We start from the raw sequence: 56,386 nt of genomic DNA on the forward strand, positions 1-56,386 counted from the left end.
GGCCACGTCTTCCACCTCAACCGCTACGGCCTCTACGCCTGGAACACGGCAGGAGTGCTCCGCGCCAAGCTGGACACCGAGACCAGGACGTTCAAGCCGCTGACCCACTTCACCCTCGGAGCCTGCGCCCCCAACGGCGACCTGCTCCTGGTCCACACCAAGCAGCACCTGATCCTGCGCGTCCCCGCCCCCGACGACCTCACCGCCCTCGCGGCCGCCGTCGAGGACGCCCTGCGCACCTACGCCCGCCGGCGCACGGCCCTGAAGAAGCAGTGGGAGCCGGTGAACTGGCACTGGACGCAAACCACCGCGCCGCTCCACCGCATCTGACCACGGGCCCTTGGGGAGTGGGGCCGCGCACACCGCCGGGCGCGGCCCGGCCCGGCCGCGGAGACCGGGTCGCAGGCCGTTGCCGCGCGGCGCGGGGGCGCCGGATCAGTCCGTCAGTTCGATCCGGGCCAGTGTCTGGCCGACCGCGTACTCCGCTGCCGCTTCGACCCGGTCGACCACGCGTCCGGTGTGCCGCGCTTCCACGTCCTCGATGGACTTCGAGGATTCCACGGAGAAGATCACCTCACCCGCCACGACCATGCCGCCCTCCGGCACCAGCCATTCGAGGAGGTAGTAGACGTCGTCGTTGGCGGTGATCTGTTCGAGGACGACCGGGGCCAGCCGGGCCGGTGCGGCCGTGTTCTCGGGGTGGTTCACGATGTCTCCAGTTCTCGGGCGAGGCGGGTTTCGATGTCGGCGGCCGAGATCACGACCTGGCTCTCCAGAGCCCTCGCGGCGGGGATGACCGACGCGGCGGAGGAGAGCAGGACGGGAGCCCTGCGGATGGTTCCCCACAGGTACGTCGCCAACTGGGCCGCGACGGCGCTGGCCCAGCCGGCCGGACCCGGGCCGTCGTCCACGACGGACACGAGACTGCCCGGGGCGACGAAGCCCACGATCGGTTCCAGATCGAACGGGAACAGCCGCGAGGGAACGAAGAGCTGCACGGCCACGCCCGTGGCGGCCAGCGCCCGGGCGGCCTCGAGGGAGCGGGTGAGGGTCCCGCCCGTGCAGAACACGGTCACGTCCGCGGCGGCCCCTTCCGCGGCGCCCACCAGCAGGCGCATCCACTGTGACCGGCCGAACGGACCGCTCACCCCGATGCCGGATCCCGCACCGGGGACGAGCGGATGCCGGCCGTACAGGTCCTTGGGCTCGAAGAGCACGCTGGGGCGGCCGAGCCCGATCGCCGTGGCGAGCTGCTCGGCCGGATCGTGCACCGGGCTCAACTCGAAGAGGTGGAGATCGGGGACCCCGAGGAAGTGCCGCTGCGGCGACTGGCTGTGCGTCGCGCCGTAGCCGCGCCCGGCTCCCACCGGACAGCGTACGACCAGGTGGACCGGGAGCGTCCTGCCGTACATCGACACGAGCTTGCTCGACATGTTGACGATCTGGTCGAACGCGAGGGTCATGAAATCGCCGAACATGATCTCGACGATCGCCTTCTCGCCGGTGAGGGCCAGTCCGTTGGCGAGGCCGACGATCGCCGCCTCACTGATCGGGGTGCCGAACACCCGCGACGGGTACGCCGTCGAAAGACCTGCGGTGATCTTGAACGCGCCGCCGTAGGGGTCGACGACGTCCTCACCGAGCACGAAGACCGCATCGTCCTCGGCCATCAGCCGGTGCAGTCCGCCGTTGAGCATGCGGCCCAGCCGCGCACGGGGGGTCATTCGCTGTACTCCCAACACGAGGGCTCCATCGCCAGTACGTCCTCGACGACCCGGTCCATCCGTTCGCGCTGGCGGCGCTCGGCTGCCGCGAAGGTCTCGTCGTGCGGTACGCCGTACACCGCGTACCAGTCGGTCGCGGCGGCCCGGGCCCGCCACTCGGCGTCGCGGGTGTCGTCGCCCTTGCTGTGCGGACCGAGCCGCTCCGTGCGGAACTCCACCACCAGGGGCCGCCCGGACCGGACCCGCGCCACGGAACCGGCGAGTCGCGCACGGATCGCGCCGACGTCGCAGCCCTCGATCAGGACGTGTTCGATGCCGAAGGCGGCGGCACGCTGCCCGATGGACCCGGACAGGGCGGAGGCGGCGGGAGTCGACTGCGCGATGCCGTTGTTCTCGACGACCAGCAGCAACGGCAGGTTCCAGAGCGCCGCGATGTTGAGGGTCTCGTAGACCACCCCCTCGCCCCACGTGCCGTCGCCGATGAAGCAGACGCTCAGCCCGCCGGTGCCGCGCTGCTTGCGGCTGAGCGCGGCCCCGGCGGCGACCGGGACGCCCGAACCCTGCACACCGGTCGACATGAAGCCCGGCCGGTAGAGGTGCTGCGATCCGCCGACTCCGCGGCAGACGCCCCCGTCCTTGCCCAGGATCTCGGCGAGGAGGCCGTGCGGGTCGTCGTAGCGGGCGAGGTAGTGGCCGTGCCCCCGGTGGTTGCTGAACACGTCCGCGTCGGGCACCAGATCGAGCAGGGCCACGGGAATGTGTTCCTGTCCCAGGCACGTGTGGGTCGTACCCGGTACCTTGCCGGCGGCGAACAGCTCCAGCAGCTTCTCCTCGAAGACCCGGATGGCCAGCATCCGTTCCACGTCCCGCAGTTCCGGCGCCGTCATGCCGTGCCCTCCGGGGTCCGGCCGCGGCCGGAGGGCAGCACGCCGAGTTCGGCGAACCGGGCGCCCAGCCGGCGTGCCACGAGATCGTGGCCCCTCGGGTCGAAGTGGACCTGCTCCCGCTCCGGCGGTTCGAGGAAGTGCTCCGCGTCCGCCTCGCCGAAGAGCTCGGTGCCGTCGATGTAGTGGAGCCGCGGGTCCCCGCGGTCGAGCAGCCAGTCCATCGCGTTGCGTATCTCGCTGCGCAGCCGCTTGTGCGTGAGCCTGGACGGACCGGGTCTGGCCTCCCAGGCCGGAGCGTACGTCGGCGAGATCACGACGACGGGGACGTCGGGCTGCCGGTCCCGGATCAGCGACACGAAGCCGACGACCGCGCCGTGCAGGGTCTCCCGGTTGAGCGAGCCGTAGTAGTAGATGTTGGAACCCACGTGCAACGAGATCAGTTCGCTCGGCATCCCCGCCACCAGGCGGCCGAACATGGGCTGGAGGTGGCAGGTGCCGCCCATGCTCACCGAGGTCAGGTCGAGCCCCTCCGCGAGGGCCAGCTGGGCGGGGAAGGTCCGGCTCGGCGAGACCGCTCCACGGCCCTGCGATATGGAGCATCCGTAATGGGTCCAGGCGGGGAGCCGCGACTCGTCCGCCAGCAGCACGCTGCCCGGAGCGAGCCGGATGCGGCCTATCCGCATCTGGGCGTACACCGGCAGCCAGAACTCCACCAGTTTCCGTCCGCGGGGCAGGCCGGTGACGGTGAACAGCGCGCGGTCCGTCTGCCGCTCCAGGAGCACCGTCTCGAACCGCTCACCGTCGCAGAAGACGTCCAGCCACGGCAGTTCGGGGGGAGCGGGGTCGTAGGTCGGCGGGGTCAGGGCGTACTCGACCTCCACGCTCTCGCTGTCCGTCACGAAACCGAAGCGCACGCCCGAGGTCATCGCCGCCCGTCCGGTGCCGCCCAACGGGAAGTAGAGGTCGGTGTCCTGGTACGGCACCCGCCACGGCGCGACGAATCCGTTGGCATGTTCGAGCGAGACCACTCCGCTCCACCGTATGCCCGGATCGCTTCCGGAAACTTCCATGTTCTGAGAACTCCTTAACCGATGACAAGCGTGGTCACTGCGTAAACGCTCCGGACGCGGTCTGCCGGGCGCGGTGGCGATCCGGCTCCTGGAAGATCTCGATCACGAAGGTTCCCGGATCGATCACCGCGGAGTGCACCTGGGCATCCTCGAGCGCGAACATCTGCCCGGCCGTCCAGTCGTTCAGGACGCCGTTCACGACCAGCCGTACGCGGCCCGCGAGCACGATGCCCAGCTGCGGTCCGTGCTGGTGGGGCGGCACCGAGCCGCCCTCGGCGAAGGACCAGAGGACGACCTGGCCATGCGGCCCCTCCATCAGCCGGCCGCATGCGCCGGGGAAGGAGACGTCCACTTCCGGGAGCTGCTGTATCCAATCGGGGAACATCGACGACGCCCGTCCTTAGCTCGTGCCGTACCGGCCGTCGAAAGAGCGGCCGAAATTGTGATTTCCGAGATGGTGGTAGTAGTCGCCGCGCAGTTCCAGCAGATCGGAGAGCAGCCGCGGGTCCCGCCGTGCGAAACCGGCGGCCATCTCCTCCGCGGACATGGTTTCCAGACGGGCCTTCGCTGCACCGGAGTCGACGATGTCCGCGGGGTCCACCGCGGAAAGGGCGGCGAGTACCGCCGTGGACGCCGCGACGTCGTCCGCATACTCGGGAAGACTCATGACGAACAGCAGCGGGACCATGTGCTGGAAGAGCGTGAGGAGGTCCGAGTGCCCTTCGATCCTTTGCGTGACCGCCTGTGTCACCGCCGCGCTGAATTCGTCCGCGCGGTCAAGTCCGAAAAAGGCCCCGAGGCCGTGCTCGATGATCTCGGCGGCGCTGACCGGCGGAATGAAATCCCCGGTGTACACCTCACGTGCCCGAACGATATCGGCAACCTGTTCGCTGTCCAGCACGGGAGCCAGCGCGGCACGGAAGGGCTCCGTGCACAGGGCTCCGAAATTCGCTGCCCCCGGGTCCGGCAGTGAGATCCTCATCGCCTCCATCAGCGTCTTGAGGAGGTGGATCTCCGCGAATTTCCGGTGGTGCCGGGCGGGCTTCACCGGGGATCCGCCCTCCTCGTGCGGGAAGAGGACCAGGGAATTCAGTTGATGGGTGAAGAGTTCGAAGCGCTCCCGCCGCCCGACCCGGGGCCGCGGGGGCGGCCGGAGACGGATCCCCTCGACCACCGGGTGTTCGAACATCGGCCACGCGTCGTGGCCGATGAACGACCGGACACCGGTGAAGTCCGCCGCGTCGACGACGAACACCGTGGTGTCGAAGGAGGGCTGGCGGGCGCGCATCTCGGCGGCCAGGCCGTGGACCGGATGGCCCGCCGCCGGCCCTTCCACGACCGCCAGGAGGTCGAGGTCGGAGAAGAGCCGCCACGTGCCCGACGACCGTGTCACCGACGGCTCCCCGCGGGCCAGCGAGCCACCGACGTAGACGTTCGCGTCCGTGATGCCGAGGCTCTTGACGCACGCCGCGAGGGCGTCGAAGTAGCGGTCGAGAGCGCGGCTGACCTCCTCTCGGGCCGCCCGGGGGACGAACGTGCTGTTCGCGAACCAGTCGACGGTTGTGATCACCGGTCAGTCGGCCAGGATCCGGTCACGGTGGGCGGTCCACTCCAGCGAGTGCCGGATGCCCTCGACCAGGGAGTACGCCGGCTCCCAGCCGAGCAGCTCCTGCGCGCGGGCGCTCCGGGTGAAGGCGCCGGCGACGTCGCCCGGCCGCCGCTCGGTGTGCACCACGGTCAGCGGTGTTTCGATCGTGGAGTTGAAGGCCTCCAGCAGCTCGTTGACCGTGGTGCCCGTGCCGGTGCCGAGGTTGATCGCGGTGGTCCGCCGCCCCTCGCCGAGCACCGTGTCGAACGCGCGGAGCGCGGCGAGGTGGGCGGTCGCCAGGTCCCAGACGTGGATGTAGTCCCGGATCCCGGAACCGTCGCGCGTCGGGTAGTCCGTGCCCGTGACCTTGAAGGGGGTGCTCTCCTCCAGGGCCTCGATCATCTTGCCGAGCGCGTGCGAGGGGCGGCGCAGCTGGAGGCCCGTACGCATCTTCGGGTCCGCGCCGACCGGGTTGAAGTAGCGGAGGGAGAGGATGCGGATGTCCTGGGTGGCCGCGATGTCCGCGAACATGGTTTCGCAGATCGCCTTGGTGCGGGCGTACGGGCTCTGCGGGTCGATGCCGGAGTTCTCGTCCACGGAGAAGTCGGGGCCCGGCTCGTAGAACGAGGCGGAGGAGCTGAAGATGAGGCGGCCGCAGCCGTTGCGCAGGAGGTGCGAGACGAAGGCCAGGCTCTTAGAGACGTTCGCCTCGTAGTAGCCCACGGGGTTGCTGACCGAATCGGGGACCACGATCAGGGCGGCGCAGTGGATGACCGCCTCGATCTCCGGGTGTTCGGCGAAGATGGTGTCGACCAGGGCGCCGTCCGCGATGTCGCCCTCGAAGAAGGTCCGGCCTTCGGTGAATTCGCGCCGGCCGGTGACCAGGCTGTCCAGAATGACCGGTGTGATGCCCGCGTCGATACAGGCGGACGCGATCGTACTGCCGATGAATCCAGCCCCACCCGAAATGAGAACCTTCACAGAAGTTCCTTCCTGAGACTCAGGCCGAGGTGCAGTCGGCCGACAACGTTTTCGATGGTCTTCGCATCAGTGGCGAATGCCAAGCGCACGAATGATTTTTCCGCCCCGAAAAATGTGCCGGGCAGGCCCACGATACCGCATCGGCGGAAGAGTTCTTCGCAAGCGTCGGAGCCATGGCGAAGATTATCCCACCGCAACCAGAGGAAATAGGTGGCCGCTGGCTGATGGAATTTCAGCTGTGGTGCTTCCGAGGACAGGACCTCGCAAATCCGGTCACGCGCCTGCCGTATGGTGCGGCGGGTCCGGACCAGCCAGGGACTGTCTTCTTGGTATGCCGCCCGGAGAGCCGCCTGCTGGAGGGCGCGGGCGGTCGGCATCCGCATGGCGAGATCTCTTCTGGCCCGGTTTATGAGATCCGTGTCGTGGGAGAAGGCGAAGCTCCCCCCTATTCCGGCCATGTTGTGCGACTTCGTTGCGCCGGAGAACGTCACCGTCCGCTCCGCGGTCGATTCCGAGAGGCTCGAAATCGGCAGGTGGGGCCGGTCCAGCATGGTGCGCGAATGCAGTTCGTTGCTGAATATGCGGAGGTTCTCGCGTTCGGCGAGATCGGCGATCCACTCCAGCTCGGACCGGGTGAAGGCGTGTCCCGTCGGGTTGTGCGGGTTGCAGAGGTAGATCGCCTCCGTTCGCCCCGTCACGGCGTCGGCCAGCGACTCGGGGGTCCAGCGCCCGGCCTCGTGATCGTGGGGAACCCCGACGGGCACGCAGCCGGCGTCCTCGATCGCCCGGGTGATCCCGTGGTAGGACGGCGCGAAGTACAGGACCTCGTCCCCGGGCTCCAACAGGTGGGCGAACAGGGCCGCGGAGTGCGAAACGGTGCCCGTCGAGAGCCAGAACGCCTCAGCCGGCACCTCCAGCCCGTGGGCGCGCCGGTAGTAGTCCGCGAGCGTCGCGGCGACCCCGCTCGTCGTGTAGGGCGGCGGGTATCCGACGGGCTCCGTCAGCCGTTCGGCGATCGCCTCCGCGATCAGGGGGTCGAGGGAGAGGTCCATGTCGGCGGCCGACATCGCGATCAGTCCGGTGCCCCGGGCGGCGGACTCGGCCCACCGGGCCGAGAAACGTGTCGTGGTCATCGGCCGGCTTCCCGGCAGACCCGGCTCACGGCCGACATGTCCAGATCACCGAGGCCGGCCGAGACGGCTTCCGCCAGTCGGCCGCCCGCCGCGGAAGCCAGCGGGAGCGACAGACCGGACCGGCGGGCCAGGGAGGTGGCGTAACCGAGGTCCTTGGCCATCAGGGCCAGCCGGCAGCCGACGTCCGTGTGGTCGTCGTCCAGCATGGCCCGGCCCTTGCCGGACGCGACGCCACCGGCCCAGCCGAACTCCGACAGGATCTCCAGCGCCTGGGCGGGGTCCAGCCCGAGGCGCTCCGCCATCGCGAACGCCTCACCGAGGGCGACGAGGATGGATCCCGCGAGCATGTTGTTGACCAGCTTGAACCGGCCGCCGGCCCCTGTGGGACCCAGCCGGAAGACCTGCTCCGTGAACGCCGAGAGCAGCGGCCGGGCGGATTCGATCGTGTCGGGCGAACCCCCGGCGAACATGACCAGAGTGCCGTCCGAGGCCCGGGCGGTGCTCCCGGTCACCGGAGCGTCCAGCGGCGCCAGCGAGCGCTCGACGCAGGCAGCGGCCCAGGCCGTGGTCCACGGCTCCGACAGCGTCGAGCACTCGACGGCCAGGGCCCCGGGCGGCGCACCGGCCAGAGCGCCGTCCGCGCCGAGCCACACCGAGCGGCTCGCCTCGTCGTCGGTCACCATGCTGACCACCGCGCGCGCACCCCGTGCTGCTTCGCGGGGGGTTGCGCAGAGGGTGGTGCCGGGCCCGGCCAGTCCTTCCAGACGGGCGCGCGTCCGGTTGTGGAGCCGGATGCGGAAGCCTGCGCGCCGGATGTGCGGGATGATCCGGGACGCCATCAGGCCGGCCCCCAGAACGGTGACGACGTCCCCCGGAGCGAGGGGGAGTGCGGGACCGGTCTCCGGTCCGGACGGGTTATGCGGCACCGCGTTCTCCCGTTCGCGTGCGGCGGGTGGGCTCGTAGAGGCACCAGAGCATGGTGGGGCGGAAGATGTGGTGGACGACCAGTCCCGGGGCCTGCCGGACCACGTCGAGGGAGCCGACGCAGCCGTCCGCCCGGCCGTCCGAGGCCCACTGGACGGCGGTGGGCTTGGCGTTGACGTACAGGTGGCTGGCCAGGGGGGCGAACCGGTTGGCGAAAGCGGCCGTGGCGGGGTGGATGGCGAGCGTCCGGGCCTCCTCCGGCGTGCTGGCGGTGGCCGGATTGGTGGCGACGCACATGACCTTGGTGTTGTTCTCCCAGGCAGCCACGAGACGCATCCGGCCGAACGTCCGGAAGTGCATGTCGACCCAGCTGTCGGTGACGTCCCCGCCCTTGCGCTCCAGGAATCCGGCGGCCACCAGGACGTAGGAGTTCTCGGTCTGGCCGAACCGCATGGCGCCGCCGAAGGACTCGGCGAGGACGACCTTCTCGAAGAACCGGCTCGCCTCGGCCTGGGCGTCGGTTCCGGCGGGCCCCAGGGTGGCCACCACGGCCGACTTCGGTGCGATGTCCGGAGGCAGCCCCGCCAGCGAGTCGGAGGGGGCGGCCGGCACGCGGGTCATTCCGTCGCTCCCCAGGTCACGGGCAGTGCCCTGAGGCCGCGCACGACCTCGCCGGTCAGCCAGTCGAGCTCTTCGGGCCGCACGGCGAGCCGCAGGTCCGGGAACCGCTCGACGAGGGCTTCGATCGTGACCCGCATCTCCAGGCGGGCGAGCTGGGCGCCCACACAGTGGTGGGCCCCGTGCCCGAACCCGAGGTGCGGGTTCTTCCCGCGCCCGAAGTCGAGCTCGCCGGGATTCTCGAAGACGCGCTCGTCGTGGTTTCCGGACCCCATGGCGGGCAGCACGGCCTCGCCCGCCCTGACGGTGACGCCGCCGAGCTCGACGTCCTCCGTGGCCACCCGGACCTTGCCCCCCGCGGTCCCGATGGGGATGTAGCGCAGCAGTTCCTCCACGGCCGCCGGGATGAGCGTGCGGTCCTCGCACAGCGCCCGGTACTTGTCGGGCCGGGTGAGCAGGACGTAGACCGCCCCGGTGAGGAAGTCGGTGGGGGTGCCGGTTCCTCCGGCGAGGAGGGCGACGCCCAGGTTGAGGAGCTCGTCGTCGGAGAGGCGGCCCTGCGCCGCCGCCTCGGCGTAGACGCTCAGCAGGTCGTCGCCGGGCTCTCTGCGCTTCTCCTCGATCAGCTCGCCGATGAACCGTTCGATGGCGGAGCGCCGGTCGGCCAGGGCGTCGAGCGGTGCCTGCCAGGACCGCAGGTCGCTCAGCAGCCGCTCGAAATACGCGCGCTCCCCGGCCGGTACGCCGAGCATCTCGCAGATCATGATGCGCGGCAGCGGCCGGGAGACCGTGGCGATGAAGTCGGCCGGACCGCCCGCAGCCCGGAGGTCGTCCAGCAGCCCGGCCGTCACTTCGCCGGTGCGGTCGGCGAGGTCCCGGATGCGGCGTGCGGTGAACGCCCCGGCCGCCACGCGCTTGACCCGCGTGTGGTCGGGCGCATCCAGGGCCGAGATCGAGCCTGCCGGGAGGGACTCGGACGACAGGCTCGGCCGGCCCGGTTCGTTGGCCAGTGCGCGGGAGAAGCGCGGGTCCGCGAGGACGGTGCGGATGTCGTCGTAGCGGGTGGCCAGCCACACCTCGCCGCCCACGGGCATCTCCACCCGGACCAGCTTGCCCTCGGCCCGGATCGCGGCGATCTCCGGTTCCAGCTCGAGGCGGTGCTCCTTCCCGAAGGGGTACCGCGGGACGACGGCTGTCTCGTTCTCCATCAAGCTTCCTCTTCGCTCGGGTTCTTGTCGCCGACGCGCGGGTCGGTCCTCGGGGGGTGCCCGGATCTTCTGCGGATGCGGCTTCGGGCGGGGCGCGGTGCGGCGCAGTGCGGCGAGGCCGTCAGCGGCCGGGGCCCGGCAGCCGTACGGGCCGCCCGCGCAGCATGACGAACGAGGGGGCGGCCAGGGCGCCGACATCGGCCGTCGGGTCCCGGTCGACGGCGATCAGGTCCGCCGAGAGCCCCTCGCGGATGCTGCCGGTCCGGTCCGCGATGCCCAGGGCGGCCGCGGCCACGGAGGTGGCCGAGCGGATGACCTCCCGCGGGGTGAGCCCGGCGTCGCGCAGGATCTCCAGTCCGGTCGCGAGGTCGTCATGGGGGATGTGCTCGATGCCCGCGTCCGTGCCGGCCACCACGGCGACGCCCGCCCGGTGCAGGGCGGCGATGTGCTCGGCCCGTGGGCCCCACGGCAGCCTGCCGTGCGGGTTGCGGGCGTTCCTGTTCACCGTCGGGCAGACGGACACGCCCTGGGCCGCCATCCGTTCGGCGACCCGCGGATCGAACTCCAGGCCGCCGCCGGCCCCCACCCAGCTGCAGTGCTCGACCGTGTCCACGCCCGCGGCCACGGCCATGGCGATGCCCGCGGTGCCGTGGGCATGGGCGGCCACGCGCAGGCCCAGTTCCTTCGCCCGGTGCACGACGGCCCTCAGCGCGTCCTCGTCGAACTGCGGCGCCCCGGGGGCGGTCCCGGCGGTCAGGAACCCGCCCGTTGCCATGATTTTGATGAGGTCGGCGCCCTCGGCGTGGTTGCGGTCCACTTCGGCGAGGAGGCCGTCGCGGTCCGCGCAGGCGCCGCCCATGTACCAGCAGTGTCCGCCGGGAGTGGTGATCGGGCGGCCCGCCGTGAGGACCCGCGGTCCCGGGGCCGTGCCCGCCGCGAGCAGCTCGCGTACGCGCATCCCCGTCGCCCCGCGCGAGCCGAGGTCGCGGACCGTCGTGATGCCGGCTTCCAGACAGCGGCCGGCGGCGGAGAGCATGAGGGCGGTCAGCTCCTCGTCGTCGGCTCCGGTCATCGTCTCCACCGGCGCCGGTCCGCCGTCGAACCCCAGGTGGACGTGGGCGTCGATCAGGCCGGGCAACAGGCTGCGGGCCCCGAGGTCCAGTACCTCGGCGCTCTCGTGGACGGACTCGCCGAGGTCGGCGCGCCGTCCCGCCCACGTGATGAGCCCGTCTTCCACGACGACGGCCGCGGCGCGGACGACACCGTCGCCGACGGCGTTCACCAAACGGTCCGCGAGGATCAGTCGTCGTGTCATGCGGTGGTCTCCAGAGCGGTGAGCGGCGGTGTGATCGCGGTGGGGGTCACGGGCGCGCTCACCGCAGGGTGCCGAAGTGGGAGGCGATGACGGCGGCGGTCTCCGGGCTGGTGAGGAACTCCGCCCCGGTCAGGGTGGTCGGGTGGATCCGGGCCGTCGTCGGCCACTGCCGGTTCGGTGTGCTCCACGGGTCCGGGCTCGCGACGATGCACACGTCGGCCGGCACGTCGCCGAGCGGGGCGTCCGCGGCGGCCAGCAGGTAGCCCAGCCAGGCGGTGTACCGGGCGACGAGGTCGTCCGTCAGGGCCGTGCCCGCAGGGTCGTCCTCGGCGGCGGCCGCCAGGTCGTCCGACAGGACCGACCCGATGTACCGCACCGCGGCGACCGGGTCCTGCGGGAGCACGAGGTCCGCCGGGGGACGACCGGGCGGCTGCCCGGCCGCCCCGATGGACCGGCGGATGCCCGCCAGGTCCTCCAGGACCTGCCGCCGGTCGGGGAAGCGCGGGGCCAGCAGCAGGACCGGCACCCGCGTCCCCTCGTGGGCGAGCTCCCCGGCGATGAGCAGGGCGAGCGGGGCACCGCTGCAGTACCCGACCAGCACGGAGGGCGTGGGGTCCAGGGCGGCGATCAACCGGGCGTACTCCCCGGCCAGTTCGCCCAGCGGCAGCCAGCCGCGGCTGTCGCTGAGGTCGGCGACCGGATCGGCCCGCAGGACCGACCGGTCCGCGAGCGCGGTGGTCACCAGGTCACCGGCGGACGGCTGGCCGCTGAACTTGATGAAGTCGACGACGACGGCGTGGTCGGCGGGACCCGACCGCAGAGTCGTCAGACTCACCAGCGGGCGGGCTGTCTCATCGAATCGCATGCTCTTCCTTCTTGAGGCGGGACGACCGGCCTGCCGTCGCCGTCACCGGCCAGCCGCGAAAACCCGATCGGAACTCAGCCTAGGAACCGGCTGCTGCCCCGGGCAGAAGGCGGAAGGCAACCCGGAGGGAAGCGAGGGCCCCCTCCGTCTGCCCTTTCGGCCCCGGCCCGGCTGCCCCGCCGACGCCGGGGAGGACGCGGCCTAGATGTAGCCCTCGCGCAGCGCGTAGGCCACCGCGTGGGCGCGGTTGCGCAGCTGGTAGCGGGTCGTCACGGTGTGCAGGATGTTCTTGACCGTCCGCTCCGAGTACGCGAGCTTCACCGCTATCTCGCCGGTGTCCATGCCGTCGGCCACCAGCCGCAGGACGTCGACCTCGCGCGGCACCATGCCCATCGAGACCGAGGCGGTCGCCCGGTCCCCGGGTTCGCCGCTCTGAAGCCGTCCCATGTGGCCGATCAGCTTGCCCAGCAGATCGGGCGGCAGGTCGCCGTCGCCGCGTTCCGCCGCCAGGATGGCCTGGAGCAGCCGCGCCCCCGTCGCCTCCCGCCGCCACAGGATCGTGGTGACACCGCAGGCCACGACGTCGAGCAGCTCGGATTCCCGTATGCGGTCCAGGACCAGCACCACCCGGGCCTTCTCCGCCCGGACGAGCCGGGACAGGTTCGACAGGACGGCCTCGTCGAAGGTGTCGGCGATCAGCAGGGCGACGTCGACGCCGTCCCGCCTCAGATCGTCCACGAGCACGATCTCCGGGTACTGGCGCAGGTGGCTCATCGCTCCGGCCCGGGAGATCGGGTCCGGGGCGTGAATGGCGACCGGTACCCGGCGGGACGTACGGACGTCGTCGACGAACTGCAGCACGGTGAAGAACTCCTTTTTCCGACCTGCCCCCACCCTTCTCCATCGAGCGGCCACGGGACCATCGTGGTCGACCACGAGATCGGGACCACGAGACCGGGACCACGAGAAGGCGGCCCCGGAGCGAACGCACGGCCCCCGAGCGGACTTTGACGCGCGTGACGATCCGCTGCTAGCGTCGCCGCCCATCGTGTCCGGGGCGGCTTCGCAGCCCTCGGGAAGTGCGGACGGCACACACGGTCTCGCGCTCGCCGGCGGCCATCGCCCCGGCAAGGAAGCGCTCGGATCCCAGGCTCTCGGCGGCGGACACCGCTCCGCCCCCGATCGAGTCGATCCGTACCCGAACCTATGACCCGAGAGTGGGACAGGCATGACTGTGACGGTGGGCCGGGATTCGACCGAGGTCGTGGTCGCGGCACAGTGGAACCGGGTTCTGGGCCGCTTTCCGGCCTCGATCGACGACAACTTCTTCGAGAACGGCGGGAACTCCCTCAAGGCGGCCCGGCTTGCGGGCGGGCTGCGCAAGGCCGTCGGGCGGGACGTGCCCCTGCACGTGATCTTCGACCTCCCCACCGTGCGCGCCCAGAGCGACTGGCTGCGCACCCGGCGGGCCGGGGGCGCGGACGCGGTGATGACGCTCAAGCCGAACGGCGGCGGTGCTCCGCTGGTGCTGCTGCCGGGCGGCGGCGGAAGCCTGGTGGGGCTGGGCGCGTTCGCCGACGCGCGCTTCGACCGGCCCGTGCACGGGCTGCACGCGCGCGGGCTGGCCGCCGGCGAGGTGCCCGCCACGGGCATGGCGGAGCTGAGCGGGGAGTTCGCGGCGATGCTCGACGCCGACGGCCTCCCGCGGAGGATCCACCTGGCGGGGTACTGCTCGGGTGGCGTCTTCGCCTACGACCTCGCCTCCGTCCTCGCCCGGAGCGGATGGGAGGTGCTCAGCGTCACGCTGCTGAACTCCACCCTCGCCGTTCCCGACGTCCCGCACGAGGAGATCGTCCTGCAGCGGCTGAGGCAGCTCGCCGGATCGGCCGGTACCGCCTTCGGAGCCGGCGCCGGACCGGCCACCGCTGACGAACTCTTCCTGCAACTGCGCACATCCGGCCAGGACCTCCTGGAACAGGATTCGGCGGCCTTCCGGCGCCGGCTCGACGTGCATGCCGCGCTCTGGCGCGTCATCGCCGACTACCGGCCGCGGTCCACCACGATCCCCGTCGCGCTCTTCTCCCTGCCCGGCCGGTTCGACCGTGACCTCGCGGAAGCCGTCGGAGCGTCCGACTGGGACGAACTGGGACTCGCGGACTTCCGGCAGATCGACGTGGCCGATCCCGGCATGCCCCTCGTGGCCCACGAGCCCACGCTGGACGCGGTCGAGGCCTGGCTGCGCGACGTCGAGGGCAGGCCCTGATCCCTTCCGGGCACCGAAAGGGCACCGGAGCTTCCCTCCGGCCTGCCCTTCCCCTTCTGCCCGGTGCGCCGGCCGGTTCCTAGGCTCGGTCGGTGTCGGGTGTTTCCACGGATGGTTGGGTGACGACGGTGAATGTGCTGGACCCGGAAAAGGCACGTGCGGGCGGCGGGATCGACGCCTCCGTGGCGGCCTCCGCGAAGGAGAACGCGCTGTGGCTCCTGGACGAGATCGTGCAGGACAGCGGAATCAACAACGTCACGCTGGCCGTACAGGTGCCGGGGCGACTGCGCTGGTGGGCGTTGCAGCGGGCGCTCGACACCCTGATGAGCCGTCACCCGGCCCTGCGGGCGCAGTTCCACGGGCAGCGGTCCGGTGACGACCAGGACGCCCTGCACAAGGAGATCCTCCCACCGGACGCCGTCGACATCGCCGTGGAAGTGCTGCACTCGACCGCCCGGAGCCTGAAGGGCGACGTCAGGGCCTTCTCGGCGGCGCCCTTCGCGCTGGAGCGGCAGCCGCTCGTCCGCGCCGCGCACCTGCTGTGCGAGACCGGCGACGTCTTCTGCCTCGTCGTCCACCACATCGTTTTCGACGGCCGGTCCGCCAACCTGGTCCTGGCCGAGTTCGCCGAGCTCTACGGCGCGCTGGCCACGGACGCCGAGCCCGCCGCGGCCCTGGTGCGGGAGGTGCCCGCACTGGTCGAGACCGCCCCCTCGGACGCGAGCACCGCCTACTGGCGCGAGCACCTCGCGGGAGTGGACCCCACCCGTCTCGGCCTGTGGTGCGGCAACCCCGAGCCGGCCGCGCCCACCCTGGCCGGGGCCCGGCTCTCCCACGAGCTCTCCGGCGAGGCGGTCGCGGTGGTGCGGCGCCTGCGCAAGGAGCTGAGGGCCACCGAGAGCAGCGTCCTGCTCGCGGCGTACTACCTGCTGCTCGCCCGCCACGGGGCGGGTCCCGACCTGGTGGTGGGCACCCCGGTGGACGTCCGGGGCGCGCAGGCCCGCGACCGTGTCGGGTACCACGTCAACACGCTGGCCTGCCGGGTCTCGGTCGATCAGGGGAGCGGATTCCGCTCGCTGGTCGGCGCGGCGCAGCGGGCCTTCCTCGGCGCCGTCGAGCACGCCGACGCGCCGGTGGACCTCGTCCTCCCCGAGCTTCCGCGCGGCGACGGCTCCTGGCGCGGCTCCCTGTTCCGCCACATGTTCAACTACCTGCCCGACGAGGGCGGCGCGACCGTCGACCTCGGCGGTCAGGAAGCCCGCACCCTGGACGTGGACCGCGGGCACAGCCGGTTCGACCTGGAGTTCTTCGTCTCGTCCTCGCCACGGGGCATCCGCATCAAGGCCGCCTACAGCACGGAGATCCACAGCGGGGCGGACGTCCAGCTGCTCCTGGAGCGCTACGAGAGCCTGCTGCTCGAGGCCGGCCGCGACCCCGACCGGGCGGTGGGCACCCTGTCCCTGCTCAGCGGCCGGGACCGCGAGGTGCTGGACCGGGCGAACCGCACGGCGCGAACGGTCAGCCCGTCCTCCGTGCTGGAGGCCATCGCGCAGCGGACCGCGGAGCGGCCCGACGCCGTGGCCGTACAGGACGGCGAGGACGAGCTGACCTACCGGCAGCTGTGGAACGCCGCGACCGGCCACCGCGAGGCGCTGGACGCCGCGGGCGTCGCTCCGGGCGACGTCGTCGCGGTCGAGGCCACCCGCGGCGCAGCACTGGCGTCCGCCGTGCTCGGCGTGTGGCTGGCCGGCGCCGCCTACCTTCCGCTGGACCCGGCGCACCCCCGCGAACGGCTGGCCCACCAGGTCGAGGACTCCGGGGCCGGGGTGCTCATCGCGGACGGCGACTGGGAGTGGCTAGACGGCCGGTGCGCGATCCTGCCCCTGACCCCGGCCGCCCCGCTGCCCGGTCCGGCGCAGGACCGCCCCGCGGATCCGCCCGGCGGCGCGGCGCGGTCCGGCGAACGCGCGTACCTGATCTACACCTCGGGTTCCACCGGCCGCCCCAAGGGCGTCGAGCTCAGCCACGGCAACCTCGCCAACGTCGTCGGGCACTTCGCCCACAGCCTGGCGGTGGCCCCGGGCGACGCCGTCCTGTGGCTCACCACCTTCGCCTTCGACATCTCGGCACTCGAACTCTTCCTGCCCCTGGCCCGAGGCGGCCGGGTCGTGGTCGCCCCGGACGAGGCGCGCACCGACGCCGCCGTCCTGTTCGGCCTCGTCGAGCGTCACGACGTGCGCATCGTCCAGGCCACGCCCACCACCTGGCGTCTCGTGGCCGACGAGGCGGACGGCCGGCTCGCCGGACGGCAGGTGCTGTGCGGCGGCGAGGGCATGCCCCCGGCGCTCGCCGGACGACTCCTGGAGACGGGCTGCTCGCTGCACAACGTGTACGGGCCGACGGAGACCACCATCTGGTCCACTGCCGCCGAGGTCCGCGAGGCGCCGGCCGGACCCGTGAGCATCGGCGTGCCCATCGCCAACACCACGGTCTTCGTCGCGGACCCGGACGGCCGGGAGCTGCCGCTCGGCCTGCGCGGCGAACTGTGCGTGGCGGGGGCGGGCGTCGGCATCGGCTACCGCGACCGCCGCCTGACGGAGGACCGGTTCCGCGAACACCCGCGCTTCGGCCGCCACTACCGTACGGGGGACCTCGCCAGGTGGCGCCACGACGGCACCCTGGAGATCCTGGGCCGCGCCGACCGCCAGGTGAAGCTGCGGGGCAACCGGATCGAACTCGGCGAGGTCGAGTCGGCCGCAGAGGGGTTCCCCGGCGTCACGGCGGCCGCCGCGGTGATCGTCGGCGATCCGACGGCGGACGGGCGCCTCACGCTCTTCGTGCACACGTCACTCGGCGACGAGATAGTCCCCGCACTGTGGGAGCACGCCCGGGCGGCGCTGCCCGCCTCCTTCGTCCCGAACGACGTCATACCGGTGACCGGCCTGCCGACCACGCCCAACGGCAAGACCGACTACCGCGCCCTGACCGAGCAGGCCCTGGCGCGCCGCGCCCGACGGACGGCCGTGTCCGAGCTGCCCGACGCCGCCGCTGCGGACGCAGCGCGGACGCGGGACGACGAGGGGATCGTCGGGGAACTGCGCGGGCTGTGGGCCGAGGTCCTCAAGAAGGCGCCCGCCGACATCGCCCCGGACACCAACTTCTTCTCCAGCGGAGGCCATTCGCTGCTCGCCGCCCGGCTTGTACGCCGGATCGAGAAGATCAGCGGTACCGCCGTCCGGCTCGCCGACATCTTCAACGCGCCCACCCCCGCCGGGATCGCGGCCCACCTCGCGGCCCGCCGGCCCGTCGGAACGGCCCCGGGGGAGCCGGCGTGAACGAGCACCCGGACCACGGCGCCGCCCCCGACCTCCTCGGCGAGCGCTGGCGGGAACTGCTGGAACTGCCGGCCGCCGCCCACGGCGAGCGGGAGGGCTTCCTCAGCCTGGGCGGCACCTCGTGGGCGGCCGTCCGCCTGCGGGCGTTCGTACGCGAGACCCTGGGCGCGGAGATCCCGCTGGCGCTGCTCCTGAGGGAGAACGCCTCCCTGGCCGGGCTGCGCGAGCACCTGGCCGTCGCGCCGGCCGCCGGCCCGGCGCCGGCCGGCCCGGCCCCCGCCCCCGGCTCGCCGCCGCCCGCCGCGCGCACCCGTTCGCGGCTCGCACCCGCGCAGCGCCGGATGTGGATGTTCAGCCGGATCCACCCCGACTCCGCGGCGTACAACGTGGTCGCCGCGCTCCGGATGCGCGGGGAGCTGGACCTCCCCGCGCTCCGGGGCGCGCTCGCCGACGTCACCGCCCGCCACGATGCGCTGCGTGCCTCGCTCGACGGAGCCCGGAGCCGCCCGGGCCCGCCGGCCCGCGCCGCAGCGGCCCCGGGTGCGGCCGAGCCCGAGCTGGTCTACGCCGACGTCGTACACCCGGAACTGCGGGTGAGCACCGTCGAAGGCCGGCTCGACGGCGTCCTCGACGGGTTCGTGCGCGAGACGGCCGAACGCCCCGTGCCGCTGACCGGCGCACCGCTGTGGCACGCCGCACTGCTGCGCTCGCGCACCGAAGCGGACAACTGCCTGGTGCTCTCCCTGCACCACATCATCTCCGACCAGCACACGCTCGACCTGCTGCTGGCCGACCTCGCCACGGCCTACGCCGCCCGGCGCGGCCCGGACGGCGGGCAGACGCGGCCGACCGCGGCCCCCCGGTTCGCCGACCACGCCGAGGCCGAGGCCGACGCGGTGGGCGACGCCCGCTGGACGGCCGAACTCGCCTACTGGCGGGACCGGCTCGCCGACGCGCCGCGCGACTGCGCGCTGCCGTTCCGGCTGCCGGCGCCCGACCGGCCCACCTTCGCCGGGCAGGCGCACCCGCGTCCGCTGGGCCGGGAACGCAGCGAGCTGATGACGGGGTTCGTCCGCGATCACGCGGTCACGCCCGTGGTGCTCGTCCTGACGTGTGTGGCCTTCGTCCTGGCGGCCTGGTCGGGTCGCCCCAGCGTGGTCCTGGGCATGCCCGCCTCCCGGCGGCGCAGCTCGGACGACGACGCCCTCGTCGGATTCCTCGTGGAGAGCCTGCCCGTCCGGATCGACCTGGACGGACACGCCGACTTCACCGCCCTGCTGCGGCACGTCGGGGAACGGCAGGTCGAGGCGCTCGAACACGGAACGCCGACGTTCGACGCGATCGTCGAAGCGCTGGGCATCCCCACCCGGCCCACCGGCAACCCGCTCTTCCAGGTCTGGGTGAACGACCTCAGCGGCGCGGCCCCCGCACCGCAGATGCCCGGGCTCCGGACCGAGGTGGCCGAAGTGCCCACCGCCCCGGCCCTGTTCGACCTCAACTTCTACCTCCGTCGCCAGGACTCCGGCTACCGCCTCGACCTGGTGCGGTCCCTGGACCGGATCCCGGCCGAGGTGGCCGACGAACTGGCCGACCAGTGCGTCGCCGTGCTCGACCAGGTGCTGGCACGCCCTGACACCGCGCTGCGCGACCTCAGCCTGGTCACCGACCGGGCCCGGGCCGCCGGAGCCGACCTCGCCCTGCCGCTGCCGCAGGCCGCCCCACCCGCCCACGGCATCGTCGAACAGGTGCTCGCCATGGCGGCGCGGCGTCCCACGGCGCCCGCCCTGCTGGCGGCCGACGGGACGACCGTGCCGTACGGCAGGCTGGCCGAGCAGGTCGAGACCCTGGCGGCCAGGCTCACCGCGGACGGCGTACGACGGGACACCGTGGTCGCGGTCGAAGCGGCACGGGGAGCATGGCTGCCCGTGGCACTGCTCGCCGTGTGGCGGGCCGGAGCGGTCGCGGCCCTGCTGGACGGCACCCTTCCGGCGATGCGCCGGGCCGCCTGCCACGAGCTGGTGCGCCCCCTGCGGACGCTGCGCCTGCACACCGCCCCCGACGCGCCCCCGCACCTGCTGCCGGGCGCCCCCCGGCCCCGCACGCTCCCGGGCGCGAGCCACGTGCTGTTCACCTCCGGCACGTCCGGTACGCCCTCCGCGGTGACGGTGCCGCACGGCGCCCTGGAGGCCGCGCTCGACTGGTACGCGGCGGCGTACGACGTACGGAGCACGGACCGGACGGCCCTGCTCGCGGGCCTGGGCCACGACCCGGTCCTGCGCGACCTGTTCGTGCCGCTGAGCCGGGGCGGCACGGTCGTGCTGCCGCCGGACGGCGTGCCGGGCCGGCCCGGCGGGCTGCTCGACCTGCTGCACGGCCGCGCCGTGACCCTGCTGCACGCCACCCCCGCGCTGCTGGAGATGCTGGCCGCCGCCCACGCGGAGCGCCCGGCCCTGCGGCTGGACGCGCTACGGCTGGTCATGTCCGGCGGGGCCCCGCTCACCGCCGGCCTGGCCCGGCGCCTGCGTACGGTCACCCGGGCGGCCGTCGTCAACGCCTACGGGGCCACCGAGACCCCGCAGATCGCCTCCGCCCACCTCGTCGCCCGGCACTTCGCACCGGTGCCGGCGGACGTTCCGGACGGGACGGCCCTCCCGGTCGGAGCGGGCGCCGCCGGCTTCCGCCCGGTCGTGCTGGCCCCCGACGGCACGCCGGCCGGGATCGGGCAGCGCGGAGAGATCCTGCTGCGCGGCTCCCGGCTGGCGCTGGGCTACCTGGACGACTCGGGACCGCACGAACGGTTCGTGCCGGACCCCGGCGGGGCGCCGTACGCGAGGGCCTACCGCACCGGGGACCTGGGCAGGCTCGACCCCCGGGGGCAGGTGCACGTGGACGGCCGGGCGGACCGGCAGGTCGCGGTCAACGGCTACCGGATCGGCCTGGAGGAGGTCGAGAGCGCCGCCCACCGGCACCCCGGCATCGTCCGGGCGGCAGCCGCGCTGGCCGACGACGGCAGGCTCGTCCTGCGGGCCGTGGCCCGCCCCGGCCATCCGCTGACCGAGGCCGCGCTGCGCCGTCAGCTGGCGGCTCTGCTGCCGCCCCTGGCCGTGCCCTCCCTGATCGTGCTGACCGACGGGCTCCGGGTGGACGCCAACCACAAGGTGGTGGCCGATGCGGCCGGGACCGCCTCCCCGGGCCGGGGCGAAGGGCCGACCCCGGACCTCCCGTCCCCGGACCGCCCGGCCCCGGCCGGGGCGCCGCCGCCCCCTGCCGCCGACCCGGAGCACGACCGGGACACCGGCTGGGGCACGGACGCCGGCCCCGCCGCCGCGGTCCTCACCGCCCGGCTCCGGGACCTCACCGGCCGGGACGTCGACCCCGACGAGAACTTCTTCGACACCGGGCTGAACTCGATGACCCTGCTGCGGCTGTACGAGTCGCTGCGCACCGAGCTCCCCGGCCCGCTCAGCATCACCGACCTGTTCACGCACGCGAGCCCCCGGGCTCTGCTGCGGTTCCTGTCCGACCGCGCCACCGAGGACGGCGGCCGGACACGGCACCGCCCCACCGGCGTGAGCAGAACCGACTTGCACAACGCCGGAGAACGCCGCAGGGCGATCCGCCGACGCATCCACCACGAGGGGCGAAGCACCCATGAATGAGCAGCTGGAGCCGATCGCAGTCATCGGTCTCGCAGGCCGGTTCCCCGGCGCCCGCGACGCCGACGCCTTCTGGCGCAACCTGCAAGAAGGACGCGAGTCGGTCCTTTTCCCCTCCGACGAGGAACTGACCGGGGCCGGGGTCCCCCAGGAAGCGCTGCGCGACCCCGACTACGTCAAGGCGGTGGCCATGGCCCCCGGCATCGACGAGTTCGACGCCCGCTTCTTCGACCTCTCCCCCCGCGACGCCACCTCGACCGATCCGCAGATACGGATCTTCCTGGAGGCCGCACACGCCGCGATGGAGAACGCCGGGTACGACCCCGAGCGCATCGCCGACGTCGGCGTGTTCGGTTCCGTCGGCGTCAACCGCTACGTCGACCTGCTGACCGGTTCCGACCACAGCAACGTCCGCAGCGCCTCGGGGATGTCCGTCGGCGTGCTGAACAACTCGGACTACGTCGCCACGCTCGTCTCCTACAAGCTCGGCTTCCACGGCCCCAGCATGACCGTCCAGACGGCCTGTTCCAGCTCCCTGCTGACGGTCCACCTGGCCGCGCAGGCGCTGCGCAACGGCGAGTGCGAGATCGCCCTGGCCGGCGGTTCCGACGTCGAGTTCCCGCTCGGGCACGGCCACTGGTGGGCGCCCGGCAGCCCGATGACCCCCGACGGGCACTGCCGTCCCTTCGACAAGGACGCGAACGGCACCATCTTCGGCAGCGGCGCCGGCGTCGTCGTGCTCAAGCGCCTCAGCGACGCGCTCGCGGACGGGGACACCATCCGGGCCGTGGTACGCGGCACCGCCGTCAACAACGACGGCTCCGGCAAGGTCGGCTTCAGCGCCCCCAGCGTGACCGGGCAGTCCGCCGTCGTCGCCGAGGCACTGGAGGTGGCCGGCGTCCACCCGGCCCAGATGTCCTACGTCGAGGCGCACTGCACCGGTACTCCGCTCGGGGACCCCATCGAGGTCACCGCGCTCACCCGGGCCTACCAGAGCCTCGCCGACGGGGACCTGGAGCCGGGCGGCTGTGCGATCGGCTCGGTCAAGGGCAACGTCGGCCACCTCGGGCACGCCTCCGGCGTCACCGCGCTGATCAAGGTGGTGCTGTCGCTGGAGAACGAGCAGATCCCGCCCAGCATCAACTGCACCGCGCCCAACCCCAAGCTCGGCCTGGAGAGCTCCCCGTTCCGGGTCAACACCGAACTGACCCCCTGGCCGCGCACCACCGGCACCCCCCGGCTCGCGGGCGTCAGCTCCCTGGGCATCGGCGGCACCAACGTGCACGCGATCGTCGAGGAGGGACCGTCGCCCGCGCTGACCGCGCCGGACGGCAAGCACCGGCTCCTGGTGTGGTCCGGCAAGACCCCCGGGGCCGAGCGGGAGTACCGGGACCGGCTCGCCGAGCACCTCGGCCGCACCGGCGCGGCCGCCTTCGCCGACACGGCGGCCACGCTCCAGCAGGGCAGGACCGCCCACCTGCACCGGGCCGCGGTCGTCGCCGCCGACCCGGCGACGGCGGTGGCCGCCCTGACCGACCCCGGCGCCTCGAAGCTGGTGGTGGGCCGCGGAGCGGCCGTACCGCGGGGCGTCGTCTTCCTGCTGCCGGGGCAGGGCACCCAGCACGCGGGGATGGCCCGGGGACTGTACGGAACCGAGTACACCTTCACCCGCGCCTTCGACGAGTGCCTCGACCTCTTCGACGAGCACGGGCTCGCCGTGCGCACGGCGTGGCGCACCGCCGAGAGCGACGACCACCTCCAGGACACCTCCCTGGCCCAACCGCTGCTGTTCGCGGTCGAGTACGCGCTCAGCCGGATGTGGCTGTCCTGGGGCATCCGGCCCGCCGGGCTGCTGGGCCACAGCATCGGCGAGCTGGCGGCCGCCGCCGTCGCCGGGGTGTTCGGCCTCGCGGAGGGGACCGCCCTGGTGGCCGCCCGCGCCCGGGCGATGGAGGAGACGGAACCCGGTGGCATGTACGCCGTCGCGGCGTCCGCGGAAACCCTCGTACCGCTGCTTCCCGCCTCCCTGAGCCTGGCCGTCGTCAACGGGCCGCGCCAGACGGTGATCGCCGGGCCGCTGCCCGAACTCGCCGCCTTCGCCGAGGTGCTGAAGGCCGACGGCATCTCCAGCCGGCCGGTGCGGACCTCGCACGCCTTCCACAGCCCGATGATGGCCGAGGCCGCCGCGAAGTTCGAGCGCGCCTTCGAAGGCGTCGAACTGCGTCCCCCGGCCATCCCGATCCACTCCGCCGCCACCGGGCGCCCGGTCACCGACGAAGAGGCGACGACGCCCGCCTTCTGGGCGCGCCAGCTGACCGACCCCGTCCGCTTCGGCCCGGCGCTGGACGCGCTGCTGCGGGACGACGACCTCCTCCTCCTCGAGGTCGGCCCCGGACGGACACTGGCCGCTCTGGCCACCCGGCACCCGGCACTGGACGCCTCGCGCCACACGGTCGTGGCCACCCTGCCGCGCCCAGGCGGCGGCTCGGACCACGACGGCGCCGACTGGCGCTCCGCCATGGACGCGCTCGCGGTGATCTGGACCGAGGGCCACGACGTGGCCTGGGACGTCGTCGGCCAGCAGGTGCCCCTCCGGCGCATCCCCCTGCCCGGATATCCGTACCAGTCCGTACGCCACTGGGTCGACGCGCCCGCCCTCCGGCACGGCACCGGGGACAGCGCGCTGCCGGCGACCGGGGAGACCGCCGCCCCGGCCGCCGCGGGCGCGGTCACCGATCGGCCGGCGGCCGGGCAGCCGGCCGCCGCCGGTTCGCCCTTCACCACCCTGTCGTGGGAGGAGACGCCGCGTACGGCGAGCCTCCGGCCGCCGAAGGACGTACCCGTGGTGGCGCTGCTCCCTGCCGACCCCGACCGGGCACTGGAGCTGACCGTCGCACTCCAGCGGGCCGGCATGCGCGTCACGCGCGTCCAGCCCGGCGGAACCTACGAGGAGGACGGCACGGGATTCCGGGTCCGGCCCGGCGAGGCCGAGGACATGGAGCGGATGCTGCGCACGCTCACCGGTCGCGGGGTGCTGCCGCGGACCCTCGTCCACGCCTGGACGCTCGGCGCGGGGCAGCCGCTGTCCTCGGCCACCGTGCGCGAGCGCCTGGACGCCTCCTTCCACAGCCTCGTGGCCCTCACCCAGCAGGGCGCCCGCCACGCCGCCGGTGGGGGGATGCCCGCGCTCCTCGTCCTGACCGAGAACTCGGCCGACGTCTCGGGCGCCGAAGCCGTCGACCCCGTCAACGCCATGGCCCACGGGCTCGTGCGCACCGTCGCGCTGGAGGACGAGCGCGTCGTCTGCAAGCTGGTGGACGTCGGCGCCGGCGTCGGCGAGGAGACTCTCGTCGCGGAGCTGGCCGACTGGCAGGTCCCCGGGGTCGTGGCCCTGCGCGGCGACCGCCGCTGGACCCGTACGGAGAGGGAGTACCACCCCCGGCCGGCCCCCCGGCCGGCGCTCCGCGAGGGCGGCGTCTACCTGATCACCGGCGGCCTCGGCGGGCTCGGCATGGAGGTCGCGAAGGGCCTCGCCCGGACGGGGCTGCGCCCGCGCCTCGTCCTGCTCGGCCGGACCGGAATGCCGGAGGGCGAGGAACGGGAGCGGCTGCTGGCGGCCGGGGACGCCCGGACCGTCCGGCTCGCCGCCGACCTGGCCGAACTGGCCGCTTCGGGCGCCGAGTACCGCGTCTTCGCCTGCGACGTGACCGATCCCCGTTCCCTGCGCCGGGCGGCGGACGTCGCCGTGGCCCGGTTCGGCCCCGTGACCGGTGTGCTGCACCTGGCAGGCGTCGCGGGTGACGGCATGCTGGCCTTCCGGGACCGCGAGCGGACCAGCTCCGTCCTCGCACCCAAGGTGCTGGGTACGCTGGCCCTGGCGGAGCTCTTCGCCGACCGCCCCAAGCTCGACTTCTTCGTCTCGTTCTCGAGCCGCGCCGCCCTCATGGGCCTGCGGGGCGGAGGCGACTACGCGGCGGCCAACGCCTTCCTGGACGCGTTCGCCGGCACCCCGGCGCCCGCCGGCTGCCGCATGCTCAGCATCAACTGGCCGGCGTGGAACACCGTCGGCATGGCGGTCCCCGCACTGGCGGCACGCGACGGCCGGCCCCAGGACGGCCCGCCCGCCGCCGCCGTCCGGCACCGGACCTGGAGCACCGAACTCACCCCGGCCGAGTGCCCCGCGCTCGACGAGCACCGGATCTCCGGCAAGGCGGTCCTTCCCGGCACCGGCCACCTCGACCTGGTCGTGCGCGCCTTCCGCGCCGAGGTCCTCGGCGCGCGTCCCGCCCCCGTGCACCTGGCGGACGTGGTCTTCCTGCGCCCGCTGGTGGTGGAGACCCGCGCGGTGGTGGAGGTCTCCTGGGAGCCCGAGGAAGGCTCCGGGGGACGGTGGCGCTTCACGGTGGCGTCGGTTCCCGCCGACGGTGGCGTGCGCCAGGTCCACGTGACGGGCAGCGCCGCCGAGAGCACGGCGCCGGCGGGCCGGGTGGACACCCGCGAGCTGCGGGCCCGGCACACCCTGGGGCGCGCACGGGCCGCCGGCCGCAAGAAGCCGCAGCGGCTGTTCTCCCTCGGCCCGCGCTGGAACAACGTCGTGTCCGTCGACAGCGTGCCCGGCGACCGTGCCGAGCACCTGGTCGCCCTCGCACTGCCGGAGGTGTTCGCGGACGAGGCCGCCGGACACGCCCTGCACCCCGCGCTGCTGGACTCGGCCACCTCGCACGCCCGCGACCCCGAGCGCGACTCCTTCCACCTGCCGTTCATGTACCGGTCCCTGACCCTGTACGCCGCCTCCCTGCCGGCCCGGCTGCTGAGCCACATCCGCCGCCAGGACAGCGCGGACGGCTTGATCGTCGCGGACGTGACGCTGGTGTCCGAGGACGGGGAGCTGCTCGCCGAGATAGCGGGCTTCACGATGCGCCGCGTGGAGGACGGGACCTTCATCGAGGCCGCGTCGGCCTCCGCCGCGACCTCCGACGACAGCCCCGCACCCCGCACCCGGGAGGTTCCGCGGGACGGCGCACTGGCGGTGCAGTCGGGCATCGACCCCGAGACCGGTACCCGCCTGCTGCTGGACCTGCTCGACGCGGTGACCCCGCGCCAGGTGGCGGTCGCGCCGTACCGTGACGGACTGCCCCTGCCGGTCGCCGAACCCCGGCCCCCGGCGGTACCCGGTCCCGGGCCCGCCGCGGCCCCCGCGCCGAGCAGCACGTCCCCGGCCGCGTCCCCGCCACCGGCTCCCGCCGCGCCGGCGGCATCCGCCGCGCCGCTCGCGGCGCCCGCCCCGGCGCCGGCCCGGACCCCGGAGGCGGTGCCGTCCGGCGCCGACCCCGTGGAGGAGCGGCTGCGGCAGCTGTGGGCCGCCTCGCTCGGCATGGAGACGATCAGCCCCGATGACGACTTCTTCGACCTCGGCGGCAACTCGCTCACCGCGGTCGAGCTGATGTCCCAGATCCGCAAGCACTACCGGCTCGACCTGAGCATCGCGGCGCTGTTCGACTACCCGACGCTGCGCACCCTGGCAGCCGAACTGCGGACCCGGGGAGCGCGCTGACGTGAGCGGATCCGACACCCGTCCCGGCACCCGGCCGGACCACCTGCTCCCGCTCTCCCCGGGATGGGGGCTCTGGAGGCTGTCCGCCCTGCGCGGCGCCGGCATGCCCTTCGGCTGGCTCCAGGCCCTCAGCACCACCGACGGCTCGCCCTCCGAGGAGGGCGGGGCCGGCGGGTTCCTGGCCGAGGAGCGCTTCCTGGAGGCCCTGGCCTGGCAGAACCCCGCCGCCATGCGCAACTGGGTCGCCCGGCACGCCGCGGCGGTGCGCGACGGCCGGGAGCTGTCCCGCGGCGGCAAGCGCGACGCGCTGCTCGCCCGGTACGCGCAGCGCTACTGCGCGAAGAACGACACCATCGGTTTCTTCGGCCCCGTCGCCTGGGCCCGCCTCGACGAGCGGGAGACCGGGCTGCGGCAGTCCGGTAGCGGAGGAATCCGCAGCCGGAGCACGCACTTCGAGACCTGGGCCCTGGAAGCCCTGGCCGATGCGTGGCGCGAAGACGAGGCCCTGGCCGCGTACCTGCCCGTACGCCTGCACCCGGCGGTCCACGCCGACGGCGCGGAGATCCGCCGCCCCTGGCGCCCGCCGCAGAGCGCCGGCGCCCTCACCGCAGCGCTGCTCGCGGCGGTCAGGGCCGAGGGCGTCACGGGCCGGGTCCTGCGGACGGCCGCCGAGGCGTGCGGAACCTCCTCGGCCGAGGCGGCCGCCGAGTTCGACCGGCTGCGCGGCGCCGGGATCCTGGACGTGGGCTTCACCGTGCCGCTGGACGAACACCCCGAAGCGCGGCTGCGCGAACAGCTCGGCCGGATCCCCGACCCGCACGCGCGGCGCGCCCCCCTGGAACAACTGGACCTGCTGGAGGGCCTGCGCAAGGCGGTCGCTGCCGCCGAAGGCGACGCGCTCGCCACCCACGAGGCGCTGGAGGAACTGGGCCGCTCCCTGGGCGAGGCGGCGGGCAGGCCTGCCGCGCGCGAGAAGCAGCAGACCCTGTACGGCCGTTCGTTCCTCTACCAGGACAGCCGCCGCGACCTCGACGTCACCATCGGCGGGGACCTGCTGGACGCGCTGCGCGCCCCGCTCGCGATCCTGCTGGACAGCGCGCGGTGGCTGGCGGCCGAGGCGGCCCAGGCGGTCGAGACGCACGTACGGGCCCGCTTCCGGGAGCTGCGCGAGCGCTCGGACGACGTACGGCTCAGCGAGCTGTACCTGGGCGTGGCGGACGTACTCGCCGGCGCACCGGGCACCGTCATCGACGAGGTGTCGCGGGACTTCGGGCTCCGCTGGGCCGAGCTCCTGGACGCCGCCCCCCACCAGGCCGACGGACCGCACGCCGGCGAGGTGCGGCTGGACACGGCCCGCGTCGCACCGCTCGCGGCCGTGCTCTTCCCGCACCACCGCCCCGCGTGGTCCGGCGCCCGCTACCACAGCCCCGACCTCATGCTGGCCCGGACCGGTGGACCCGACGGACCCACCCGCTGGGTCCTGGGCGAACTGCACGTCGCGCTCAACACGCTGGAGAGCCGCGTCTTCCACACCCAGTCCGACGACCGGGGCGAACTGCGCGACGCGGTCGCGGCGGACATGGCCGGCGGGCGCGTGCTCGCGCTCCAGCCGAACGACTCGCCCGAGGTCACCCCGCGCACCTACCCACCGCTGGCGGTCCACGTCCCGGGTGCCTACGCCTACTGGTCGTTCGGCCGCGACGCAGGAGCCCCCGAGGGGGCGGTCTCCTGGCCCGCGACCGCCCTGCGCGTCCGCGAGGACGGCGGGAGCCTCGTGGTGGAACCGCCGGACGGCTCCTGGTCGGCCTCCGTGACGGAGGCGCTCGGCGAGTTCCTGACCGCCCTGGTGGTGAACCGGTTCCAGATCCGCCCCCGGGGCGCCCACGCTCCCCGGGTGCTCCTCGACGACCTGGTGATCTGCCGCGAGAGCTGGCGCATCCCGCTCGCCGACCTCGCGGCGGCCTCCCGCAAGCCCGCCACCCTGGCCGCCGAGCTGCTGGCCAGGGGCGTGCCCCGCCACGTCTTCGCCCGGACCCCCGCCGAACCGAAGCCGTTCTACGTGGACCTCGACGCCCCGCTGCTGGTCCGCAATCTGCAACGGGCGGTCCGCCTCGCCGCCACCCTCCCCTCGGGGGGACTGTGCCTCGACCTCGGGGAGATGCTGCCCGGCCCGGACGACCTGTGGCTCGCCGACGTCGACGGCGGGCAGTGCACGGCGGAGTTCCGCCTGGTGGCGGTGGACGGGACGGCGCCGCCGGCCGTGACCACGACTGCTGAAGGAGAACCGGGATGACCACGAGTCCCCACCCCTGGCGCGTACTCCGCGAGGGCAGCCCCGCCGGGGGCCGGCCCCCGGGCTGCGTACTCGCCGTGGACTTCGGGAGGAGCCGGTCGGAGGCGGGGTTCCCCGAGCTGACCGTCCACCTCGACCCCGCGTACACGGTGCTGGAAACGGTGCCCCCGGCCCTCGGCGTCCACGACCGCCGGGCGCTCTCACCCGAGACGTACACCCGGGGCTGGGCCGAGGCCCTGGCCCGTCGGGCGGAGCCGGTCCACGCCGTCCTCGGATACTGCATGGGCGCCCCACTGGCGCGTGCCGTGGCGGCGGGGCTCGCCGCCCACCAGGCGAGCGCCCCGACGGTGGTCCTCTTCGACCCCGAGCTGCCCGGGCCGGAGACCCTCCTCGCCCAGTTCGCCGCCTCGGTCGAGAGCCTGGCGGACGAACTCACCGGGCAGGAGCAGGAGGACGCCCTGCGGCACGGGCGGGAGGCCCTCGACACCCGCGGCCCCGCCGCGCTCGCCGCGGCACTGGCGGACCGCTACCGGGACCTGGCACTGCTGGCGTTCACCCGGGCCGAACTGGGGTCCGAACTGGCCGCCGAGGCCGCCGGCCGATTCGACCGCTACCTGGCGTACCTCCTCGCCGGCGCCGGCACCGCGGCCTCCCCGTCGAGCCCGCCCCACGTCGCCGTCACCTCCGCCACCCCGGGCGGTGCCGCGCGGTACGCCGAGCGGGTGCGCACCTTCGACGTACCCCGCCAGGACCTGCTGCGCCACCCCGGCGTGGGCCGGGCCCTGTCCGAACTGCTGCGCGCCCCGGCGCAGTCCCCGCTTCCCGAGAAGGCCTGACATGCCACACAGCAACACCCCGGAGCAGCAGGCTCCGGAACAGCCCGCCCCAGCGGTGGACGTCCGCGGCCTGCGCCGCGAGTACGTGACCCGCGGATGGCGCGGGCCGCGCACCACCCGCGTCGCGCTGGACGGGGTGGACCTGCGGGTCGACCACGGAGAGGTCCACGGCCTGCTCGGACCGAACGGCGCGGGCAAGACCACCCTGGTCAAGATCCTGGCCACCACCCTGCTGCCCACCTCGGGCACGGTCCGCGTCTACGGCCACGACGTGGTGGCCCGGCCCGCCGACGTGCGCCGGGACATCGGCCTGGTACTCGGCGGCGACCGCGGCCTCTACCAAGGGCTCACGGCCCGCCAGAACCTCGGCTACTGGGCGGCCCTGCAGAAGCTCGACCGCACGGAGGGCGAGCGCCAGATCGCCGACGTGCTGGAGCGCTTCGGCCTGGCCGACCGCGCCGACGTCAAGGTCGAGACCTTCTCCCGGGGCATGAAGCAGCGCCTCCACCTGGCCCGCGGCCTGGTGGGCCGTGCCCGCCTGATCATCCTCGACGAGCCCACCATGGGCATGGACCCGGTCGCCGCCCGGGCCTTCCGGGACCTCGTCCGGGCGATGCGCGACGAAGGCAGGACGCTGTTGCTGGCCACCCACGACATGGCCGAGGCCGAGGAACTCTGCGACCGCGTGACCCTGGTCAACGAGGGCCGCGTGCTGACCACCGAGTCACCGGAGGCGCTCAGCACCCTGATGTCGCGGCACGAGCACATCGACGTCGAGGAGGCCCCCGGAGCGCTGCTGGAGGAGATCGCCGGCCTCGACGGCGTCGCCTCCGTCGAGCCCGCCCACGAGGGCGCGGCCCGGATCCGCCTGCGGGACGCGGACGCCGCGCGGGGCGTGCTCTCCCTCCTCGTGACGGCGGGGGTGACCCGGATCAGGACCGGGCGCCCGAGCCTGGACGACGTGTACGTCGAGATGCTCGGCGAACGCGGCCTGAAGGTGTCGGCATGAGGGTCTTCGCCGCGGCCTTCCGGCTGCAACTCACGATCTTCTTCCATGCGATCGGCCGGGTGTCCATCGTGATCGCCCTGCCCTTCCACGTCCTCATCTTCATGTCCATCACCCGCCACGGCGGCCGCATGGACCTGGACCAGCAGGCCGCCCTGGCGCCGGCGCTGGCCGGCGTGTGGACCATGTCCCTGATGCTCGCGGGCGACATCATCGACTCGGACCGCTGGAACGGCGTGCTCGACGTGGTGCTCTCCGCCCCCTCGTCCTTCTTCGCCAACCTCCTGGGCCGCTGCGCCGCCGTCGGCACCCTCGGCCTGGTGTGCTTCGCCGAGTCATGGGCGTTCGCCATGCTGTTCTTCGACGCCGACCTCTCCTTCGGCCACCCCGGCTGGTTCGTGGCAGGGCTGCTCGCCACCTGCCTGGCCACGGCGGCCACCTCCACCGTCATGGCCACCGTGTTCGTGCTCGGCCGCACCGCGCTGGCCTTCAAGAACGCGCTCAACTACCCCGTGTACGTCCTCGGCGGGGTCTTCGTGCCCATCGCGGTCCTGCCGGGCTGGTCACACCCCCTGTCCCGGATGATCTTCCTGTCCTGGAGCGCCGACCTGCTGCGCGCCGCCGCCGGCGACGCACCCATGGCGCGGCCCTGGCTCCAGCTGACGGCGATTCTGCTGCTCGGCGCCGCCACCCTGGGCGTGGGCGTGTGGTGCGCCGGCGTCGTACTGAACCGGGTCCGCAGCACGGGAAGGGTGATGGCCGCATGACCGGTGCCCTCGCCTCACGGCTGGCCATCACCCGCAACGCGGCGCGCCTCGGCTTCGCCGAGTACCGCGCGCAGTACACCCTCCAGTCCTGGCTCTTCGGCTGGGGACTGCGCCTGGTCTTCCAGGTGATCTTCTTCGCGACGATCGGCATGGTGATCGGCGACCAGGACACCGTCCGCTACCTCGCGGTCGGCAACATCGTCGCGGTCGGCACCATCGAATCGGCCTCCTCGGTCCTGTCCATCGTGCGGGACCGCCGCAACGGGACGATGTCCCTGCTCGTCGCGGCCCCCGGCGACCACATCGTCGCGCTGCTCAGCCGCAGTCTGAACAGCCCCGTCGCCGGGTTCATCAGTTCCATGGCCGTCCTGGTGTGCATCGTGCCCGTCTTCGGCATCCCCCTCCCGGGCGCAGCGAGCCTGGTGATCCCCGCCGTCATCCTGCTGGCCTGCTTCTCGGCCTACTGCTACGGGACGTTCATCGGTGCCGTCGTCATGCGGTTCCCCAACGCGGGCTGGGGCGCGCTGAACGTCGCCTACCTGCTGCTGATGGCCTTCACCGGGGTCAACGTGCCCGTCTCCTACTGGCCGGCCCCCGTCGCCGCCCTCACGGCGCTGCTGCCGGTCACCCACGGGCTCAGCGCCCTGCGGCACCTGCTCGACGGGGCCCCCGCCGTACGCGTCCTCGGCCAACTCGCCCTGGAAGCAGCGGTGTCCGTCGGCTGGCTGGCCGCGGCGGCACTGCTGCTCGCCGTCCTCATCAAGCGGGACCGGCGCACAGGCGGACTCGACACGGCCCGCTAGGAGACCCCATGGACACCACCACCGACGAGCTGGGCAGCGTAGAGGAGTTCGAGGCGGAGCTGCGTGCCACGCTGCGCGTCCCCGGCGGCACCGCCCACTACCTCGCCGAGCTCGCCCGCCTCGAACTCGCCGAAACCCTCCGCGGCACCGAGGTGCGCTACGTCCTCGCCCGCACGGACGACGGCCGCTGCACCGGAGTGCTGCCCGTCTACCGCACGCGGGCGGCCCTGCCGCCGGCCCTGGCGGGCCTCGGCCCGGCGCGGGAGGGCGAGCCGGTCCACCTGCTCGGTTCGCCCGGCGCCGTCGCCAGCCACCTCGTCGTCGCGCCCGACACGGACCCGGCGCGGCGCGCCACCTCCGCGCGCCTCCTGCTCGCACACGGCCTGCGCACCGCCACCGCCCACGGCCCCGGCCCGGTCCTGATCCCCTACCTCGACACCGACGGGCTGGCGCTGGTACCGCCGTCCCTGGCGGAGACGGCCGTCGTGCGCACCGTACCCGTGGCCCGGCTGGACATCACGTGGAACGGCTTCGAGGAGTACGTCTCCTCGCTGGGCAAGAGCCGCCGTACGGGCATCCGCAAGGAACGCCGGCGCTTCCTGGAGAGCGACGTCGTGGTGAGCGAGGAGCACCTCCTCGACGTGTGCGAGGAGATCGCGCCGCTCGTGCTACAGGTCGAGCAGCGCTACGCGCGCGCCACGACGGCGGAGCAGATCGAGTTCTACCTCACCGGACTCGGCCTCGCCATGGACGACAGCGGCTTCGCCCTGGTCGCCCGCCGCGACGGCGCCGTCATCGGCGCCTGCGTCGTGTGGGAGTACGAGGACGAGTGGGTGGTGCGGTGCTGGGGCTGCGACTACTCCCGCACGGACCGCGAGTCCGTCTACTTCAACATGGTCTTCTACGAGACGGTCGAACGCGCCGTCGCACGCCGGATCCCGCGCGTCCGGCTCGGCCCGGAATCCATCGCCACGAAGATCACCCGGGGCTGTGCGGTCGACGAGCTGCACACGCTCCTCGTCCGCCCGCCCCGCCCCTGAACCCCGAGCCCCCCGACCGTGGAGAACCCCGTGGATTTCAGCCTCTTCTACTTCGCCGACGAGTCCCAGGACGAGAAGGACCGCTACCGGCTGCTCATGGAAGGAGCCCGCTTCGCCGACACCCACGGCTTCACCGCGGTGTGGACGCCCGAGCGGCACTTCCACCCCTTCGGCGGCGGATACCCCAACCCGGCCCTGACGGGCGCCGCCGTGGCGGCAATAACCGAGCACATCGCCGTCCGGGCCGGCAGCGTGGTCGCCCCCCTGCACTCACCGGTCCGCATCGCCGAGGAGTGGGCGGTCGTCGACAACCTGTCCCACGGCCGGGTGGGCGTCTCCTTCGCCTCCGGCTGGCACAGCGGTGACTTCGCCCTCCGCCCCGAGAACTACGCAGACCGCAAGCAGGTCTGCGCCGACACCGTCGACACCGTGCGCCGGCTCTGGCGGCGCGAGGAGATCGACCTCGTCGACGGTGCGGGCGAGCCGGTACGGGTGCGGACCCATCCCGCCCCGGTACAGCCGGACCTGCCGGTCTGGCTCACCACGTCCGGCAGCGTGGAGACCTTCCGCGCCGCGGGCCGGATGGGCGTGGGCGTCCTGACGCACCTCCTCGGCCAGTCCCTCGACGAACTCGCCGTCGGCATCGCCGAGTACCGGCGCTGCTTCACCCCGGCGCACGACGGCCCCGGGGACGCTCCCGCCCCGCGGGGCGGCCACGTCGTGCTGATGCTCCACACGTTCGTGGGAACCGACCGCGACACCGTGCGCGACGTCGTGCACAAGCCGTTCAGCGACTACCTGCGCAGCTCCATACGCCTGTCCGAGCGCACCGCCACCGGTGCCGGCACGCAGGACGGCGACCTCCGCCCCGAGGACGTCGACTTCCTCGTGGAACAGTCCTTCAACCGCTACTTCGAGACCAGCGGACTGTTCGGCACGGTGGAGGACGCCGAGACCTTCGTACGCGGGCTCCGGGCGGCAGGAGTCGACGAGATCGCCTGCCTGATCGACTTCGTCGGCGACACGGACGTCGTCCTGAACGGGCTGGAGCACCTCGACGAGCTGCGCCGCCGGTGCGCCGACTGACGGCGCTAACCCGGTCGGCCCGTGTCCCCGAGGGCCGCGGCCAGGTCCCCGCGGCGGATGCCGAGCTTGCGGTAGCAGTGCGTCAGGTGCGTCTCCACCGTACGCACCGCGAGGTGCAGCATCTCGGCGATCTCGATGTTGCTGTGGCCCGCGGCGGCCAGCTGCGCGATCCGGAGCTCACTGGAGGTGAGTGCCGTGGCCCCCGTGTGCCGCGCCCGCTGCGGGCGGGCCCCGCAGTCGCGCAGGGCCTCCCGTGCGACCACGTGCAGCCGGACCGCGCCCGTCCGCTCGGCCCGCTCGGTGGCCTCGCGCAGCACGGCCCGGGCCCGCCGGCTCTGCCCGGAGTGCTGCAGGGCCTGCCCCAGCGACAACAGGGCCGGCACCAGCTCGGGCAGCGGCTCCGGATGGCCGCGCAGCAACTCCACCGCCTCCTCCGCCAGCTCCAGACCGTAGCGGCCGCCCAGCGCCGCGCCCAAGGCGCGCAGCGCCCTGCCCACGGCACGGGGCGTGCCCCAGACGCGGGCCAGCCGCAGCTCTTCCCGGGCGAGCGGAACGGCGAGTTCCGGCGAGCCCAGAGCCACGTGGCAGTCGGCGGCGCCGGACCGCCACGGGGTGACGATCGGGCTCTCCACCTCGCGGGCGGACTGGCGCCTTCCGCACTCCAGGAGATCGGCGAGAGCGGCGTCGTACTCCTCCGACGCCATGTGCAGCAGGCCCCGCGCGTACAGGAACTCGTTCCACTCCCACGAGCCGTGCGCGCCGCCTGCCATGACGGCGTAGGCGAGGCGGCGCGCTTCGGCGAGCCGCCCGGTCTCGGTCAGGGCGATGATCGCCTGGGCGCGCAGATGGGCGCTGTCCGTGCCGGGCGCGGCCGGGTTGCCCGGCAGGACCTCCCACAGCGAGGTGTCGGCCAGCAGCGCACCGTACCGGCCGCGCATCACCTTGCTCTCCGCCGCGACGCTGAGCAGGCTCTGGTGGCCGGGGTGCAGCACCTGGGGCGTCCGGTGGGTGGCCAGGCCCCGCGCCACCAGCCGGTCCGCCTCCGCCAGTTCGTCCGCCCACTGGGCCAGCGTGGCGGCCGACGCGTAGAGGTACGGTTCGAGCAAGGGGTCCAGGGGAGTCCGCGTCAGCGAGCGGACCCGTTCCATCACCTCGGCGGCGGAGAGCCGGCCCGCAGTCGCGCCGTGCTCGGTGAGCAGGGCCTTGGCGGTCGGGGCGATCCCGTCGGGAGCCTGCTCGTCGGCGCGGCGCAGCTCCGCCACCACCCGCAGCCAGCTGTGCCCGTCGTGCGAGGAGATCAGGGCGGTCGCGGCCTGGACCGCGTGCGCCAGGTCGGTCGAGTCGGCGAAACCCTCCGCCAGCTCGGCCAGTACGTCGAGGGCGGTGTGGACCTCGCCCCGGGCCACCAGGGCCGTACCGAGCGCGGTGGCGGCCCGCACCCTGCCGTGGGCGTTGCGCTGCAGACGCAGCGCCTCCGCCAGATGGCGCACACCGGACGCGCGCTCGTCCCGGACCTCCAGGCAGCCCAGCTCGATGAGCGCCTCACTGCGCCGGACGACGGTCAGCGGCTCCTGGAGCGCCCGGCGCAGGTACGCGACCGCCTCCTGGGTCCGCCCGCCGCGGACGGCCTTCGCGGCGGCGCCGACCAGCGCATCGGCGGCCCAGGGAGTGCCCACCGCGGGGATGGACAGCAGGTGGCGCACCACCGCCTCCTCGGGATCGCCCCGGTGGTGCAGCAGCTCGGCCGCGCGCCGGTGCACGTCCGCGCGCCGATGCCGGTCCCACGAGTCGCCCACGGCCTCGCGCAGCAGGGGGTGGGCGAAGACGGGCGGACCGTCCTGCCGGTCCTGCCGCAGCAGACCCTGGCGGGTGAGCTCGCCGGTCCAGCCGCGCACCCGGGAGGGATCGACGTCGGAGGCGGCGACGAGCAGCCCCAGGGCGTCCTCCTCGTCCTGGAGCTCGGCGAAGGTGCGGACGGCGTCCGCCGTCTCGGGACCGGCGCCGTCCAGCCAGCGGAGCACCGCGCCGGTGTACGCGCCGGGATGGAGGTCGGCGCAGCTGCCGGGCAACCGCCCCGGGAGCGCGCCCCCGGCGGTGATCTCCCGCAGGTCCGCCAGGAGCGCGTGCAGCAGCATCGGGTTGCCGCCACCGGCCCGGACGCAGTCCTCCACGAGGGTGCGCGGCACCCCGTCACCGAGGACGGAGCGTACGAGGAGGGCGGCGGCCGCCGGGCCGAGCGGGGCCAGCAGGCAGATCTCGTCCGACGGCCGGCAGGAGACGTCGGTGAACGCGGGCCCCGGCCGGACCAGGTCGTACTGCCACCGTTCCGTCACCGCCAGGACGACCGGGAGCCTGTCCAGACGCCGGGTCACCTGGGCGAGCCACCTGCGCGACACCGCGTCCGCCAGGTGGACGTCGTCCACGGCGAGCAGGACCGGTCCCGCTGCGGCCTGCGCCTGGAGCGTGCTCCACAGCCGGGACGGCAGGTCGTCGCCGTGCAGTGAACCGCCCCAGCACTCCCCGTCCACGGCCAGTGGTCCGGCCGCCGGCGTGTGCGGGACGCCGTCGAACAGCTGCAGCACGGCGCCGAAGTCGACGTCCGTCTCCTCGACGGAGCACCGTGCGCGGAGCACGGCGGTCCCCTGGCACTCCGTGCTCCGGGCGATCGCGTGGAGGAGGGCCGTGCGTCCCGTCCCGCTGGCCCCCCGTATGACCACCGTGCCGCCCGTCCCCGAACCGGTCCGTCTGATCAGCGCCTGAGCTCTCGCCAGCGGCTCTGCGCGCTCCCACAGCGCGTCGGAGCCGGTAGGTGCACGGTCCTGGAGGGAGGTGGTCGGCATCGGAACTCCTGGACGTTCAGGGCAGGCTGCGTAAAGGGAAGAAGCAATTCTGTCGCGCGGCTGCAAGACGCACGAAATCCCACCGCCGCTCCGCCCCCCGCTGTGAACTGCGTCTCAACAGCGCTTTTCAGCCGCGCCGGCGGGCCGGCCGGCGGGGTGGCGCCACACCGGCCCGCGCCGGAGCTCGCCCCGCAGGCCGAACCCCCGCGGTGCCGTCCGCGTCGGCCGACAGGAGCGGCGTCAGCCACCGGGTCAGGGTGAAACGGCCGCCGAACTCGACGGCCTGCGCGGCCGGGGCGGCTGACGGCGGGCGGGGTCAGGCGGCAACGGGCGTTGTCGGCCCCCGGTGTTAGGGTCGCCGCCATGGCGAATCGTTCCTATCTCTATGCTGCGGACTCGCTTCCGAACGAGGAAGACATCCCCAAGCCCATCCGGTGCATATCGGAGCACGGATGGGACATCCCGCTCGCGCACAAGCTCATGGTGGGGCACGGGACGACCATCGTCCCGTCGATGATCTGGAACCCTCCGATCGGCATCGGCGCGGACTACGCCGCCGGTGCGGCCCTGCTGTGCGATCTGCTGCGCGCGGTCGGCAAGGGACTGGAGGACGACACCGAGTTCGCCGACTGCGTCGCCAGGACCACGGCCCACCTGGAGAAGCAGCGGGCGAAGTACTTCCTCCTGGAGACCGGGGAGATCGTCTCGCTCTCGGACGACGATCCGGTGGCGAGCGTGCGGCGCCTGGTGTCCGACGACATCCCCGACGCCGTCGCCCGGGCCCAGGCGGCGATCGCCGGCGAGAACGACGACTGGCTGGCATCGGTCCGAGCCGACTGGCAGACGCACTTCGCGTCCTTCTACAGCGACGCCCTCTACTTCTCCTTCCCCGGCTAGGCCCCTCTTCGCGCGGCATCGCCTCATCGGGCCTGCCGGATCAGCGCAGGCCGAAGCGGGCGGCCCAGGCGGTCACGTCGGCCGTCGTGGCGTTGCCTCCGCAGACCACCAGGCCGAGCCGGGCGCCCTCGCCGACGTGTTCCAGCACCTGGCGCGCCGCCGGCAGCAGACAGCCGGCGGCGGGCTCAGCCCAGAGCTTCGCGTGCTCGGCCAGGTCGAGGGTGCCCTGCACGGCCTCCGCATCGGTCACCGTGAGCACATCGGCGACCAGCGCCGAGACGTGCTCGTAGGTGAGCTGCGAGACGCTGGGGGCGCTCAGTGTCGAGACGATCGAGGACAGTTCGACCGGCAGCGGCCCACCAGAGGCCAGGGCCGCCGACATCGCTCGCGCCCCTTCGGTCTCCACGCCCCAGATCCGTACACCCGGACGGCGCGCGTGCAGCGCCGTGGCGACTCCGGCGATCAGCCCCCCGCCGCCGATGCTGACGAGTACGTCGGTCAGCTCGCCGGCGTCCTCCGCGAACTCCAGGCCGACGGTGCCCTGGGCGGCGATGACGACGGGGTCGTCGAAGGGGTGGACCAAGGTGAGCCCCTTCACCCGGAGTTCCTCGACCATGCCGAACGCGCCGTCCATGGAGTCGGCGAGGATGACGTTCGCCCCGGCGGCCTCGGCAACCTCCACGGCGCGGCCGGGCGCGGAGCGTGGCATGACGACGGTCGCCGGGGCGCCCAGCACACCGGCCATGACCGCGACGGCGATACCGTGGTTGCCGCCGCTCACCGCCACCACCCCGGCGGCCCGTTCGGCTTCGCTGAGCGTGAGCAGCTTCGCCGTCGCGCCGCGTGCCTTGAAGGAGCCGGTGCGCTGGAGCAGCTCCAGCTTCGCGGTGACCGGCGTGCCCAGGAGCGCGGACAGCCCGGGGCTCGGCACCGTCGGGGTCCGTAGGACATGCCCGGCGATCCGCTCGGCCGCCGCTTCCACGTCCTCGACAGTAATCAGCACCTGCGCCTCCGTCACACGATCCGAGCCGCGGTGACCAGGATCCGTGCGCGCGGGGACGCGGGCCCCGGGGCCCGGCGCCCTCGTGCGGTGGTCGACCGAGCGGCAGTTCGATCACCTTACGCCGCCCCCGCCCCGGCCCGCGAGGCCCTGGGCGTTAGCCTCGGGGCATGCTTCCCGTACGGCCTTCGAACGTGATCACGCGCCACCGCGACGGGGCGATCCATGCGTACGTGACGGACTCCCGCGCCCTCGGTGAGCTGGAGCCCGCCGCCGTGTTCCACCCGCGGCCCGGCGACGAGCCCGTGGAGTCGGCGGTTCGGCCGGATCTGGAGCGAGTCGTGTACACGACGCTGAACGGCGTCGTCTGTCTCACGCGCGCCGGCGACCCGGTGTGGGCGTCGGACTTCGAGCCGCACTCGGACCGGCGCCACGGTCACCGGCCCGGCTGTGCCCTGTCCCCGGACGGCCGGACCGTGTGGGTCTACCGGCCGGACGCGATGGCGGGACGCGGGGACGCAGACCAGTGGGTCGTGCACGACGCCGACAGCGGAGCGGTCCTGGTCCGCCGGGAGCTGGACACGGCTGGGCACGGTGCCCGCCACCACGTGCACCCCGTCGACGGCAGCATCTACCTCGACATCGGTGAGGGCCAGGACGGGGCGATCATTCTGAGAGCCGCAGCCGGGGCCGGCGGCGAGCCGGAGTTCGTCACCTATCCGTGGCCGGACCGCTGCCTGATCGGCCTGGCCCCGGACGGACAGCAGTTCATGACCGTCGACCACGAACAGGCGGACGTCGCCTTCCACCGCCACCCGAGCGGGGAGGTGCTCTTCACCCTGCCCGTCGAAGCCTTCGGGTACGACCCGGAGGAGGCGTTCGTGGAGTGGAGCGGCGGCTACCTGACCGCGGACCTGGCCGTCGTCACCCTGGGCGGCGAGGGTGAGGACGAGGAGGAGTGGTTCCGCTACCACCTGGTCGACGTGCGCACGGGCCGGCCCCGCGGTGAGATCGCCCCCGGGGTGACCAACCCGTACGAACTGGTGCCCCTGGGCGACGGCTCCTGGCTCACCGGCGGCCCCAACGGCAACCCCGTCCGCCGCTCGCCCCCTCCCGCACTCGCCCGGTGACGGACCGGGGCGTCATGGTCACGACACGACGACCCGGAGAGGAGCCGGACACCGTGCGCACTTGCCGGACACGGCGGTGGGTGTTGTCGCGGCCGGGCGGGCACCGAGCACGAGAACCCGGCGATGCGCCGCCACTCGGCGGGCTCGGCCAGGTTGACGCCGAAGGCCCCGCGAGCCGCGCAGCCGTCCGGGGGAACGCCGCGTCAGGATGGGGAGCCCCGCGGGCTCCGACGCCCCGGGCGGAAGGAGAGCGCATTGATCACCACGAGCATCCAGCGTCACGGCACGGTCCTGGTCAGCGTCACCGGGACCCTCGACGACAGCGCGGGTCCGGCGCTCCGACAGGCGCTGGACGGCGTCACCGTCGGCGAACGGGACCTCATGGTCGACCTGCACCACGCGGAGTCCATGGACGTGGACGGCCTGCTCCACCTCCTGGCCCTGCACCGGCGGGCGGAGAGCCTGAGCCTGCGCGTCCTGGTCGTGGGATGGCAGCCGCAGCCCCAGCAGTGCATGGCCGACGTCGCGGGCATCCGCGGGCGCCACACGGCCACCGGTGAGCGGTACGCCGTGGCGGGCTTCCGCCGGCTGATCGAGGAACGGGCGCAGCGTGCACGGGACGTCTCGGATGCCGATGCGGGATGGCTCTCCGGCGTCTAGCCGGGCGGTCCGCGCTCCCACGGACGGTTCCCCCTCCTCTTGGGCCGCCGGGCCACGAGCACCGCCGGACGGACGGGCCGCCTCCGCGCTCCCCGCCCGCTCGGGCGGCCCCGGACCGGGCCAGAGGCCGTCCTGCGGCGCGGCGGCCGGGCTGTCTGCGGATCCTGCATGATGACGGTGATCGTCTTGGGTTGCGGGAGGGCGGATGGTTGCGGGCGGTGGGGCGGACTTGATCCACATGGTCGCCGGGGACAACAGTGTCCAGGTGCGCGTACTGGGCCGTCACCGACCCGGGGAGACACCGTACAACGACTACCTCGACGCCGAGATCGTCGTTTCAAGTGCCTTCGCCAACGGGCGCCTTGACCTGTGCCTGTCGCCGGAAGATCTGAACGACTGGTCCACCGTCCTCGACGAGCTCGCCGTCGGCCGGGGCATCCGCTGGCTCCGGACCGGTGGGATCCAGATCGAATTCGACCGGCAGTTCTCGGTACCCGTTCCCATCGTCACCGTGCAGGACGACGAGTCCGTCTCGTCGGTCCGCGTCTGGCTGGATGTGGGCCACGGCTGGATCGAAGACCTGCGCGACCGGTACGAGCTGGTCCGGCGGACCTGGCCGAACGAGGTCGTGACGGCACCTCGGTCACGAAGCTTCTGGCCGTAGACGGGCCGGATGGGCGAAAGCGCGCTCGGCAACCCAGCGCTGAGTGCCCACTCCGGAGCGGTCAGGAGTTCTGCGCCTCAGGGTCGACGGAACTCCGTCGGTAGTGACATCGGTAGGCATAGGGGTCCCCACCGCCCGCGTAGACGGTCCCGTCCATCCGCAATTCGCCGTTCTCCGTGTAGAAATGCAGAATTCGGATGTCGTTGTGATGGTCGAAAGCAAGTACCAGATAGGGCGGCAGGCCAGGGTCCTTGTTGACCCCATGCCATTCCCCGTCGGACGAACGGCGTGTCACCTGAGAGTCCGGCCCCGGGCCGTCCCACTCGACCGGAAAGTCTTTGCCGGAGAAGGTGTAATCGTCACGCAGTCGAAGGACCGGCGCTCCGCATTTCTGCTCCCCGTCCCAGCGGCCGACCAATTCGGCATGAGTGACCGCCTCCGGAACGACGACGGGCTTGCCCGCCCCGCAAGACGACGGGACGAGCGCCGTCGCGGTGGCAACAGCGAGGCTTGCACTCATGCGAACTATGTCGGATTTCACGCCATCTGCTTCCGGCCGAATCGTGGATGGCGCCCAGTATGCCGGTCGGTGAAGCCTGCGGCGCCGGGGAATCCGAGCGGTAATACGACAGCCGCCCGCCCGGCCTCAGCGGTACAGAGCTTCGCCTCTGGCCGTTCGACTGTCGTCGATCCGGCGGATGACCGTCCTGGGAACGAACCCGTAGGGGATGCCTGCCCGTCTGGCGCGGCGGAACTCACGGTTTGTGGGTCACCCAGAGCAGTTCCGCCGGCCAGCGGTGTGCCCAGTCGGGCGGGTCGGTCTCGTTGTAGCCGTTGGTTCTTCCGGGTTCGGGCCGCGGCTCGATGAGGTCGTCGATGACGAGACCCGCGCCGCGCAGGACCCTGACCCAGTCGCCGTAGGTGAGCTGGTAGCTGGTCGCGCCGCCGTCTTCGGCGATGGTGTCCAGCCCGAAGTAGTCCTGCTGCAACGTCGTGGTCACGCGGCCGGCGGCTTCGTCGTAGCACGCTTCGAACCATGGGCTGGCGACGTTGAACACCAGGCGTCCGCCTCGGCTCACAACGCGTGCGGCCTCCGGGACGGCCAGGTGCGGGGGTGCCCAGCTGAGCCCACCGAAGTCGCAGAACACCAGGTCGAAGCTGTCGGCGGCGAAGGGGAGCCGTTCGGCGGCGCCTTGCACCAGCGGGTAGCGGGCCGCTCCCATCGTACGGGCCGCCGCGGCGAGTTGGGCTTCGGACAGGTCGAGCCCGACCACGGTGGCGCCCTCGGCGGCGAGCGCCCTGGACCACTGGCCGGCGCCGCAGCCGAGTTCGAGGACGCGCTTGCCGGTGACGTCGCCCAGGGCGTTCAGGTGCGCGTCGGGGATGGAGTACATGCCCCACAGCCGGGGTGCGGCGCCGATGCGCGGGTCGTGCCGGTGCTGGTAGGCGCTGCTGATCCGGTTCCAGAGCCGCCGGTTGGCGGGGATGCTGTCCATGTGCCGACTCCAGCACTGCCTGCCGGGGACGGTCAACACCGATGAGGGCACTGGACGCCCCTCGCCTCGGCCCGCGCGGGCTCGGTGCGTGTTCCGCCGGACGCCCCCCGAGCGGCCCCGCGTACCCGGGGAGCCGGGAAGCCGGTGTCAGTACGCGCCGATGGACCAGAAGACCCCGACCTCGGCGCCGGACACGGCGATGAGGCCCAGCTCGTCGAACAGGTCGAGGCCGTTGAGGTACTCGCCGGTGAGGAACCTGTGGACCCTCGTCCCCTCGAGGCCGGCCCGGACGAAATCCCGGGCGGGATCCGAGGCCGCGTCCAGGGCGTTCGTCCAGAACCGGGCGTCCGGGCCGTAGCGGTCCAGCAGGAGCCGTGCGTCGGCCAGCAAGGCGTCGCGCTCCGGCCGGTTCCGCACGGGCCGGCCGTCGCCCCACTCCTCCGCCATGACGGCGAGCGCGGTGACGGCCCCCGCCGGCTCCAGCTCGTGCAGGAGGTCCCGGAACCCGGCGGCGGGTGGCGGCTCGAAGGGGTACGCCGGCACGGTGCGGCGGGTGTCGTTGGTGCGGTCGGCGTCGAACCGCAGCCAGCCGCGCGGGTCCGGGACCTCCCGGTGCATCAGGGCGAGCACGTCCTCGGCCCAGTCCTCGTGCAGGCGCGGACCGGTGGCGAGGAAGACGTACGGGTCGTCCAGCAGGCGCAGGGCCGCCGCGTTCCAGGGGCTGCGGCGCCGCCGCAGCTCCGTGAGGGTGCTGCCGACGCTTCGGGCGAACACGTCGGCCGGCGAGCGCGGGATGCCGACCAGCTGCCCGTACCCCCACCGCAGGAGTTCCGTCTCCGCACCACCCGCGCGGGTCCCGGCCGGCTCGCGCGGCGCCTCCGGGACGACGGCCCGGTTTCCCCGCTCGAGCTCGAGGGCTGCCCGCCACAAGTCCTCCAGGTGGGCGTCGAGGAGGTCGAGGGCGATGCGGTCGTCGTTTGCCGTGCTCATGGGCCGACCCTAGGCCGTCTCGAAGGGACCGGGCCGACGGTGCTCCGTCAGGACGTTCTCGGGACGGGGTGCTCATCCCCCGTGCTGACCGCGATCCTTGGGTGTCCGTCGGTACAGTCCGTTGATCAGCCCGGAGATGTCATGCCCTCGCAGATGAAGTTGAGCGCGATAACGCTTGACTGCCCTGACCCGCTGGCTCTGGCCGCGTTCTATCAGCAGGCCACCGGCCTTGAACCGCACGCGAAGTCGGACGCCGACTTTGCCGCGCTCGTCCGTGAGGACGGACTCCTCATCGGCTTCCAACGGGTCGCCGGCCACAAGGGGCCGAGCTGGCCCGATCAGGCCGTTCCGCAGCAGCTCCACCTGTGCTTCGACGTCGTGGACCTGGACGAGGCGGAGGCCCGCTTGCTGGAGTTGGGCGCCGCCAAGCCGGACCACCAGCCGCAGGAGGACAGGTGGCGGGTCCTCACCGATCCGGCCGGACATCCCTTCTGCATCGTCCGGGGCTGAGCGGCCTTGCAAGAGCGCCGCGACGTACCGGGCCGCGCGCCGGCATCGCCTCGAAGCCCACCTCCCCCGCGAGGACGCGGGGTTGTGGGGCGGTTGGCTACCCGAGCCAGACGACGTCCAGGATCGACAGGTGCCGGGTGAGCCGGTTGATCACGTAGACGACGGAAAGCTGCCCGACCGACCCGGCGCGGACGTCCTCGCCTTCCGGATCTCCGGTGTTCCACTGGGGCCAGCCCCACGGCGAGCGCACCGCGATGTCCAGGATGTCGCGGACCATCTCCTTCGCGTGCTCGGGGACAGCGGAGAGCACTTTCGCGGCCTCCGGTGACAGGAGCACCGCCCACGGCAGCTCCGTCACCGGCGCACTCCGAGGACGTCGTCCAGGTCCACGAAGCCGGTCTCGTCACGGCCGGAGTCCATGTACGCGTCGACGGCCGGGGCCGCGGCGATGCGCAGCTGCCAGCCGCGTACGACGTCGTGCAGCGGGGTGAGGCTGTAGCTGTGGCGGGAGTCCTCCAGGGCCTTGGCCCAGTCCCGCTCGAAGGCGGCCACCCAGGTGCCGGCGCGGCGGTCGCCGCGCAGCTGGGCGAGCAGCTGCGCGGCGGCAGCCGGGGCCGGCGGGGCGGGGGCTTCCTCGGGCTGCGCGCTCACGGCTCCTCCATGCAGGTCGTACGGCCACGGTAGCCGTTGCCGGTGTGCTCGGAGACGGAATCGGCGCCCATGGCAGGGTCTGTCTCCGCGATCCGGCTGGTTTGCGTCGGGGGCAGGGGAGCCGGCCCTCCGTCCTGAGCAGCCAAGCGCGGTGCAGTGCACCATGGCCCCGCTGGCGCTTGTGGCCGGGCCAGCGGAAAGAGCACGCGCAGCGCCCTCCTGGCAGTCACGTCCCGCGACGGCGGCCGCACGTGGCAGAACCTCACCACCACGCACGTCGACGAGCAGCCGTTCTTCAACGACAAGCCCTCACTCACCGCCGACCCGATCCGCAAGGGCACCGCCTACCAGGTCTGGAACCGCCTCGACAACGACCCGCCCGGCCCCGGCTCCCTCGACGGTCCCGGCTACATCTCCCTCACCCGCGACGGCGGCCGCACCTGGAGCGAGGCCCGGCCGTTCGTCGGCACCAGCAACGTGCCCAACACCCAGACCATCGGCCACCCGATCTCGCCGACCGGCACACCGGCACCCTGTACGACTTCTTCGACCGGATCACCTGCTCCGACGACCTGAGCACCGTCGCCGAAGCCCGCTACGAGGTGGTCACCTCGACCGACGCCGGAGGGACCTGGAGCGCCCCGGTCACCGTGGCCCGGGACACCTCCGTACCGGAGGTCGACCCGAACGACCCCACCAAACCCCTGCGCGCGGCGGCCACCCTGCCGGGCCCGGCCATCGACCCCGAAACGGGCACGCTGTACATGGCCTACGAGGGCGCGGACTTCTCCTGCGGCAGGTACGACTCCGTCCAGCTGGTGCGCTCCACCGACGGCGGACGCACCTGGGGGACCCCGGAGCTGATCAGCCCCGAGGGCGTTCCGGCCTTCTCACCGTCGATCGCGGTCACCGAGCGGGGCACGGTCGCGCTCACCTACTACGACCTGCGCCACCTCGAGCCCGGCAACACCACCACCCTGCCCACCGCCCACCAACTGACCACGCTGCGACACGGAGACCCGAAGCTACGGACCGAACGACGGATCTCGCGGATCTCCGACTGGCTGCAGGCGCCGTTCGCGGGGGGCTACTTCCTCGGCGACTACCAGGGCCTGGTGGCAGACGGCAAGGGCAGAGGGCCGCCTTGACCTGCGCAAACGCACCACACCAGGAGAACACCCGCCCTACTCTGTCCACCATGCCCGCACACCCCCGGTCGTTCAGCGTGGACCACGACGTCGAGCTGCCCCTGCCCGCCCCTGGCGCGGTCTGGACCGTCGGGGCCGTCATCCTCAACCACAACGGCCAGGCCTTCGCCCAGAGGCGAAGCGCCCATCGCCGGCTCTTCCCCGACACCTGGGACATCGTCGGAGGCCACGTCGAGGCCGGGGAGACCCTGCTCGAGGCCCTCGCCAGGGAGGTCGAGGAAGAGACCGGCTGGCGCCTTCGCCGCGTGCGGCGTTTCCTCGGCACCAGCACCTGGACCGGAGACGACGGCGCCGGACTCCGTCACGAGGCCGACTATCTCGTCGAGGTCGACGGCGACCTGGACCATCCCGCTCTGGAATGGTCCAAGCACTCCGCCTGCGGATGGTTCGGTCCCGGCGACCTCGACCAGCTCAAAGAGAACCGTGTGCCCGGGGAGTTCCTGATCCACGACCTCATCGCACGCGCCCTGCAAGATCACCCGGACAAGTCCTAGCCGGGACGGCAGGGGGGCAGGGTTCGATGGTGTCCGCTGCGCTGCGGGCGGTGTGCGCCTATGCGCCCAACTGCGGCAGCGCCTCCCCCGGGGAGGCTGGGCGGCCTTCGGCCAGCCAGAACACGTAGTCGCGCAGGTACTCCCCGAGACCTTGGTTCAGGTGGGCGAGGTACGCCCGCGCGCCGGCCGCGACGTCACGGTAGGCCTCGCGCTCGGACGTCGCCCACGCGCCGTATCCCACGCGCACGGCCCACTCCCGGGCCCTGCCACGCTCCCGCCACCAGTCCCGGACCAGCTCCGGGGTCCAGTGGGAGTCACCGTCCCCGCCGTACGCCCCGAACGGATCGCACTCCGCGGCGCAGGTCAGCTCGTGGACGCCGATCGCCCGGACCGGCTGACGGTAGACGAACTCGGTGCAGTACTCGTCCTCGTACGCGACGTGGCGGGGCGCGCACTGCCGCCCGGTGAAGCAGTTGTCGGTGTTGGCCGTGTAGAAGGGGCCCGGGACGTTCCGCCAGTCCCGCTCCTGCCACCCGTCGGGCGCAGGCCCGGACCAGTCGTGCCTCACCGAGTCGCCCTGCCACAGGGGATGGGGCTCGCCCACCAGCGCGCGCGTGGTCGGTATCGGGTCCCAGTAGGTCATGGCCCGCAGGATGTCAGAAGGGCTGCCGGCACGTGAGCGCGCCTCGGCCGCGCCGATGCCCGGGCCGTGGGCGGATGGTGCGATCCTCCGCCCCGCGACCCGATTCGCCCTCTCCAGGCGGGCCGTGTGCCCCCTGAGGAGCTCCGGCCGTTCTGTTCGCATCCCTCCCCTCTTCGAGGAGTGATCCCTGATGAAGCCCCCTGCCATCTCTCCCTGCCTGGGAGTCCCCGACACCCAGGCGACCGTCGACTTCTACGAGAAGCTCGGCTTCACCGCCCTGCCGGCCGGCAGCGATCCCGACGACGACCTGCGCATCCTGCTCTTCGACGGCGAGTTCGCGCTGATGGTCTACCGGGACGAGCACCTGCGCGGCTGGCTGCCGGTCCTGGAGGACACCCCGGTGGGCGCGTTCGGGATGTTCTACCTGGCCGTGGACGACTTCGACACCTACGTCGAGCGCATCCGCCCCCTGGTCACCGTCCAGAAGGACGTGATGGAGCACCAGGGCCAGAAGCTGTTCTACTTCACGGACCCGAACGGCTACGTCATCGCCGTCACCCAGAAGCAGACCTGGTGACCGCCGTGACGCAGAACGACGACAGCACCGCCACGGGCGCGGTGAAGTGCGCGGCCTTCTGGGGGCACGACGGCAAGGCGCTCGCCGACTTCTACGCCGCCGCCCTGGGCTGGCAGGTCACCCCGACCTTCGGTGACACCGCGGCCATGATCGGCGATGGCAGTGGCACCACCGCGTACGTCTTCTACACCGCCGAGTCCTTCAAGGCCCCGGACTGGCCCGCGGACGAGCTCGTCTTCCACCTCGACCTCACTTTCAGCGACGTCGAAGCCGCCGAGCAGCGCCTTCTCGGCCTCGGTGCCACCAAGCCCGCCCACCAGCCCGGCGGCGAGCACTGGACCGTGCTGCTCGACCCCTCCGGCCAGCCCTTCTGCATCAGCGCAGCGGGCGAGAACGGGTGACGCAGGCCGCAGTGGCCGCGGATCCGGACGGGATCGACACACGCCGAGCGGGGAAGGCGGCGCTGGTCACCGGGGCGAGCCGCGGCGGGGCGCGGGCGATCGCCGTCGAGCTCGGCCGGGCCGGGGCCACCGTCTACGTGACCGGCCGTACCACCCGCAGTAGGGGCGGCGGATCGGGCCGAAGCGCCGAGACCGTCGAGGACACCGCCGAGCTGGTCACCGCCGCCGGCGGCGAGGGCATCCCCGCCGTGGTCGACCACCTCCGGGCGGAGCAGGTGCAGGCGCTGGCCGAACGCATCGACCGGGAACGAGGCCGGCTGGACATCCTCGTCAACGCCGTCTGGGGCGCGGAGCACCTTGTCGAGCGCGGCAAGAAGATGTGGGACTGCGACCTCGACAGCGGCCTGCGGACAACTGGCGCGAGGGCTGCGAGGTGGACCCCACGTTCGCCATCTCCGAGACCCCGCTCTTCACCGCCCGCGCCGTCACCGCACTCGCCACCGACCCGGACGTGGCCCGCTTCACGGGCGGCTCCCTGTCCGTCGGCACCCTGGCCAAGCAGTACGGCTTCACCGACGCCGACGGCTCGGCCCCCGACCCCGTCCGCTACTTCCAGGAGTACATGCGCACCGGACAGGCACCCCACCCCGACGACTACCGCTGACCGCGGCCCCGGGAAGCCGGCCGGACGAAGGACATCACCATGACTCCCGAGGACATCGCGGAGCTCGCCCTCGCGCTGCCGGAGGTGACGGAGGAGGAGCCGTACGGGCCCAACAGACCCGTCGACAAGGTCGGCGGCAGCATCTTCGCCATGCATGGCGGTGGCCTTGAGACCGTCAACGCATGTGAGGTGGGGGTGGTCTCGCTGCGCTGCCTCGGCTCATGCCGTGTGCTGGGCGTCGATTTCCGCGATCAGGTCCTCGACGAGGCCCTTGATGTGGTCGCGGATGGGGCGGACGGCTTCGACGTCCTGGCCGGCGGGGTCTTCGAGTTGCCAGTCGAGGTAGGTCTTGCCGGGGAAGAAGGGGCAGGCGTCGCCGCAGCCCATGGTGATGATGTAGTCGGATGCCTGGGCCGCTTCGGGGGTGAGGACCTTGGGCCGTTGGCCGGAGATGTCGATGCCGAGCTCGGCCATGGCGGCGACGGCGGAGGGGTTGATCTGCCGGCCGGGCGCGGAGCCGGCGGAGCGGACCTCGATGCGGTCGCCGGCGAGGTGGCGCAGGAAGCCGGCGGCCATCTGGGATCGCCCTGCGTTGTGGACGCAGACGAACAGGACGGAGGCGAACGGGCTGGTGGGCATCGGGTCTTCCTTCGCGGCAGGCGGGCTGTGGCCCGCCGTCGACCGGCGCGGTCTGGTATCAGCCGTCAGTGATGTGACAGTATCAGTGGATGATGACGTCAGTCGACACTGATCTGATCCGGGTGCTGGCCGACCCGCTCAGGCTCACGATCGTGACCCTCCTGTCCCGGGAGACGCTGTGCACCACCCACCTGGTGGAGGAGACGGGGGCGAAGCAGACGAACCTGTCCAACCACCTGAAGGTGCTGCGCGAGGCCGGGGTCGTGGACACGGAGCCGTGCGGGAGGTTCACCTACTACCGCCTGCGCCCCGAGGTCATCGCATCGCTCGCCGGTCAGTTCGCCGACCTCGCGCAGACCGCGCGTGCCACCGCTGATGCGAACCTCAAGCGGTCCTGCCCGTAAGCCTTCCGCTGTGCCGCACCTGCCCGAGGAGCCCACCGTCTTGACCGCCACCGAGCCCGTGGGCACCGCCCCCGCTGACGCTCCGCAGCCCGCGCCCGGCGCGACTGCGCCCCGTACCCCGCTGGTCGCCCGCGCCGCCGCCGAGCTGGTCGGCAGCGCCGCCCTGGTCGCGATCGTGGTGGGCTCCGGCATCCAGGCCACCAGGCTCACCGACGACGTCGCCTTGCAGCTGCTGGCCAACTCCACCGCCACCGTCTTCGGCCTCGGCGTGCTGATCGCGCTCCTCGGCCCGGTCTCGGGCGCGCACTTCAACCCGGCCGTCACGTTGGCCGAGTGGTGGACCGCCCGCCGCGGCGGCGCCGGTGTCGACGTCCGCGAGCTCGCCGTCTACGTACCGTCCCAGGTCGCGGGCGCGATCGGCGGCGCGGTCCTGGCGGACGCGATGTTCGGTGAGCCACTGGTGAAGTGGTCCACCCACGACCGCTCGGCCGGCAACCTCCTGCTCGGCGAGGTCGTCGCCACCGCCGGGCTGATCCTGCTGGTCTTCGGCCTGGCGAAGTCCGACCGGCTGCGCTTCGCCCCGGTGGCGGTGGCCTCGTACATCGGTGCGGCGTACTGGTTCACCTCCTCCACCTCCTTCGCCAACCCCGCCGTGACCATCGGACGGGCCTTCACCGACACCTTCGCGGGCATCGCTCCCGCCTCCGTGGCGGGATTCATCGGGATGCAGCTGATCGGTGCCGCGGTCGGTCTGGCGCTGGTGGCGGTCATCTTCATGCGTGGCACGACCGGCCGGGGACAGCCGGCGGCGTGACGCGGCACACCGGCGCGGCCTCAGTTCACGCGTGGGCTGCGCCGCTCCAGCAGGACCACATCCCGCCAGGCACCGCGGTGCCGGCCGATGCGCTCGCGGGTGCCGATGACCCGGAAGCCGGCCCGCGCGTGGACGGCGAGGCTGGCAGCGTTCTCGGGGAAGATGCCGGACTGGATCGTCCAGATCCCGGCCGCCTCCGTGGAAGCGATCAGCGCCTCAAGGAGCAGACGGGCGACGCCGCGTCCGCGGGCGTCGGGATGGACGTAGACGGAGTGCTCGACCACCCCCGCGTACGCGCACCGGTCCGATACCGCGCTCGCCGCCACCCAGCCGAGCACCGCCTTGTCCCGGCCGAGCGCGACGAAGCGGTGCCCGGGCAGCTTGCCGGTGTCGAACGCCTCCCAGGTCGGGGCCTGGGTCTCGAAGGTGGCGTTGCCCTCGTCGATCCCGAACTGGTAGACGGCAAGGACCTGCTCGGCGTGCTCGGGGAGCAGCGGGGCGAGGTCGACCACCGTCATGCCGCCTTCGCGGCGCCGGCCAGCAGCGCGCCCATCGCGGCGAGCACGGACGGCTCGACCCGGTAGTACACCCAGGTCCCGCGCCGCTCGGAGGACAGCAGGCCCGCCTCCTTGAGCTTCTTCAGGTGGTGGGAGACCGTGGGCTGGGAGACGCCGACGTCGGAGATGTCGCACACGCACGCCTCCCCGCCCTCATGGGAGGCGACGGCGGAGAACAGGCGCAGCCGCACGGGGTCGCCGAGGGCCTTGAACATCTTGGCCGCGACCTCTGCCTCGTCGGCCGACATGGGTCGCTCGGCCGGCGGCGGGCAGCAGGGCGCTGCGGGCTCGGGTTCCAGGAGGGGCAGAACCTTCGTATTCGACATACATCTATGTTGACACATGTCGAACCAGGGCTTTGATTCGACATGTGTCTATGTTGACAATTGTCGATACAGGTGCCACGCTGATCGCGACAAGACATCGACAGACATCGAAACAAGAGGAGCCGACCGTGAACGCGCCCGCCATCACCGACCTGCCCGTCGTCGTCATCGGGGCCGGGCCCACCGGCCTGGCAGCCGCCGCGCACCTGGAAGGCCGCGGTCTGGACTTCCTCGTCCTGGAGGCCGGCCCGCACGCCGGGACCGCCACCCGCGACTGGGCCCACGTGCGCCTGTTCTCGACGTGGGGCGAGGTCGTCGACCCGGCCGCCGAGAAGCTCCTTGCCCCGACCGGCTGGGTCAAGCCCGACCCGGCCTCCTACCCGACCGGCGGGGACTGGGCCGAGCTCTACCTCCAGCCCCTCGCCGACGTCCTCGGCGACCGCGTCCGCTACCGGGCCCGCGTCACCGGCGTCTCCCGCAGCGGCCGCGACCGCATCGTCGACGCCGACCGCGACGCCCAGCCCTTCGTCGTCCACATCGAGTACGCCGACGGCCGCGAGGAGCGCGTCTTCGCCCGCGCCGTGATCGACGCCTCCGGCACCTGGTCCACTCCGGGCCCCGCCGGCGGCAGCGGACTGCCCGCCCTCGGCGAGAAGGCCGCCGCCGACCGGATCGCCTACCGCGTCCCGGACCTCAAGGACCCTGCCACCCGCGCCCGCTACGCCGGCAAGCGCACCGCGGTGATCGGCTCAGGTGCCTCCGCCTTCACCGCCCTCGCCGGCCTCGCCCACCTCGCCACGTCCGACGACGCCGCCGGCACCAAGGCGCTGTGGATCCTGCGCCGCGGCATCTCCGGCTCCACCTTCGGCGGCGGCGAAGCCGACCAGCTCCCCGCCCGCGGCGCCCTCGGACTCGCAGCCAAGGCCGCCGTCGACCACGGATACGCCGACGCGGTCACCGGCTTCCGCACAGACGCCATCGAGCGCGACACCGCGGGCCGCCTGGTCCTCGTCGGCGAAGACGGCCGCCGCCTCGACCCGGTCGACGAGCTCATCGTGCTGACGGGCCTGCGCCCCGACCTCACCTTCCTGAACGAACTGCGCCTCGGCCTCGACGAGCGCCTTCAGGCCCCCACCGAACTGGCCCCGCTGATCGACCCCAACCAGCACTCCTGCGGCACCGTCCACCCCCACGGCCAAGCCGAGCTCGCCCACCCGGAGAAGGACGTCTACCTCGTCGGCATGAAGTCCTACGGCCGCGCCCCGACCTTCCTCGCGATGACCGGCTACGAGCAGGTCCGCTCCGTCGCCGCCCACCTCGCCGGCGACCGGGAAGCCGCCGAGCGCGTCGAACTCACCCTGCCCGAGACGGGCGTGTGCGGCGGAGCCGGCCTCTTCGACCAGCCCGAGCCCGCCGAGCAGAGCGGTGGCGGCTGCTGCGCGGCCCCGACCACCCTCATCATCGGCGGGGCCCCCGCCTCCTCCGGCGGCTGCTGACAGCCCTGTCGTCCTGTGACCCGCATCACATCCGGTTCTTGTCAGGAATCGGGGTGCTGTCCCGCTCAAGTCACCGCAAGCAAGCGAACCGACAGGAGCGAGACATGAAGCACCGCATCGTCGTCCTCGGCGCCGGGTATGCCGGAGCCCACGTGGCCGGGACCCTGGCCCGCCGGCTGGTTCCGCAGGACACCGAGATCACCGTCGTCAACACCGAGCCGGACTTCGTCCAGCGGCTGCGGCTGCACCAGCTCGCGGCCGGCCAGGAGATCGAGGCTCCCCGGCTCGCCGACGTCTTCGCGGGCACGGCGATACGGCTGCGCCTGGCCCGTGTCACCGCCCTCGACCCCGAGCGCCGGGTCGTCGCCGTGGCCGACGCCGACGGAGGCGGCGAGATCGGCTACGACACGCTCCTCTACGCGCTCGGCAGCCACGGCGCCGACCGCGGCGTTCCCGGAGTGGCCGAGCACGCCTTCGACGTCGCCGGCCGGCCCTCCGCGCTACGCCTGCGCGAGCGCCTGGACACCCTGAGCCGGCGGGACGGCCGCGGCAGCGTACTGGTCGTCGGCGACGGGCTGACCGGCATCGAGACCGCGACCGAGATCGCCGAATCCCGGCCCGGCCTGTCGGTCACGCTGGTCGCCCGCGGGGAGCTCGGCGCCCCGCTCTCCGCCGGAGCCCGCGGTCACCTGCGCCACAGCTGCGACCGGCTGGGCATCACCGTCCTGGAGCACACCAGCGTCGAAGCCGTCGAAGCGACGCGGCTGCTGTGCGCCGACGGCACCGTCCTGGCGTCCGACGCGACCGTGTGGACGGCCGGCTTCGCGGTCAGCCCCATCGCCGCCGTGAGCGGGCTGGAGGTCACCGAGGAGGGTCGGATCGTCGTCGACCGCACCATGCGGTCGCTCTCGCACCCGGACGTCTACGCCGCCGGCGACAGCGCCTACGTCATCGGCGACAACGGCCGGCCGCTGCCCATGTCCTGCGCTACGGCCGGCTACACCGGCCGGCAGGCCGCGGACGCGATCGTGGGACGGCTGACCGGCTGCGACATCGGGAACACCAAGCTGGAGTACGTGGGCAACCACATCAGCCTCGGGCGGCGGGACGGGATCCTGCAGATGATCAACCACGAAGGGCAGGCGAAGCCGAAGTACATGGGCGGCCGCAAGGCCGCGCGGATCAAGGCCGGCATCCTCAGGATGTCGCTGTGGGTCACCTCGCACCCGACGTTCGGGCTGCCTCAGCGCAAGCACCGCCTGGCGGCCGCCGCGCCTGACGCTTCCCCCGCCGAACAGGCGATCGCGTAGCCCCGTCCCCGACCGGCGAACTCGACGCGTCCCGGCAGCCCTCCCGCGAAAGGGCACGCACCAGCACCTTCTGCTGCGTCCGCCATCCGCAGGAGCCGCCCCGCGTCGAGCCCGAACCCCCGCTCGCCCGGCGCCGAAACGGCCGCACGGCCGGCCCTGCACCCGCCGGCCTGACCTCCCGGCACCTCCCGGCAAGGAACCTCCCCCCTCACTGTGGAAATTCGGCGTCCTAGGGTGGCCGCATGGACAGCACCGCCACTGATCGCTTCGACACCAGCCGGTTCGAGGCGAGCCGCACCCGGCTGGCCTCCCTGGCGTACCGGCTCCTGGGCTCCGCCACCGACGCCGAAGACGCGGTGCAGGACGCGTTCCTGCACTGGCAGGCCGCGGACCGGCAGCGGATCGACGTGCCGGAGGCATGGCTGACCAAGGTCGTCACCAACCTGTGCCTGGACCGGCTCCGCTCGGCACAGGCCCGCCGCGAACGCACTGCCGGCGCCTGGCTGCCCGAACCGCTCCTCGACGGCGATGCGTTGCTCGGCCCGGCCGACACCTTCGAGCAGCGCGAATCGGTCTCCCTGGCCGTGCTGACGCTCATGGAGCGCCTCTCACCCGTCGAGCGGGCCGTCTACGTCCTGCGCGAAGCCTTCTCCTACGGCCACGCCGAGATCGCCGAGATCCTCGACATCACCGAGTCCGCGAGCCAGCAGCACCTCCACCGAGCCAGGCGCCGCATCACGGCCGCGCGCCGCGGCGGCGGCGAAGTCGACCGCGCGTCCGCCCGCAGGATCGTCGAGGAGTTCCTCGCCGCCGCCTCCTCGGGCCGCACCGAACGGCTGGTGGCGCTGCTCACCGACGACGCGACCGCGATCTCCGACGGCGCCGGCGGCCTGGCCGCGAAGCTGCTGCGCTTCGAGACCCCGCAGCGCATCGCCGCCGTCGTACGGGCCGGCTTCAAGCCCACACCCGCGAAGCGGCGCCTGGCCGGAGGCACGCCGGCCGTCCACTATGCGGCGGTCAACGGTGCCCCCGCCCTCCTCTTCGTGGTCGGCGACCAGGTCAT

At 73.0% G+C, this 56,386-nt stretch carries 52 protein-coding genes and 1 pseudogene (2 of these 53 cut by a window edge); 28 read left to right on the plus strand and 25 right to left on the minus strand.

Features of this window, described 5'->3' with window-relative positions:
- A protein-coding gene (locus ACZ501_RS27040; protein WP_468798887.1) for a hypothetical protein crosses the window boundary here: on the plus strand, nt 1-330 show its 3' end. The gene continues 993 nt to the left of window position 1, outside the view; 330 of the gene's 1,323 nt are visible here — the last part of the coding sequence; the start codon falls outside the window, past its left edge; its stop codon occupies nt 328-330.
- A 105-nt stretch (nt 331-435) separates the two neighbouring features.
- Here ACZ501_RS27040 and ACZ501_RS27045 read toward each other — a convergent pair whose 3' ends face one another.
- The 14 genes from ACZ501_RS27045 to ACZ501_RS27110 all read right to left on the minus strand — a co-directional run bounded on the left by ACZ501_RS27045 (nt 436) and on the right by ACZ501_RS27110 (nt 13,174).
- Nucleotides 436-708 (minus strand): lipoyl domain-containing protein, encoded by a 273-nt coding sequence (locus tag ACZ501_RS27045; RefSeq protein WP_468798889.1) that lies wholly within the window; start codon nt 706-708, stop codon nt 436-438.
- The gene (locus ACZ501_RS27050; RefSeq protein WP_468798891.1) at nt 705-1,724 is read right to left on the minus strand and encodes an alpha-ketoacid dehydrogenase subunit beta; all 1,020 of its coding nucleotides are present in this window, start codon (nt 1,722-1,724) and stop codon (nt 705-707) included. Before ACZ501_RS27050 ends, ACZ501_RS27045 begins: the two co-directional genes overlap by 4 nt.
- Entirely contained in the window at nt 1,721-2,611 is an 891-nt protein-coding gene (locus tag ACZ501_RS27055) for a thiamine pyrophosphate-dependent dehydrogenase E1 component subunit alpha (protein WP_468798893.1), read from the minus strand. The genes ACZ501_RS27050 and ACZ501_RS27055 overlap by 4 nt, the downstream gene beginning before the upstream one ends.
- Complete coding sequence (locus tag ACZ501_RS27060; RefSeq protein ID WP_468798895.1) at nt 2,608-3,681, minus strand: SGNH/GDSL hydrolase family protein; 1,074 nt, start codon at nt 3,679-3,681, stop codon at nt 2,608-2,610. The genes ACZ501_RS27055 and ACZ501_RS27060 overlap by 4 nt, the downstream gene beginning before the upstream one ends.
- 34 nt (nt 3,682-3,715) lie before the next feature.
- Nucleotides 3,716-4,066 carry a cupin domain-containing protein gene (locus ACZ501_RS27065; RefSeq protein ID WP_468798897.1) on the minus strand — a complete coding sequence of 117 codons (351 nt, stop codon included), beginning with the start codon at nt 4,064-4,066 and terminating at the stop codon, nt 3,716-3,718.
- Between the two features lie 15 nt (nt 4,067-4,081).
- A complete protein-coding gene (locus tag ACZ501_RS27070; RefSeq protein WP_468798899.1) occupies nt 4,082-5,251 on the minus strand; it encodes a hypothetical protein in 1,170 nt (389 codons plus the stop codon).
- A 3-nt stretch (nt 5,252-5,254) separates the two neighbouring features.
- Nucleotides 5,255-6,250 (minus strand): UDP-glucose 4-epimerase GalE, encoded by a 996-nt coding sequence (gene galE / locus ACZ501_RS27075; RefSeq protein ID WP_362458924.1) that lies wholly within the window; start codon nt 6,248-6,250, stop codon nt 5,255-5,257.
- The gene (locus ACZ501_RS27080; protein ID WP_361596134.1) at nt 6,247-7,383 is read right to left on the minus strand and encodes a pyridoxal phosphate-dependent aminotransferase; all 1,137 of its coding nucleotides are present in this window, start codon (nt 7,381-7,383) and stop codon (nt 6,247-6,249) included. The genes galE and ACZ501_RS27080 overlap by 4 nt, the downstream gene beginning before the upstream one ends.
- Nucleotides 7,380-8,309, minus strand: a complete 930-nt coding sequence (locus ACZ501_RS27085; RefSeq protein WP_468798901.1) for an NAD(P)-dependent oxidoreductase — start codon at nt 8,307-8,309, stop codon at nt 7,380-7,382. The genes ACZ501_RS27080 and ACZ501_RS27085 overlap by 4 nt, the downstream gene beginning before the upstream one ends.
- Entirely contained in the window at nt 8,299-8,928 is a 630-nt protein-coding gene (locus ACZ501_RS27090) for a hypothetical protein (protein WP_361596128.1), read from the minus strand. Before ACZ501_RS27090 ends, ACZ501_RS27085 begins: the two co-directional genes overlap by 11 nt.
- Nucleotides 8,925-10,133, minus strand: coding sequence for a cytochrome P450 (locus ACZ501_RS27095; RefSeq protein ID WP_361596125.1), 1,209 nt, complete (start codon nt 10,131-10,133; stop codon nt 8,925-8,927). Before ACZ501_RS27095 ends, ACZ501_RS27090 begins: the two co-directional genes overlap by 4 nt.
- A gap of 121 nt (nt 10,134-10,254) precedes the next feature.
- Entirely contained in the window at nt 10,255-11,448 is a 1,194-nt protein-coding gene (locus ACZ501_RS27100) for a metal-dependent hydrolase family protein (protein ID WP_468798903.1), read from the minus strand.
- A 58-nt stretch (nt 11,449-11,506) separates the two neighbouring features.
- On the minus strand, nt 11,507-12,313 hold the full coding sequence (locus ACZ501_RS27105) for a hypothetical protein (RefSeq protein WP_468798905.1): 807 nt from the start codon (nt 12,311-12,313) through the stop codon (nt 11,507-11,509).
- Nucleotides 12,314-12,514: 201 nt separating this feature from the next.
- Entirely contained in the window at nt 12,515-13,174 is a 660-nt protein-coding gene (locus tag ACZ501_RS27110) for a helix-turn-helix transcriptional regulator (RefSeq protein ID WP_362458939.1), read from the minus strand.
- Nucleotides 13,175-13,541: 367 nt separating this feature from the next.
- Here ACZ501_RS27110 and ACZ501_RS27115 point away from each other — a divergent pair, with 367 nt between their 5' ends.
- From ACZ501_RS27115 to ACZ501_RS27165, 11 genes are all read left to right on the plus strand, one after another.
- The gene (locus tag ACZ501_RS27115) at nt 13,542-14,576 is read left to right on the plus strand and encodes a phosphopantetheine-binding protein (protein WP_361596114.1); all 1,035 of its coding nucleotides are present in this window, start codon (nt 13,542-13,544) and stop codon (nt 14,574-14,576) included.
- A 119-nt stretch (nt 14,577-14,695) separates the two neighbouring features.
- Nucleotides 14,696-17,911, plus strand: a complete 3,216-nt coding sequence (locus ACZ501_RS27120; RefSeq protein ID WP_468798907.1) for a non-ribosomal peptide synthetase — start codon at nt 14,696-14,698, stop codon at nt 17,909-17,911.
- Nucleotides 17,908-21,570, plus strand: a complete 3,663-nt coding sequence (locus ACZ501_RS27125) for a condensation domain-containing protein (protein WP_468798909.1) — start codon at nt 17,908-17,910, stop codon at nt 21,568-21,570. Before ACZ501_RS27120 ends, ACZ501_RS27125 begins: the two co-directional genes overlap by 4 nt.
- Nucleotides 21,563-27,121: a type I polyketide synthase gene (locus tag ACZ501_RS27130; protein WP_468798911.1), complete on the plus strand. Its 5,559-nt coding sequence runs from the start codon at nt 21,563-21,565 to the stop codon at nt 27,119-27,121. Before ACZ501_RS27125 ends, ACZ501_RS27130 begins: the two co-directional genes overlap by 8 nt.
- A gap of 1 nt (nt 27,122) precedes the next feature.
- Nucleotides 27,123-29,414, plus strand: a complete 2,292-nt coding sequence (locus ACZ501_RS27135; protein ID WP_468798913.1) for a lantibiotic dehydratase — start codon at nt 27,123-27,125, stop codon at nt 29,412-29,414.
- The gene (locus ACZ501_RS27140) at nt 29,411-30,250 is read left to right on the plus strand and encodes a hypothetical protein (protein ID WP_468798915.1); all 840 of its coding nucleotides are present in this window, start codon (nt 29,411-29,413) and stop codon (nt 30,248-30,250) included. The genes ACZ501_RS27135 and ACZ501_RS27140 overlap by 4 nt, the downstream gene beginning before the upstream one ends.
- 1 nt (nt 30,251) lies before the next feature.
- Nucleotides 30,252-31,259: an ABC transporter ATP-binding protein gene (locus ACZ501_RS27145; RefSeq protein WP_361596096.1), complete on the plus strand. Its 1,008-nt coding sequence runs from the start codon at nt 30,252-30,254 to the stop codon at nt 31,257-31,259.
- Entirely contained in the window at nt 31,256-32,023 is a 768-nt protein-coding gene (locus ACZ501_RS27150; RefSeq protein WP_468798917.1) for an ABC transporter permease, read from the plus strand. The genes ACZ501_RS27145 and ACZ501_RS27150 overlap by 4 nt, the downstream gene beginning before the upstream one ends.
- Nucleotides 32,020-32,826, plus strand: coding sequence for an ABC transporter permease (locus tag ACZ501_RS27155; RefSeq protein WP_468798919.1), 807 nt, complete (start codon nt 32,020-32,022; stop codon nt 32,824-32,826). Before ACZ501_RS27150 ends, ACZ501_RS27155 begins: the two co-directional genes overlap by 4 nt.
- A gap of 8 nt (nt 32,827-32,834) precedes the next feature.
- Nucleotides 32,835-33,866, plus strand: a complete 1,032-nt coding sequence (locus ACZ501_RS27160) for a GNAT family N-acetyltransferase (RefSeq protein WP_361596087.1) — start codon at nt 32,835-32,837, stop codon at nt 33,864-33,866.
- Between the two features lie 30 nt (nt 33,867-33,896).
- A complete protein-coding gene (locus tag ACZ501_RS27165) occupies nt 33,897-34,952 on the plus strand; it encodes a MupA/Atu3671 family FMN-dependent luciferase-like monooxygenase (protein ID WP_468798921.1) in 1,056 nt (351 codons plus the stop codon).
- 5 nt (nt 34,953-34,957) lie between these two features.
- On the opposite strand, the gene ACZ501_RS27170 is transcribed toward ACZ501_RS27165, so the two are convergent.
- The gene (locus ACZ501_RS27170) at nt 34,958-37,792 is read right to left on the minus strand and encodes an AAA family ATPase (RefSeq protein ID WP_468798922.1); all 2,835 of its coding nucleotides are present in this window, start codon (nt 37,790-37,792) and stop codon (nt 34,958-34,960) included.
- A 363-nt stretch (nt 37,793-38,155) separates the two neighbouring features.
- Between ACZ501_RS27170 and ACZ501_RS27175 the strand changes: the two genes are divergently transcribed.
- Nucleotides 38,156-38,689, plus strand: coding sequence for a DUF7822 domain-containing protein (locus tag ACZ501_RS27175; RefSeq protein ID WP_361596079.1), 534 nt, complete (start codon nt 38,156-38,158; stop codon nt 38,687-38,689).
- A 40-nt stretch (nt 38,690-38,729) separates the two neighbouring features.
- Here the strand turns inward: ACZ501_RS27175 and ACZ501_RS27180 are convergent, their stop codons facing one another.
- Nucleotides 38,730-39,689 (minus strand): threonine/serine dehydratase, encoded by a 960-nt coding sequence (locus ACZ501_RS27180; RefSeq protein ID WP_468799220.1) that lies wholly within the window; start codon nt 39,687-39,689, stop codon nt 38,730-38,732.
- A gap of 170 nt (nt 39,690-39,859) precedes the next feature.
- Between ACZ501_RS27180 and ACZ501_RS27185 the strand changes: the two genes are divergently transcribed.
- From ACZ501_RS27185 to ACZ501_RS27195, 3 genes are all read left to right on the plus strand, one after another.
- Nucleotides 39,860-40,819, plus strand: coding sequence for a hypothetical protein (locus ACZ501_RS27185; protein WP_468798923.1), 960 nt, complete (start codon nt 39,860-39,862; stop codon nt 40,817-40,819).
- Nucleotides 40,820-41,074: 255 nt separating this feature from the next.
- Nucleotides 41,075-41,479, plus strand: coding sequence for an STAS domain-containing protein (locus ACZ501_RS27190; protein WP_361596073.1), 405 nt, complete (start codon nt 41,075-41,077; stop codon nt 41,477-41,479).
- Nucleotides 41,480-41,717: 238 nt separating this feature from the next.
- Nucleotides 41,718-42,143 carry a DUF5959 family protein gene (locus tag ACZ501_RS27195; RefSeq protein WP_468799222.1) on the plus strand — a complete coding sequence of 142 codons (426 nt, stop codon included), beginning with the start codon at nt 41,718-41,720 and terminating at the stop codon, nt 42,141-42,143.
- A 61-nt stretch (nt 42,144-42,204) separates the two neighbouring features.
- On the opposite strand, the gene ACZ501_RS27200 is transcribed toward ACZ501_RS27195, so the two are convergent.
- The 3 genes from ACZ501_RS27200 to ACZ501_RS27210 form a co-directional block, all read right to left on the minus strand.
- Nucleotides 42,205-42,663, minus strand: coding sequence for a hypothetical protein (locus ACZ501_RS27200; protein ID WP_362458988.1), 459 nt, complete (start codon nt 42,661-42,663; stop codon nt 42,205-42,207).
- Nucleotides 42,664-42,898: 235 nt separating this feature from the next.
- On the minus strand, nt 42,899-43,639 hold the full coding sequence (locus ACZ501_RS27205; RefSeq protein WP_468798925.1) for a class I SAM-dependent methyltransferase: 741 nt from the start codon (nt 43,637-43,639) through the stop codon (nt 42,899-42,901).
- Between the two features lie 147 nt (nt 43,640-43,786).
- The gene (locus tag ACZ501_RS27210) at nt 43,787-44,629 is read right to left on the minus strand and encodes a hypothetical protein (protein ID WP_468798927.1); all 843 of its coding nucleotides are present in this window, start codon (nt 44,627-44,629) and stop codon (nt 43,787-43,789) included.
- Between the two features lie 141 nt (nt 44,630-44,770).
- Between ACZ501_RS27210 and ACZ501_RS27215 the strand changes: the two genes are divergently transcribed.
- Nucleotides 44,771-45,139, plus strand: coding sequence for a VOC family protein (locus ACZ501_RS27215; protein ID WP_468798929.1), 369 nt, complete (start codon nt 44,771-44,773; stop codon nt 45,137-45,139).
- 97 nt (nt 45,140-45,236) lie between these two features.
- On the opposite strand, the gene ACZ501_RS27220 is transcribed toward ACZ501_RS27215, so the two are convergent.
- Nucleotides 45,237-45,497, minus strand: coding sequence for a hypothetical protein (locus tag ACZ501_RS27220; RefSeq protein ID WP_468798931.1), 261 nt, complete (start codon nt 45,495-45,497; stop codon nt 45,237-45,239).
- Entirely contained in the window at nt 45,494-45,790 is a 297-nt protein-coding gene (locus ACZ501_RS27225; protein WP_468798933.1) for a DUF6247 family protein, read from the minus strand. Before ACZ501_RS27225 ends, ACZ501_RS27220 begins: the two co-directional genes overlap by 4 nt.
- A gap of 156 nt (nt 45,791-45,946) precedes the next feature.
- On the opposite strand from ACZ501_RS27225, the gene ACZ501_RS27230 reads away from it, so the two are divergent.
- From ACZ501_RS27230 to ACZ501_RS27240, 3 genes are read left to right on the plus strand one after another with little or no spacing between them, the layout of a single operon-like run.
- Complete coding sequence (locus ACZ501_RS27230; protein WP_468798935.1) at nt 45,947-46,366, plus strand: hypothetical protein; 420 nt, start codon at nt 45,947-45,949, stop codon at nt 46,364-46,366.
- Between the two features lie 26 nt (nt 46,367-46,392).
- On the plus strand, nt 46,393-46,938 hold the full coding sequence (locus ACZ501_RS27235) for a sialidase family protein (protein ID WP_468798937.1): 546 nt from the start codon (nt 46,393-46,395) through the stop codon (nt 46,936-46,938).
- A gap of 50 nt (nt 46,939-46,988) precedes the next feature.
- Nucleotides 46,989-47,492 (plus strand): NUDIX hydrolase, encoded by a 504-nt coding sequence (locus tag ACZ501_RS27240; RefSeq protein ID WP_468798939.1) that lies wholly within the window; start codon nt 46,989-46,991, stop codon nt 47,490-47,492.
- Between the two features lie 58 nt (nt 47,493-47,550).
- Here the strand turns inward: ACZ501_RS27240 and ACZ501_RS27245 are convergent, their stop codons facing one another.
- Entirely contained in the window at nt 47,551-48,135 is a 585-nt protein-coding gene (locus ACZ501_RS27245) for a ferredoxin (protein ID WP_361596043.1), read from the minus strand.
- Nucleotides 48,136-48,325: 190 nt separating this feature from the next.
- On the opposite strand from ACZ501_RS27245, the gene ACZ501_RS27250 reads away from it, so the two are divergent.
- The 3 genes and pseudogenes from ACZ501_RS27250 (at nt 48,326) to ACZ501_RS27260 (ending at nt 49,777) form a co-directional block, all read left to right on the plus strand.
- The gene (locus ACZ501_RS27250; protein WP_468798941.1) at nt 48,326-48,712 is read left to right on the plus strand and encodes a VOC family protein; all 387 of its coding nucleotides are present in this window, start codon (nt 48,326-48,328) and stop codon (nt 48,710-48,712) included.
- A complete protein-coding gene (locus tag ACZ501_RS27255) occupies nt 48,709-49,113 on the plus strand; it encodes a VOC family protein (RefSeq protein ID WP_468798943.1) in 405 nt (134 codons plus the stop codon). The genes ACZ501_RS27250 and ACZ501_RS27255 overlap by 4 nt, the downstream gene beginning before the upstream one ends.
- Nucleotides 49,114-49,145: 32 nt before the next feature.
- Nucleotides 49,146-49,777: pseudogene (locus ACZ501_RS27260) on the plus strand (SDR family NAD(P)-dependent oxidoreductase).
- A 219-nt stretch (nt 49,778-49,996) separates the two neighbouring features.
- On the opposite strand, the gene ACZ501_RS27265 reads toward ACZ501_RS27260, so the two are convergent.
- On the minus strand, nt 49,997-50,416 hold the full coding sequence (locus ACZ501_RS27265) for an arsenate reductase ArsC (protein WP_361596037.1): 420 nt from the start codon (nt 50,414-50,416) through the stop codon (nt 49,997-49,999).
- Between the two features lie 89 nt (nt 50,417-50,505).
- Between ACZ501_RS27265 and ACZ501_RS27270 the strand changes: the two genes are divergently transcribed.
- Together ACZ501_RS27270 and ACZ501_RS27275 are read left to right on the plus strand one after the other, a co-directional pair.
- On the plus strand, nt 50,506-50,820 hold the full coding sequence (locus ACZ501_RS27270; RefSeq protein ID WP_361596034.1) for an ArsR/SmtB family transcription factor: 315 nt from the start codon (nt 50,506-50,508) through the stop codon (nt 50,818-50,820).
- Between the two features lie 40 nt (nt 50,821-50,860).
- A complete protein-coding gene (locus tag ACZ501_RS27275) occupies nt 50,861-51,634 on the plus strand; it encodes an aquaporin (RefSeq protein ID WP_361596031.1) in 774 nt (257 codons plus the stop codon).
- Between the two features lie 20 nt (nt 51,635-51,654).
- Here ACZ501_RS27275 and ACZ501_RS27280 read toward each other — a convergent pair whose 3' ends face one another.
- Both ACZ501_RS27280 and ACZ501_RS27285 read right to left on the minus strand, forming a co-directional pair.
- Complete coding sequence (locus tag ACZ501_RS27280; protein ID WP_468798945.1) at nt 51,655-52,152, minus strand: GNAT family N-acetyltransferase; 498 nt, start codon at nt 52,150-52,152, stop codon at nt 51,655-51,657.
- On the minus strand, nt 52,149-52,517 hold the full coding sequence (locus ACZ501_RS27285) for an ArsR/SmtB family transcription factor (protein ID WP_468798947.1): 369 nt from the start codon (nt 52,515-52,517) through the stop codon (nt 52,149-52,151). The genes ACZ501_RS27280 and ACZ501_RS27285 overlap by 4 nt, the downstream gene beginning before the upstream one ends.
- A 128-nt stretch (nt 52,518-52,645) precedes the next feature.
- Here ACZ501_RS27285 and ACZ501_RS27290 point away from each other — a divergent pair, with 128 nt between their 5' ends.
- The 3 genes from ACZ501_RS27290 to ACZ501_RS27300 all read left to right on the plus strand — a co-directional run.
- Nucleotides 52,646-54,013: an FAD-dependent oxidoreductase gene (locus ACZ501_RS27290; protein WP_468798949.1), complete on the plus strand. Its 1,368-nt coding sequence runs from the start codon at nt 52,646-52,648 to the stop codon at nt 54,011-54,013.
- Between the two features lie 104 nt (nt 54,014-54,117).
- Nucleotides 54,118-55,323 (plus strand): NAD(P)/FAD-dependent oxidoreductase, encoded by a 1,206-nt coding sequence (locus ACZ501_RS27295; protein WP_468798951.1) that lies wholly within the window; start codon nt 54,118-54,120, stop codon nt 55,321-55,323.
- A 242-nt stretch (nt 55,324-55,565) separates the two neighbouring features.
- Nucleotides 55,566-56,386: the 5' portion of a sigma-70 family RNA polymerase sigma factor gene (locus ACZ501_RS27300; protein ID WP_468798953.1), read on the plus strand. Its footprint extends 136 nt past the window's final position; the window shows 821 of its 957 coding nt (coding positions 1-821); the start codon lies at nt 55,566-55,568; the stop codon falls past the right edge of the window.

This window comes from Streptomyces sp. NPDC034085 (assembly GCF_055575555.1).

Coding starts and splice junctions, on each gene's coding strand:
- ACZ501_RS27050 (WP_468798891.1), bottom strand. CDS start 1,724: ATGACCCCCCGTGCGCGGCTGGGCCGCATGCTCAACGGCGGACTGCAC.
- ACZ501_RS27055 (WP_468798893.1), bottom strand. CDS start 2,611: ATGACGGCGCCGGAACTGCGGGACGTGGAACGGATGCTGGCCATCCGG.
- ACZ501_RS27060 (WP_468798895.1), bottom strand. CDS start 3,681: ATGGAAGTTTCCGGAAGCGATCCGGGCATACGGTGGAGCGGAGTGGTC.
- ACZ501_RS27065 (WP_468798897.1), bottom strand. CDS start 4,066: ATGTTCCCCGATTGGATACAGCAGCTCCCGGAAGTGGACGTCTCCTTC.
- ACZ501_RS27080 (WP_361596134.1), bottom strand. CDS start 7,383: ATGACCACGACACGTTTCTCGGCCCGGTGGGCCGAGTCCGCCGCCCGG.
- ACZ501_RS27090 (WP_361596128.1), bottom strand. CDS start 8,928: ATGACCCGCGTGCCGGCCGCCCCCTCCGACTCGCTGGCGGGGCTGCCT.
- ACZ501_RS27095 (WP_361596125.1), bottom strand. CDS start 10,133: ATGGAGAACGAGACAGCCGTCGTCCCGCGGTACCCCTTCGGGAAGGAG.
- ACZ501_RS27100 (WP_468798903.1), bottom strand. CDS start 11,448: ATGACACGACGACTGATCCTCGCGGACCGTTTGGTGAACGCCGTCGGC.
- ACZ501_RS27105 (WP_468798905.1), bottom strand. CDS start 12,313: ATGCGATTCGATGAGACAGCCCGCCCGCTGGTGAGTCTGACGACTCTG.
- ACZ501_RS27115 (WP_361596114.1), top strand. CDS start 13,542: ATGACTGTGACGGTGGGCCGGGATTCGACCGAGGTCGTGGTCGCGGCA.
- ACZ501_RS27130 (WP_468798911.1), top strand. CDS start 21,563: ATGAATGAGCAGCTGGAGCCGATCGCAGTCATCGGTCTCGCAGGCCGG.
- ACZ501_RS27140 (WP_468798915.1), top strand. CDS start 29,411: ATGACCACGAGTCCCCACCCCTGGCGCGTACTCCGCGAGGGCAGCCCC.
- ACZ501_RS27145 (WP_361596096.1), top strand. CDS start 30,252: ATGCCACACAGCAACACCCCGGAGCAGCAGGCTCCGGAACAGCCCGCC.
- ACZ501_RS27150 (WP_468798917.1), top strand. CDS start 31,256: ATGAGGGTCTTCGCCGCGGCCTTCCGGCTGCAACTCACGATCTTCTTC.
- ACZ501_RS27155 (WP_468798919.1), top strand. CDS start 32,020: ATGACCGGTGCCCTCGCCTCACGGCTGGCCATCACCCGCAACGCGGCG.
- ACZ501_RS27160 (WP_361596087.1), top strand. CDS start 32,835: ATGGACACCACCACCGACGAGCTGGGCAGCGTAGAGGAGTTCGAGGCG.
- ACZ501_RS27170 (WP_468798922.1), bottom strand. CDS start 37,792: ATGCCGACCACCTCCCTCCAGGACCGTGCACCTACCGGCTCCGACGCG.
- ACZ501_RS27175 (WP_361596079.1), top strand. CDS start 38,156: ATGGCGAATCGTTCCTATCTCTATGCTGCGGACTCGCTTCCGAACGAG.
- ACZ501_RS27185 (WP_468798923.1), top strand. CDS start 39,860: ATGCTTCCCGTACGGCCTTCGAACGTGATCACGCGCCACCGCGACGGG.
- ACZ501_RS27195 (WP_468799222.1), top strand. CDS start 41,718: ATGGTCGCCGGGGACAACAGTGTCCAGGTGCGCGTACTGGGCCGTCAC.
- ACZ501_RS27200 (WP_362458988.1), bottom strand. CDS start 42,663: ATGAGTGCAAGCCTCGCTGTTGCCACCGCGACGGCGCTCGTCCCGTCG.
- ACZ501_RS27205 (WP_468798925.1), bottom strand. CDS start 43,639: ATGGACAGCATCCCCGCCAACCGGCGGCTCTGGAACCGGATCAGCAGC.
- ACZ501_RS27210 (WP_468798927.1), bottom strand. CDS start 44,629: ATGAGCACGGCAAACGACGACCGCATCGCCCTCGACCTCCTCGACGCC.
- ACZ501_RS27215 (WP_468798929.1), top strand. CDS start 44,771: ATGCCCTCGCAGATGAAGTTGAGCGCGATAACGCTTGACTGCCCTGAC.
- ACZ501_RS27240 (WP_468798939.1), top strand. CDS start 46,989: ATGCCCGCACACCCCCGGTCGTTCAGCGTGGACCACGACGTCGAGCTG.
- ACZ501_RS27245 (WP_361596043.1), bottom strand. CDS start 48,135: ATGACCTACTGGGACCCGATACCGACCACGCGCGCGCTGGTGGGCGAG.
- ACZ501_RS27250 (WP_468798941.1), top strand. CDS start 48,326: ATGAAGCCCCCTGCCATCTCTCCCTGCCTGGGAGTCCCCGACACCCAG.
- ACZ501_RS27265 (WP_361596037.1), bottom strand. CDS start 50,416: ATGCCCACCAGCCCGTTCGCCTCCGTCCTGTTCGTCTGCGTCCACAAC.
- ACZ501_RS27270 (WP_361596034.1), top strand. CDS start 50,506: ATGATGACGTCAGTCGACACTGATCTGATCCGGGTGCTGGCCGACCCG.
- ACZ501_RS27280 (WP_468798945.1), bottom strand. CDS start 52,152: ATGACGGTGGTCGACCTCGCCCCGCTGCTCCCCGAGCACGCCGAGCAG.
- ACZ501_RS27285 (WP_468798947.1), bottom strand. CDS start 52,517: ATGTCGAATACGAAGGTTCTGCCCCTCCTGGAACCCGAGCCCGCAGCG.
- ACZ501_RS27295 (WP_468798951.1), top strand. CDS start 54,118: ATGAAGCACCGCATCGTCGTCCTCGGCGCCGGGTATGCCGGAGCCCAC.